Annotated in this window: 52 protein-coding genes and 1 tRNA gene (2 of these 53 cut by a window edge); 33 read left to right on the plus strand and 20 right to left on the minus strand. The window is 66.3% G+C overall.

Annotation, left to right across the window (positions count from 1 at the left end):
* The 3 genes in view from acnA to VGV37_RS11310 are tightly spaced (at most 31 nt apart) and all read left to right on the plus strand, a layout consistent with a single transcriptional unit that may run on beyond the window.
* Positions 1–1055, plus strand: the final stretch of a protein-coding gene (acnA, locus tag VGV37_RS11300; protein WP_326879773.1) for an aconitate hydratase AcnA. The gene continues 1555 nt to the left of window position 1, outside the view; the window shows 1055 of its 2610 coding nt (coding positions 1556–2610); its start codon lies off the left edge, out of view; it ends in the stop codon at positions 1053–1055.
* 21 nt (positions 1056–1076) lie between these two features.
* Entirely contained in the window at positions 1077–2135 is a 1059-nt protein-coding gene (locus VGV37_RS11305) for an isocitrate/isopropylmalate dehydrogenase family protein (RefSeq protein ID WP_326879774.1), read from the plus strand.
* Positions 2136–2166: 31 nt separating this feature from the next.
* Positions 2167–3477 carry an MFS transporter gene (locus VGV37_RS11310; RefSeq protein WP_326879775.1) on the plus strand — a complete coding sequence of 437 codons (1311 nt, stop codon included), beginning with the start codon at positions 2167–2169 and terminating at the stop codon, positions 3475–3477.
* Positions 3478–3482: 5 nt separating this feature from the next.
* Here VGV37_RS11310 and VGV37_RS11315 read toward each other — a convergent pair whose 3' ends face one another.
* A complete protein-coding gene (locus VGV37_RS11315) occupies positions 3483–4433 on the minus strand; it encodes a hypothetical protein (RefSeq protein WP_326879776.1) in 951 nt (316 codons plus the stop codon).
* Between the two features lie 7 nt (positions 4434–4440).
* The gene (locus VGV37_RS11320) at positions 4441–6147 is read right to left on the minus strand and encodes an MBOAT family protein (protein ID WP_326879777.1); all 1707 of its coding nucleotides are present in this window, start codon (positions 6145–6147) and stop codon (positions 4441–4443) included.
* 150 nt (positions 6148–6297) lie between these two features.
* On the opposite strand from VGV37_RS11320, the gene VGV37_RS11325 reads away from it, so the two are divergent.
* The 13 genes from VGV37_RS11325 to VGV37_RS11385 all read left to right on the plus strand — a co-directional run bounded on the left by VGV37_RS11325 (position 6298) and on the right by VGV37_RS11385 (position 18593).
* Complete coding sequence (locus tag VGV37_RS11325) at positions 6298–7068, plus strand: enoyl-CoA hydratase/isomerase family protein (protein ID WP_326879778.1); 771 nt, start codon at positions 6298–6300, stop codon at positions 7066–7068.
* A gap of 33 nt (positions 7069–7101) precedes the next feature.
* The gene (locus tag VGV37_RS11330; protein ID WP_326879779.1) at positions 7102–7869 is read left to right on the plus strand and encodes an enoyl-CoA hydratase/isomerase family protein; all 768 of its coding nucleotides are present in this window, start codon (positions 7102–7104) and stop codon (positions 7867–7869) included.
* Between the two features lie 180 nt (positions 7870–8049).
* Complete coding sequence (locus tag VGV37_RS11335; protein WP_326879780.1) at positions 8050–9636, plus strand: ABC transporter substrate-binding protein; 1587 nt, start codon at positions 8050–8052, stop codon at positions 9634–9636.
* Between the two features lie 8 nt (positions 9637–9644).
* The gene (locus VGV37_RS11340) at positions 9645–10601 is read left to right on the plus strand and encodes an ABC transporter permease (protein WP_326879781.1); all 957 of its coding nucleotides are present in this window, start codon (positions 9645–9647) and stop codon (positions 10599–10601) included.
* Positions 10598–11503 (plus strand): ABC transporter permease, encoded by a 906-nt coding sequence (locus VGV37_RS11345; protein ID WP_414637973.1) that lies wholly within the window; start codon positions 10598–10600, stop codon positions 11501–11503. Before VGV37_RS11340 ends, VGV37_RS11345 begins: the two co-directional genes overlap by 4 nt.
* A 3-nt stretch (positions 11504–11506) precedes the next feature.
* Complete coding sequence (locus VGV37_RS11350) at positions 11507–12502, plus strand: ABC transporter ATP-binding protein (RefSeq protein ID WP_326879782.1); 996 nt, start codon at positions 11507–11509, stop codon at positions 12500–12502.
* Positions 12499–13482: an oligopeptide/dipeptide ABC transporter ATP-binding protein gene (locus VGV37_RS11355; protein WP_326879783.1), complete on the plus strand. Its 984-nt coding sequence runs from the start codon at positions 12499–12501 to the stop codon at positions 13480–13482. Before VGV37_RS11350 ends, VGV37_RS11355 begins: the two co-directional genes overlap by 4 nt.
* Positions 13483–13500: 18 nt before the next feature.
* On the plus strand, positions 13501–15009 hold the full coding sequence (locus VGV37_RS11360; protein WP_326879784.1) for a M81 family metallopeptidase: 1509 nt from the start codon (positions 13501–13503) through the stop codon (positions 15007–15009).
* A gap of 21 nt (positions 15010–15030) precedes the next feature.
* On the plus strand, positions 15031–15960 hold the full coding sequence (locus VGV37_RS11365; RefSeq protein ID WP_326879785.1) for an N-carbamoyl-D-amino-acid hydrolase: 930 nt from the start codon (positions 15031–15033) through the stop codon (positions 15958–15960).
* 43 nt (positions 15961–16003) lie between these two features.
* Positions 16004–17467, plus strand: a complete 1464-nt coding sequence (locus VGV37_RS11370) for a D-aminoacylase (protein WP_326879786.1) — start codon at positions 16004–16006, stop codon at positions 17465–17467.
* A gap of 98 nt (positions 17468–17565) precedes the next feature.
* Positions 17566–17889 (plus strand): metalloregulator ArsR/SmtB family transcription factor, encoded by a 324-nt coding sequence (locus tag VGV37_RS11375; RefSeq protein WP_326879787.1) that lies wholly within the window; start codon positions 17566–17568, stop codon positions 17887–17889.
* The gene (locus VGV37_RS11380; protein WP_326879788.1) at positions 17886–18296 is read left to right on the plus strand and encodes an SRPBCC domain-containing protein; all 411 of its coding nucleotides are present in this window, start codon (positions 17886–17888) and stop codon (positions 18294–18296) included. The genes VGV37_RS11375 and VGV37_RS11380 overlap by 4 nt, the downstream gene beginning before the upstream one ends.
* A 66-nt stretch (positions 18297–18362) precedes the next feature.
* Positions 18363–18593: a hypothetical protein gene (locus VGV37_RS11385; RefSeq protein WP_326879789.1), complete on the plus strand. Its 231-nt coding sequence runs from the start codon at positions 18363–18365 to the stop codon at positions 18591–18593.
* A gap of 114 nt (positions 18594–18707) precedes the next feature.
* On the opposite strand, the gene VGV37_RS11390 is transcribed toward VGV37_RS11385, so the two are convergent.
* The 3 genes from VGV37_RS11390 to VGV37_RS11400 all read right to left on the minus strand — a co-directional run bounded on the left by VGV37_RS11390 (position 18708) and on the right by VGV37_RS11400 (position 23221).
* Complete coding sequence (locus VGV37_RS11390; protein ID WP_326879790.1) at positions 18708–19985, minus strand: FAD-binding oxidoreductase; 1278 nt, start codon at positions 19983–19985, stop codon at positions 18708–18710.
* A 22-nt stretch (positions 19986–20007) separates the two neighbouring features.
* Positions 20008–21621 carry a GMC family oxidoreductase gene (locus VGV37_RS11395; protein ID WP_326879791.1) on the minus strand — a complete coding sequence of 538 codons (1614 nt, stop codon included), beginning with the start codon at positions 21619–21621 and terminating at the stop codon, positions 20008–20010.
* A gap of 100 nt (positions 21622–21721) precedes the next feature.
* Positions 21722–23221, minus strand: a complete 1500-nt coding sequence (locus tag VGV37_RS11400; protein ID WP_326879792.1) for a PLP-dependent aminotransferase family protein — start codon at positions 23219–23221, stop codon at positions 21722–21724.
* Between the two features lie 115 nt (positions 23222–23336).
* On the opposite strand from VGV37_RS11400, the gene VGV37_RS11405 reads away from it, so the two are divergent.
* The 6 genes from VGV37_RS11405 to VGV37_RS11430 all read left to right on the plus strand — a co-directional run bounded on the left by VGV37_RS11405 (position 23337) and on the right by VGV37_RS11430 (position 30505).
* The gene (locus VGV37_RS11405; protein WP_326879793.1) at positions 23337–24440 is read left to right on the plus strand and encodes a mandelate racemase/muconate lactonizing enzyme family protein; all 1104 of its coding nucleotides are present in this window, start codon (positions 23337–23339) and stop codon (positions 24438–24440) included.
* Positions 24441–24474: 34 nt separating this feature from the next.
* Positions 24475–25527, plus strand: coding sequence for an ABC transporter substrate-binding protein (locus VGV37_RS11410; RefSeq protein WP_326879794.1), 1053 nt, complete (start codon positions 24475–24477; stop codon positions 25525–25527).
* 32 nt (positions 25528–25559) lie between these two features.
* Positions 25560–26645: an ABC transporter ATP-binding protein gene (locus tag VGV37_RS11415; protein WP_326879795.1), complete on the plus strand. Its 1086-nt coding sequence runs from the start codon at positions 25560–25562 to the stop codon at positions 26643–26645.
* Positions 26642–27523: an ABC transporter permease gene (locus VGV37_RS11420; RefSeq protein WP_326879796.1), complete on the plus strand. Its 882-nt coding sequence runs from the start codon at positions 26642–26644 to the stop codon at positions 27521–27523. The genes VGV37_RS11415 and VGV37_RS11420 overlap by 4 nt, the downstream gene beginning before the upstream one ends.
* Positions 27520–28335, plus strand: coding sequence for an ABC transporter permease (locus VGV37_RS11425; protein WP_326879797.1), 816 nt, complete (start codon positions 27520–27522; stop codon positions 28333–28335). Before VGV37_RS11420 ends, VGV37_RS11425 begins: the two co-directional genes overlap by 4 nt.
* A gap of 115 nt (positions 28336–28450) precedes the next feature.
* Entirely contained in the window at positions 28451–30505 is a 2055-nt protein-coding gene (locus tag VGV37_RS11430; protein ID WP_326879798.1) for a M3 family metallopeptidase, read from the plus strand.
* Between the two features lie 7 nt (positions 30506–30512).
* Here VGV37_RS11430 and VGV37_RS11435 read toward each other — a convergent pair whose 3' ends face one another.
* Genes VGV37_RS11435 through VGV37_RS11450 form a run of 4 tightly spaced genes read right to left on the minus strand, consistent with a single transcriptional unit; the run spans position 30513 to position 34429 of the window.
* Positions 30513–31643 (minus strand): FAD-dependent oxidoreductase, encoded by a 1131-nt coding sequence (locus VGV37_RS11435; protein WP_326879799.1) that lies wholly within the window; start codon positions 31641–31643, stop codon positions 30513–30515.
* Positions 31640–33037 carry an NAD(P)/FAD-dependent oxidoreductase gene (locus tag VGV37_RS11440; RefSeq protein ID WP_326879800.1) on the minus strand — a complete coding sequence of 466 codons (1398 nt, stop codon included), beginning with the start codon at positions 33035–33037 and terminating at the stop codon, positions 31640–31642. Before VGV37_RS11440 ends, VGV37_RS11435 begins: the two co-directional genes overlap by 4 nt.
* A complete protein-coding gene (locus VGV37_RS11445; protein WP_326879801.1) occupies positions 33034–33330 on the minus strand; it encodes a (2Fe-2S)-binding protein in 297 nt (98 codons plus the stop codon). Before VGV37_RS11445 ends, VGV37_RS11440 begins: the two co-directional genes overlap by 4 nt.
* Entirely contained in the window at positions 33311–34429 is a 1119-nt protein-coding gene (locus VGV37_RS11450) for an FAD-binding oxidoreductase (RefSeq protein WP_326879802.1), read from the minus strand. The genes VGV37_RS11445 and VGV37_RS11450 overlap by 20 nt, the downstream gene beginning before the upstream one ends.
* Before the next feature lie 91 nt (positions 34430–34520).
* Between VGV37_RS11450 and VGV37_RS11455 the strand changes: the two genes are divergently transcribed.
* Positions 34521–35438, plus strand: coding sequence for a LysR substrate-binding domain-containing protein (locus VGV37_RS11455; protein WP_326879803.1), 918 nt, complete (start codon positions 34521–34523; stop codon positions 35436–35438).
* 14 nt (positions 35439–35452) lie between these two features.
* Here VGV37_RS11455 and VGV37_RS11460 read toward each other — a convergent pair whose 3' ends face one another.
* From VGV37_RS11460 to VGV37_RS11470, 3 genes are all read right to left on the minus strand, one after another.
* A complete protein-coding gene (locus VGV37_RS11460; RefSeq protein ID WP_326879804.1) occupies positions 35453–37006 on the minus strand; it encodes an ABC transporter substrate-binding protein in 1554 nt (517 codons plus the stop codon).
* Between the two features lie 133 nt (positions 37007–37139).
* The gene (locus tag VGV37_RS11465; protein ID WP_326879805.1) at positions 37140–38741 is read right to left on the minus strand and encodes a metallophosphoesterase family protein; all 1602 of its coding nucleotides are present in this window, start codon (positions 38739–38741) and stop codon (positions 37140–37142) included.
* A 94-nt stretch (positions 38742–38835) separates the two neighbouring features.
* A complete protein-coding gene (locus VGV37_RS11470; protein WP_326879806.1) occupies positions 38836–39459 on the minus strand; it encodes a CGNR zinc finger domain-containing protein in 624 nt (207 codons plus the stop codon).
* Between the two features lie 164 nt (positions 39460–39623).
* Here VGV37_RS11470 and VGV37_RS11475 point away from each other — a divergent pair, with 164 nt between their 5' ends.
* Genes VGV37_RS11475 through VGV37_RS11485 form a run of 3 tightly spaced genes read left to right on the plus strand, consistent with a single transcriptional unit; the run spans position 39624 to position 42153 of the window.
* Positions 39624–40316: an alpha/beta hydrolase gene (locus VGV37_RS11475; protein ID WP_326879807.1), complete on the plus strand. Its 693-nt coding sequence runs from the start codon at positions 39624–39626 to the stop codon at positions 40314–40316.
* Positions 40317–40368: 52 nt separating this feature from the next.
* Positions 40369–41139 (plus strand): SDR family oxidoreductase, encoded by a 771-nt coding sequence (locus tag VGV37_RS11480; RefSeq protein ID WP_326879808.1) that lies wholly within the window; start codon positions 40369–40371, stop codon positions 41137–41139.
* A gap of 30 nt (positions 41140–41169) precedes the next feature.
* Positions 41170–42153: a DMT family transporter gene (locus tag VGV37_RS11485; protein ID WP_326879809.1), complete on the plus strand. Its 984-nt coding sequence runs from the start codon at positions 41170–41172 to the stop codon at positions 42151–42153.
* Between the two features lies 1 nt (position 42154).
* Here the strand turns inward: VGV37_RS11485 and VGV37_RS11490 are convergent, their stop codons facing one another.
* Complete coding sequence (locus VGV37_RS11490) at positions 42155–43063, minus strand: LysR family transcriptional regulator (RefSeq protein WP_326879810.1); 909 nt, start codon at positions 43061–43063, stop codon at positions 42155–42157.
* Between the two features lie 126 nt (positions 43064–43189).
* Here VGV37_RS11490 and VGV37_RS11495 point away from each other — a divergent pair, with 126 nt between their 5' ends.
* Genes VGV37_RS11495 through VGV37_RS11520 form a run of 6 tightly spaced genes read left to right on the plus strand, consistent with a single transcriptional unit; the run spans position 43190 to position 48119 of the window.
* Entirely contained in the window at positions 43190–43867 is a 678-nt protein-coding gene (locus VGV37_RS11495) for an RraA family protein (RefSeq protein ID WP_326879811.1), read from the plus strand.
* Positions 43864–45084 carry an aspartate transaminase gene (locus VGV37_RS11500; protein WP_326879812.1) on the plus strand — a complete coding sequence of 407 codons (1221 nt, stop codon included), beginning with the start codon at positions 43864–43866 and terminating at the stop codon, positions 45082–45084. The genes VGV37_RS11495 and VGV37_RS11500 overlap by 4 nt, the downstream gene beginning before the upstream one ends.
* A 33-nt stretch (positions 45085–45117) precedes the next feature.
* The gene (locus VGV37_RS11505; RefSeq protein ID WP_326879813.1) at positions 45118–45930 is read left to right on the plus strand and encodes an ABC transporter substrate-binding protein; all 813 of its coding nucleotides are present in this window, start codon (positions 45118–45120) and stop codon (positions 45928–45930) included.
* 52 nt (positions 45931–45982) lie between these two features.
* Positions 45983–46681, plus strand: a complete 699-nt coding sequence (locus VGV37_RS11510) for an amino acid ABC transporter permease (protein WP_326879814.1) — start codon at positions 45983–45985, stop codon at positions 46679–46681.
* On the plus strand, positions 46681–47388 hold the full coding sequence (locus VGV37_RS11515) for an amino acid ABC transporter permease (protein ID WP_326879815.1): 708 nt from the start codon (positions 46681–46683) through the stop codon (positions 47386–47388). The genes VGV37_RS11510 and VGV37_RS11515 overlap by 1 nt, the downstream gene beginning before the upstream one ends.
* A gap of 8 nt (positions 47389–47396) precedes the next feature.
* Positions 47397–48119 (plus strand): amino acid ABC transporter ATP-binding protein, encoded by a 723-nt coding sequence (locus VGV37_RS11520; RefSeq protein ID WP_326879816.1) that lies wholly within the window; start codon positions 47397–47399, stop codon positions 48117–48119.
* Positions 48120–48272: 153 nt separating this feature from the next.
* On the opposite strand, the gene VGV37_RS11525 is transcribed toward VGV37_RS11520, so the two are convergent.
* The 7 genes from VGV37_RS11525 to VGV37_RS11555 form a co-directional block, all read right to left on the minus strand.
* Positions 48273–49301 carry a DMT family transporter gene (locus VGV37_RS11525; protein ID WP_414637976.1) on the minus strand — a complete coding sequence of 343 codons (1029 nt, stop codon included), beginning with the start codon at positions 49299–49301 and terminating at the stop codon, positions 48273–48275.
* Positions 49302–49485: 184 nt separating this feature from the next.
* Positions 49486–49561: transfer RNA gene (locus VGV37_RS11530), tRNA-Phe, on the minus strand.
* A gap of 93 nt (positions 49562–49654) precedes the next feature.
* Complete coding sequence (gene rodA / locus VGV37_RS11535; RefSeq protein ID WP_326879847.1) at positions 49655–50764, minus strand: rod shape-determining protein RodA; 1110 nt, start codon at positions 50762–50764, stop codon at positions 49655–49657.
* 32 nt (positions 50765–50796) lie between these two features.
* Positions 50797–52746 carry a penicillin-binding protein 2 gene (gene mrdA / locus VGV37_RS11540; protein WP_326879818.1) on the minus strand — a complete coding sequence of 650 codons (1950 nt, stop codon included), beginning with the start codon at positions 52744–52746 and terminating at the stop codon, positions 50797–50799.
* Complete coding sequence (mreD, locus tag VGV37_RS11545; RefSeq protein WP_326879819.1) at positions 52743–53252, minus strand: rod shape-determining protein MreD; 510 nt, start codon at positions 53250–53252, stop codon at positions 52743–52745. The genes mrdA and mreD overlap by 4 nt, the downstream gene beginning before the upstream one ends.
* Positions 53249–54172 carry a rod shape-determining protein MreC gene (gene mreC, locus VGV37_RS11550; RefSeq protein ID WP_326879820.1) on the minus strand — a complete coding sequence of 308 codons (924 nt, stop codon included), beginning with the start codon at positions 54170–54172 and terminating at the stop codon, positions 53249–53251. Before mreC ends, mreD begins: the two co-directional genes overlap by 4 nt.
* 224 nt (positions 54173–54396) lie before the next feature.
* Positions 54397–55434, minus strand: coding sequence for a rod shape-determining protein (locus VGV37_RS11555; protein ID WP_326879821.1), 1038 nt, complete (start codon positions 55432–55434; stop codon positions 54397–54399).
* 438 nt (positions 55435–55872) lie between these two features.
* Between VGV37_RS11555 and VGV37_RS11560 the strand changes: the two genes are divergently transcribed.
* A protein-coding gene (locus VGV37_RS11560) for a S53 family peptidase (protein WP_326879822.1) crosses the window boundary here: on the plus strand, positions 55873–56553 show its 5' end (the start). It continues 852 nt past the right edge of the window; only the first 681 of its 1533 coding nucleotides appear in the window; its start codon is at positions 55873–55875; its stop codon lies off the right edge, out of view.

A 56553-nucleotide genomic window follows, 5' to 3' on the forward strand; every position in this document is an offset into this window, starting at 1 on the left:
AAGGCCGGATCAACCCGCATATTCAGGCGGCGTATCTCGCGTCGCCGGGCCTGGTCGTCGTCTATGCGCTCGCCGGCACCGTGGTGCGCGACCTGCGGACCGAGCCGGTCGGCTGGAACGAGGCCGGCCGCCCGATCACGCTTGCCGAGCTATGGCCGGAGGATGCCGAGGTCGACGCCATTCTGGCCCGGGTGGTCGAGCCGGCCTATGCGCGGCGGATGGCCGTCGGCCTCGGCGACGATCCGGCCTGGTCGCGCATCGCGTCCAGAAGCGGCGTCACCTTTCCCTGGGATGCGGCATCGACCTACATCCGCCGGCCGCCCTATTTCGACCATGTGCGCCCGGTGACGGACGAGATCCGGGGCGCGCGGATGCTGCTGCTGCTCGGCGACCATGTCACGACCGACCATATCTCGCCGGCCGGCGCCATTCCGCCGGACAGTCTCGCCGGGCGCTACCTGACGGCCGAGGGCGTACCGGTCGCCGCGTTCAATCAATATTCAACCCGGCGCAGCAATCACGAAGTTCTGCTGCGCGGGCTGTTCAGCAATCCGAAGCTGGCCAACGCGCTGTTGCCGGCCGATGCGCGGCTGCCGGGCGGCCGGACGATCCATCTGCCGAGCGGCGAGACGATGGCGGTCTATGACGCAGCGCTGCGCTATCAGGGCGAAGGCACGCCGCTCGTCATCGTCGCCGGCCGGGAATATGGCGCCGGATCCAGCCGCGACTGGGGCGCCAAGGGGCCCTCGCTGCTCGGCGTGCGCGCGATCATCGCCGAGAGCTTCGAGCGGATCCACCGCAAGAACCTGGTCGGCATGGGCGTGCTGCCGCTGGAATTTCCAGCCGGCGTCACCCGGACGACGCTCAGGCTCGACGGCTCGGAAATGCTCGACCTGGTGCGCGACGGCCGCGACATGGTGCTGACCGTCCGGCGCACCGGCGGCAGCGACGCGCGGGTCGTCCTGCGCCTGCGCGTCGATACCCAGGTCGAGGAAGCCTATCTGCGCGCGGGCGGCATCCTGCCCTACGTACTCGGCCGTCTCGCGGCCGCCTGAACCAGCGAAGGAACAAAGCCCATGCGACTGCTCGTATTGCCCGGCGACGGGATCGGTCCCGAGATCACGTCCGCCACCCAGGCCGTGTTGCGCGCAGCCTCGAAGCGGTTCGACCTCGGCCTGGAAATGGACGAGCACGACGTCGGCCACGCCAGCCTGCGCCAGCACGGCACCACGGTGCGGCCCGAGTTGCTCGACCTGGCCCGGACCGCCGATGGCGTCATGCTGGGGCCGACCGCGACCTTCGATTTCAAGGACGAGGCGAAGGGCCAGATCAACCCGTCGAAATTCTTCCGCAAAGAACTGGACCTGTTCGCCAACGTCCGACCGGCGCGGACCTATCCGGGCATGAAATCGCCGGTCGAGGATTTCGACTTGGTCGTGGTCCGTGAGAATACCGAAGGCTTCTATGCCGACCGCAATATGGAGCAGGGCAACGGCGAGATCCTGGTGACACCCGACGTGGTCATCTCGCTGCGCCGCATCACCCGGCAATGCTGCGAACGCATCGCCGAGGCCGCCTGCGCCCTGGCCGCCCGCCGCCGCAAGCGCCTGACCGTCGTGCACAAGGCGAACGTGCTGAAGATCGGCGACGGCATGTTCCTCGACATCTGCCGCGCCACGGTCGCCCGCTATCCCGGCATCGAGATGGACGCGGTCATCGTCGATGCGATGATGGCCCATGTCGTGCGCCATCCGAGCCGCTACGACGTGATCGTCACCACCAACATGTTCGGCGATATCCTGTCGGACCTGACGGCGGAACTGTCGGGCAGCCTCGGCCTCGGCGGCTCGCTCAATGCCGGTGCGACCCATGCCATGGCCCAGGCGGCGCACGGTTCGGCACCCGACATCGCCGGGCAGGACGTCGCCAATCCATTCTCGCTCATCCTGTCCGCCGTCCTGCTCCTCGACTGGCATGGCGAGCGTCACCAGGCCGCCCGGTTCGGCGAGGCCGCGCGCGCGATCGAGACCGGCATTACCCAGGCGATCGCCGCCGGCAAGGCGACCCGAGACGTTGGCGGCACGCTCGGCACCGCCGCTGTGGGCGAGGCACTCGCGGCCCTGATAGCCAACTGAAGCAAAAAGACGAATGACAGGGAGGACGTCGATGGCGACCACCAACTACGTCGACCGACCGGAGAGCGGCGCCGCCGTGAGTGCGGCGGACGAGAAGCGCCTCTTCGCCCGGATCGCGTGGCGCGTGCTGCCGCTGCTGACCATCGCCTACATCATCAATTTCATCGATCGCACCAACGTCGGCTTCGCCGCGCTCACGATGAACAAGGAGATCGGCCTGACGGCGACGCAGTTCGGTTACGGCGCCGGCGTGCTGTTCATCGGCTATTGCCTGTTCGAGGTACCCAGCAACGTGGCGCTCTATCGCCTGGGCGCCCGGATCTGGCTCGCCCGCATCCTGATCAGCTGGGGCCTGATCTCGATGGCGACGGTCTTCGTCACCGGACCCTGGAGCTTCTACCTGCTGCGCTTTCTACTGGGCGCTGCCGAGGCGGGGTTCTTTCCGGGCGCGGCATTCTATTTGACACTCTGGTTCCCGCGGGAATATCGCGCACGCATCTATGCCTGGTTCCTGGTCGCCATCCCGGCGTCCTCGGTCATCGGCGGCCCCTTGTCCGGCGCATTGCTCGAGCTCGACGGCTGGCTGGGCCTCGCCGGCTGGAAATGGCTGTTCCTGGCCGAAGGCCTGCCCGCGGTCGCCATGGGCGTGCTGCTGCTGGTGCTGATGGTCGACACGCCGCAGAAGGCCAAGTTCCTCAACGCAGCCGAGCGGGAGTTCATCGTCCGGCGCCTGGCCGCAGAGCCCAAGGAGCGCGAGCGGCGCAACCTGTGGGAAAGCCTGCGGGACGGGCGCGTGCTGACGCTTGCCCTGGTCCAGTTCACCTATACGGTCGGCGCCTACGGCGTCGCCATCTTCCTGCCGCTGATCCTGAAGGAGCAGCATTTCACCAACGTGGTCGTCGGCTGGCTGACCGCGCTGGCGAACCTCTTCGCCTGCATCATCATGATCGTCTGGGCCGGCTTCATCGATCGCCGCGGCAAGGCGGTGTTCAACCTGGCGATCACCTGCCTCGTCTCGGGCCTGGGCCTGGTGCTGGCGATTACCGTGCATTCCTTCATCCCGGCCTTCATCGGGCTCACCATCGCCGTCGTGGGCACCAGCACGGCTCGTGCGGTGCTATGGACGATCCCGACCCGGTTCCTGACCGGCCTCGCCGCCGCCGGCGGCCTGGCGCTGATCAACTCGGTCGGCATCGTCGGCGGCTTCGTCGGCCCGTCGATCATGGGCGTGATGAAGGACCTGTCCGGCTCGTTCGACAGCGGGCTCATCGCCATGGCCGGTTTCCTGTTCGTGGCGACCGTGCTGGCGCTCTCTACCAAGCGCTACATCGCGCGGGAGTGAGCGTCCTATCGTTGCGGCGTACAGGCCTGGTGGGCGCAAAACGCAGCGACCAGCGCCCGCGTGTAGGTCTCGCGGCCGACGCTGTTCGCGTGGTATCGGCCGTCGAACATCTGGTCCATCGGCAGCAGGAATGCGTCGACCTCGCCCAGCATGGGTATGCCGATGTCCGCCAAGGTCGCGGACAGGTCCTTGAAGAACCGGGCATAGCCCGGATCGGTGCCAAGGACCGGGTTTCGGTACATCGGCGGCCAGATCGCGACGATCTCGATCCCGCGGGCACGGCTGCGGTCGGCAAAGGCCTTGATGATCGCAATCGCGTCGGGATTGACCGGGTCCGGCGGGGACAGGGTCAAGGCCCGCGCCGACGGCGGCGGCATGCTGCCCGCCTGGTTGTCCAGGTAGTCTCCCGACGGCGTCAGGGCCAGGGTGAACCCGCCCGCGGCCGGCGGCTGGCCCAGCACGCGCTTGATCGAACTCTTCACCGACGCCAGCATGTTGTAGCCCAGCACGAAGCTTGGCCACTCGGTGACCGGCTGCGCGAAGATGTAGTGCCGGTCGAAGAACGGCGCGTAATTCACCAGGGTCGTGGTCGGTTCGACCGGCGAGACATATTGCTGATACTCCAGGGCGAGAATCACCACGTCATGCGGCCGGAGGTTTTCTTCGAGACGATCGAGCAGATATTTCAGGCCGAGCCCCGCATGGGTGCCGAAGTTGATCGCTTGCGTGCCGGTCGCTGCGGAAATCATGGCGGAGTCGACACCCAGCAGCCCGCTGGAACCCGACCCCACGAGAATGCGTGGGCCCGCGACGGCGGCAGCCGCCCTCTCCTTGGCCAGGTATAATCCCTGGACCCAGTCGGATTCGCTGTTGGCCTTCAGGCCGAGCATCGGTGCGGCGGCGACGAGGCCGAGCACCGCGAGGCAAGAGATCATGGCCCGGGTCAGAAAGCGCATTGCGGCCTCAGAACTGGAAATAGAGGAACTGGCTCTTCTGCGCGCCGGCCATGATGACCAGGCAAGCCGCCGCGCCGACCCCGATCGCAACGGCCCAGAAGCCGTTGGCGGACCAGCTCCCGCGCGCAACCGGCGCCATCTCGTCGAGCATCGGGCGTTGTCTGGCCATGATCTGCGCCACGTTCGGGGCGAACAGGACGACGGCCCCCAGTATGATGGCCGAAGTCAGGAAATTGCCATCGAAGGCGGTCGGCGCATCCGCCAGCAGCGGCACGCCGAATTTCCGGGCGAGCGGTACGGCTTTGGTGAGAAAAGCGGGCACGGCGATACCGTTCAGGAACACCATGCCCCGCAGCACAGCGAAGGCATCGGCGAGCGAGGCCGCTCGGAAGAACACCCATCCGACGATGACGAAGAGCAGCGTCGATCCTGTCGACAGGATGCGCGGCAAACGCGCCGTCCGTGCGCCAGGCTTTGCCGGAAATACTTCGCGCCACGCGTGGTTGATCGCCAATCCGGCTCCGTGGAACGCGCCCCATAAGATGAAAGTGAACCCGGCCCCATGCCAAAGCCCGCCCAGCAGCATGGTCACGAACAGGTTGAGATAACGGCGTGCCTTGCCCCGCCGTCCGCCGCCCAGGGGAATGTAGAGATAGTCCCTGAGGAACCGGGACAGTGTCATGTGCCAGCGGCGCCAGAATTCGATCAGCGAATCCGCTTTGTACGGCGAGTTGAAATTCAGCGGCAGCTTGATGTTGAACAGGATGCTGATGCCGATGGCCATGTCGCAATAGCCGGAGAAATCGAAATATATCTGGAAAGTATAGGCGATCGCGGCGGCCCAGGAATCGAAAAAATCCGGCCGCTGACCAGAAGAGATCGAATCGAAGACGACGTTCGCGTAGGAGGAAATCGAGTCCGCGATCACGACTTTCTTGAAAAGTCCGATCACGAAGACGGTAACGCCCACGTTGATATGATCCCTGCTGGGCCTGACGGAGGCTCCTGAACGGAACTGCGGCATCATTTCGGCGTGATGCAAGATCGGTCCCGCAATCAAATGCGGGAAATACGTCACGAAGAGGAAATAGGATAGGAAGTCAGGCTCGTCCGCCTTTCTCTTGTACGAGTCCACCAGATAGGCGATCTGCGTGAACGTGAAAAATGAAATTCCGATCGGCAGCCGAATCGGATTGTCGAACAGATGGACGCCGAAATAGCTCAGCGCGGAATGTTCGAAGAAATTCGCGTATTTATAATATGCCAGCACCGTCAAGTTGGTGGCAATCGCCAAGGCGGTAAACCGCCCCCGCCATGGTCCTCGGGATTTTGCGATCAGCAGGCCCATGACATAGTTGAACACCACGGATGCGACGAGGATGGGCGCGTCGCCCGGATGCCACCAGGCATAGAAGAACAGTGAAGCCGCAACGAGCCATGCGACGGCGTATCGTCGCGAACGCTTTCCAAGTAGAAAATAGCCGACCAGGACGACAGGTAAGAAGGCAAAGATAAATTCAGCCGAATTGAATAGCATAAACTCTTTCCCAGATGCCCTGAGCAGATCGAGTAAAAACCGGAAAAAATCTCGAGAGGCTTCTTTTCCTTTGCGGAAACGGCCTATGCCAAATCCGAATATGCCGCCGCGAAATCGGAACGTCTCCGACCCGGGCGGGATCGCGCGAAGATATTCGAGCGCGCTTTGTCTTTGCAAGCTCGCGTCGAGGCCGATGCGGAAAGCCCATGGGGCGCCCGTGCCCTCCCGAATTCATCCCGCCGAGCGGTTCACGGCGCTTGCGGGCATCGCCGGCGTCAGCCCTCATGTCCTTTCGAGCCTGACCGGCCTTTCCTCCGGAGGATGACGATGCCTGACCAGATGACCCTGCAGGAACGGCGCGACGGCGCGACCGTCGTGCTGACGATCGACAATCCGGCGCGGCGCAACGCGCTCAGCATGCCGATCCGCGTGGCCATGGTCGAGGCGCTGGAGCGGATCGAGGGCGACCGCTCGGTGCGCGCCATCGTGCTGACCGGCGCCGGGACCGTGTTCAGTTCCGGCGGCGACATCAGCGGCATGGATGCGGCCGATCTCGCAGCCGGCCGCGAGCGGTTTCGCCTGACCCATCGGTTGGTCCGGCTGATGATCAAGAGCGCCAAGCCGATCATCGCCGCGGTCGAAGGCTGGTGCGCCGGCGGTGCCGTCGGGCTGGCGCTCGCCGGCGATACGGTCGTGGCCTCAGCAGATGCCCGTTTCGTCATGTCGTTCGGCAAGATCGGCCTCGTTCCCGACTTCGGCTGCCTGCACACCTTGCCGCTGCGCATCGGCCAGGGTCGCGCGCGGCAGATGATGTTGTATGGCGAGCCGATCGGTGCGGCCGAGGCCCTGCAGATCGGGCTGATCGACCAGATGGTGCCGCCGGGCACGGCGCTGGCGGCCGCCATCGAACGGTCCCGCCTGTTCGATGCGACAGCGCCGCTGCCGGTCGCGCTGACCAAGCAATATCTCGCCAACGGCCTGGACGCGGCGCTCGACTGGGAACGGGATGCGCAATCCACCCTGTTCCTGACGTCCGACCATGCCGAAGGCAAGTCGGCATTCCTCGAGAAGCGTCCGCCGACATTCGAAGGCAGATGACGTCGGAAAATCCTTGAGGGAGGAGCCACAGACATGAGCGACGTTCGCATCACCACCGACGGCCATGTCGGCATCGCGGAGATCTGCCGCGGACCGAACAATTATTTCGATGTCGATCTGATCCGTGAACTGGCCTCGGCGTTCGAAGCGTTCGATGCCGACCCGGCGATCCGCAGCATCCTGCTGGTGTCGGAAGGCCGGAATTTCTGTGCAGGCGCCGACTTCACCTCGCCTGCCAGCGCCGTGGTCGGCAGCGAGCGCGAAGGCGGGCACCTCTATCAGCACGCGGCGCGGCTGTTCCGGTGCGAGACGCCGGTCGTGGCCGCGGTCCAGGGCGCGGCCGTGGGCGGCGGGCTGGGCTTGTCACTGGTCGCCGATTTCCGGGTCGCCGCGGCCGACTCCCGTTTCACAGCCAACTTCAACCGCCTGGGCTTCCATCCCGGCTTCGGGCTCAGCGTCACCCTGCCGCGCGTGATCGGCGTGCAGAAAGCCGCCCTGCTGTTCTATACCGGCCGCAGGATCGGCGGCGAGGAAGCGCACGCGATCGGCCTGGTCGACGTGCTGCAACCCACGGCAGGGCTGCGCGCGGCGGCGCTGGCGCTCGCCACCGAGATCGCCCAATCCGCACCGATCGCCGTGGCGTCGACCCGGCGCACCCTGCGCCGGGGCCTTGCAGACGCAGTCGCCGCGATCACCGATCACGAATTGGCCGAGCAGCAGCAGCATTTCGAGACGGCGGATTTCAAGGAAGGCGTCAAGGCGATGGCCGAGCGGCGGCTACCGGTATTCGCGCGGCGATGACGTCGAACGCTTCGGCCTATTTCAGGATCAATCGCCTGCCCCGGATGCGTGCAAAATAGTTCGACCGCTCCCGTCATCAGGCCGTACGGTGTAACGACGCGCGACACGCCCCGACCTTGGCCTGTTCAGGCACGTAGATTGCTAGGTTCCAACCGATCATCACGGTGAGGAAGCCACACCATGAAGCGTCGTTCATTCTTGACCACCGCCGCCGCTGCCGGCGTGACCCTTGCCGCACCCCGCCTCAGCCTCGCGCAGAATACGCGGGTGTTGAAATTCGTGCCCCAGGCCAACCTGTCCTCGATGGATGCGGTCGCCGGCACTCAGTATGTCGTGCGCAATGCCGCGATGATGGTGTGGGACACGCTCTACGGCGTGGACAGCACGATCACGCCCAAGCCGCAGATGTGCGAGGGGCACGAGGTCAACGCCGACTTCACGGTCTGGACGTTCAAGCTGCGCGACGGGCTGAAATGGCATGACGGCGAGAAGGTGACGACGCGCGACGTGCTCGCCAGCCTGCAGCGCTGGATGGTGCGCGACACCATGGGCCAGCGCATCAAGGCCTCGCTCGACGCGCTGGAGGCGGTCGACGACCGCACGTTCCGCTTCCGCCTGAACAAGCCCTTTTCCAAGATGCTGTTCGCGCTGGGCAAGTCGAACGCGCCGATGTGCCTGATCATGCCCGAACGCATCGCCAAGACCGATCCGTTCCAGCTGATCAAGGAATATGTCGGCTCCGGCCCGATGAAGTTCAAGGCCGACGAATGGGTGCCCGGCGCCCGCGCGGTGTTCGAGCGCTTCGACGGCTATTCGGTCCGCCAGGAGCCCGCGTCCTGGAGCGCCGGCGGCAAGAAGATGAACTTCGACCGCATCGAATGGATCATCCTGCCCGACAGCGCCACCGCGAGTGCGGCGTTGCAGAACGGCGAAGTGGACTGGTGGGAGAACCCGATTTCCGACGTGGTGCCCCTGCTGAAGCGCAGCGCCAACATCAAGGTCGATATCGGCGATCCGCTGGGCAACATCGGCACCTTGCGGATGAACCACCTGAACCCGCCGTTCGACAAGGTGGCGGTCCGGCGCGCGCTGCTGATGGCGCTGTCGCAGACCGACTACATGCAGGCCGTGGCCGGTGAAGACCAGGCGCTATGGAAGATCTGCCCCGGCTTCTTCACACCGGGCACTTCGCTCTATACCGAGGCCGGCGGCGATTTGCTGAAGGGCCCGCGCGACATCGAGGGCGCCAAGCGCGCACTGAAGGAAGCCGGCTACAACGGCGAGCGCATCGAGCTGCTGGTGCCGGTCGACGTGCCGATCACCAAGGCCGAAGGCGACGTCACGGCCGATTTCCTGCAGAAGATCGGCATGGACGTCAATTACGTCGCCGCCGACTGGGGCACCGTGGGCACTCGCCGCGCCAAGAAGGATCCGGTCGACAAGGGCGGCTGGAACATCTTCCACTCCTGGCATGCCGGCGCCGACTGCATCAACCCCGCGCCCTATACGGCGCTCGATGCAAGCGGCGACGGCGCCTGGTTCGGCTGGCCGAAATCGGATGCGGTTCAGAAGGGCATTGCCGACTGGTACGCTGCGCCCGACCTCGCGAGCGAGAAGGCCGCCGCCGACGCGATCAACAAGGCCTCGTTCGAGAACGTGACCTACATCCCGACCGGGTTCTTCCTGCAGTACACCGCGTGGCGCAAGAACGTCTCCGGCATCGTCAAAGCACCCTTCCCGGTGTTCTGGGGGGTGGAAAAGGCTTAAACGCCCCCATGCTCGCCTATATCCTGCGGCGCGTGCTCGCCACCATCCCCATCATGGCGGTGGTCGGCCTGTTCGTATTCTCGCTCCTGTACCTGGCCCCCGGCGACCCGGCCTCGATCATCGCCGGGGACCAGGCCTCGCCCGCCGACATCGAGCGCATCCGCGTGGCGCTCGGTCTCGACCGGCCGTTCCTGATCCGGTTCGGCGCCTGGGTATGGGACGTGCTGCGCGGCGACCTGGGCACGTCGATCTTCACCAACATGCCGGTGACCACGATGATCGGCCAGCGCATCCAGCCGACCCTGTCGCTGATGGCGATCACCCTGGTCCTGTCGCTCGTCACCGCCATTCCGCTGGGCGTGGTGGCGGCCTGGAAGCAGGGTTCGTCGATCGACCGCTTCTGCATGATCATCTCGACCGCCGGCTTCTCGGTCCCGGTCTATGTGATCGGCTATGTGCTGGCCTATGTCTTCGCGCTGGACGGGTTCGAACTGGGCATCGGTTTCTTCCCGGTGCAGGGCTACACGCCGATCCAGGACGGCATCCGGCCCTGGTTCATGAACCTGGTGCTGCCCTCGATCGCGCTGGGCATGGTCTATATGGCGCTGATCGCCCGCATCACGCGCGCGACCATGCTCGAGGTGTTGAGCCAGGAATACGTGCGCACCGCCCGCGCCAAGGGGGCAAACCAGGGCTCCATCCTGTTCGTGCATGCACTGAAGAACGCGGCCGTGCCGATCGTGACCGTCGTCGGCATCGGCTTCGCCAGCCTGATCGGCGGCGCCGTGGTGACGGAGAGCGTCTTCGCCATCCCCGGCCTCGGCCGGCTGACCGTGGATGCCATCACGCGGCGCGACTACCCGATCATCCAGGGCATCGTGCTGATGTTCAGCTTCGTCTATGTGCTGGTCAACCTCGGCGTCGACCTGCTCTACACCCTGTTCGACCCGAGGATCCGCTATTGAGGTTGCCGGTCGATCCCCAATATCTGGCAGCCCCTGCCCTGCCGGACGTCTTGCCGCCCCGCAAGGTGCGCGGCCGCACCATGCTGTTCGTCTATCGCCATCCGGCCATCGCGATCGGCGGGGTCCTGCTGGGCCTGATCGTGCTGGTGGCGGTATTGGCACCCTATCTGTTCACCGTCGATCCTACGGCGCTGGCGCCGGCCAAACGCACGCGGGCGCCCTCGGCACTCTATTGGTTCGGCACCGACATGCTGGGCCGCGACATCTATTCCCGGGTCGTCTATGGCGCGCGCGTCTCGCTGCTGGTCGGTTTCGCCGTATCCGCCGTCTCGTCGGTCGCCGGCATAGCGATCGGGCTCAGCGCCGGCTTCATCCGCCCGGTCGATACGGTGGTGATGCGGGTCATGGACGGGCTGATGTCGATCCCCTCGATCTTGCTCGCCATCGCCTTCATGGCGCTGCTCGGCGCCTCGGTACCGAACGTGGTGATCACCGTGTCGATCGCCGAGATCCCGCGCGTTTCCCGCCTGGTGCGCGGCGTTGTGCTTTCCTTGCGCGAACAGCCCTATGTCGAGGCAGCGATTGCCTCCGGAACCAGCATTCCGAAAATCATCTGGCGGCATATCCTGCCCAATACCCTGGCGCCGATCATCGTGCAGGCGACCTTCGTCTGCGCCTCGGCGATGCTGACCGAGGCGACCTTGTCCTTCATCGGCGCCGGCACGCCGCCCAACATCCCGTCCTGGGGCAACATCATGTCCGAGGGCCGCACCCTGTGGCAGGTCAAGCCGTTCATCGTGTTCTTCCCCGCGATGTTCCTGTCGATCACGGTGCTGGCGGTCAACATGCTGGGCGACGGGCTGCGCGACGCGCTCGACCCGCGCCTCGCCAAGCGGATCTGAGCCATGGCCGATGCGCTGCTCCAGATCGAAGGCCTGCAGACCCATTTCGGCATGATCGACGGCGTGGTGCGGGCGGTCGAGGGCCTGTCCTTCACCATCAATGCCGGCGAGACGGTGGCCATCGTCGGTGAATCCGGCTGCGGCAAGTCCGTCACCTCCATGTCGATCCTGCGGCTGGTACCGACCCCGCCCGGCAAGATCGCCGGGCGGATCCTGTTCCAGGGCCGCGACCTGCTGGCCTGTTCCGATGCCGAGATGCGCGCCATCCGCGGCAAGGACATCAGCATGATCTTTCAGGAGCCGATGACCAGCCTCAACCCGGTGCTGACCATCGGCCGCCAGATCGGCGAGAGCCTGCGCCTGCACGAGGGGCTGTCGGCGCGGGATGCCGAGCGGCGCGCCGTCGAGATCCTGACCCTGGTCGGCATTCCGGCACCGGCACGGCGGGTGAAGGAATATCCGCACCAGCTGTCCGGCGGCATGCGCCAGCGGGTGATGATCGCCATGGCGCTCGCGTGCAATCCGAAGCTGCTGATCGCCGACGAGCCGACCACGGCGCTCGACGTCACGATCCAGGCGCAGATCCTGGACCTGATGCGCGACCTGCAGCGCCGGCTGGGATCGGCCATCATGCTGATCACCCACGACCTGGGCGTGGTCGCCGAAATGGCCGAGCGGGTCGTGGTGATGTACGCCGGCCGCAAGGTCGAGGAGGGCAGCGTGCGCGACATCTTCGCCCGCCCGCTGCATCCCTATACCCGCGGCCTGCTGGGCGCCGTGCCCAAGCTCGGCTCGTCGCTGGAAAGCAATACGCGCAGCCGGTTGACCGAAATTCCCGGCCAGGTACCGTCGCTGCGCGTGCCGATCGTCGGCTGCCCGTTCGCATCCCGCTGCCCCTCGGTCACCGACATCTGCCGCAGCATGGCCCCGGCCGTCGAGGAGAAGCGCGCCGGCCATCTCGTCGCCTGCCACCATGCCCTTCGGGAGCTTGCGGCATGACCGAGCGGCCGCTGCTGGAAGTTCATGCGCTGAAGAAGCATTTTCCGCTCAAGGCGGGATTTTTCGGCGGGCGCAGGAACGTCGTCCATGCGCTGGACGACGTCAGCTTCGATCTCGCGCGCGGCGAGACCCTGTCGGTCGTGGGTGAGTCCGGCTGCGGCAAATCCACCCTCGGCAAGACCATCCTGCGCCTGCTGGAGCCGACCGACGGGGCGGTCATGCTCGACGGCCAGCGGGTCGACAACGTCCCTCGCTCCCGGCTCGGCGATTTCCGCCGTCGGGTCCAGGTGGTGTTCCAGGACCCGTTCAGCAGCCTCAACCCGCGCCAGCGGGTGCGCGACATCATCGCCGAACCCATCGTCAATTTCGGCCTCGCCCATGGGTCCGAGTTGGAGGATCGCGTCGCGGCCTTGATGGACAAAGTGCGCCTGCCGCGCGATGCCATGCGACGCTTCCCCCATGAATTCTCTGGCGGCCAGCGCCAGCGCATCGGCATCGCGCGCGCGCTGGCCCCGGGCTCCGACCTGATCATCTGCGACGAGGCGGTCTCGGCCCTCGACGTGTCGGTGAAGGCGCAGATCGTCAACCTGCTGGCCGACCTGCAGGACGAGCTGGGCGTGGCCCTGCTGTTCATCAGCCACGACCTGGCGATCGTCGAGCACCTGACCCATCGCGTCGCCGTGATGTACCTGGGCAAGATCGTCGAGCTGGCGGACCGGCGCACCCTGTTCGCCACGCCGCATCATCCCTATACGCGCGCCTTGCTGTCGGCCGTGCCGGTGCCGGACCCGACGGTGGCGCGCAACCGCATCATCCTCAAGGGCGACGTGCCGAGCCCGATCAATCCGCCCGACGGCTGCCGCTTCCAGTCGCGCTGCCCCTATGTGTTCGACCGCTGCCGCAGCGAGGAGCCGCTGCTGCGGCCGACGACGGAGCCGGGCCAGACGTCGGCCTGCCATCTCGACGCCGTGCCTGCCTGATCCCGAGGAAGACCCGCCATGACGGCATCGCCGATCCGCATCGCCGTGCTCAAGTTCTCGCACGAGACCGTCACCTTCCTGCCCTACGACACCACGGTCGCCGACTTCACGTTCGAAGGCTCGCCGGCCCGGGGCGAGGCGTTGCTCGGTGCCGAGGGACGGTCGTACCTGGGCGGCTTCGTCAAGGTCGCGCACGAGTTCGACGGGGTCGAGCTGGTCGGCATCACCTCGCCGCTCGAGGCGAAGACCGGGTCGGGCTCCGGCTGGCTGACCCATGAGACCTACGAGCACTTCGTCGGCACCATGATCGCCGAGATCGCGGCGGCCGCCCCGTTCGACGGGGTCTACCTGTCGCTGCACGGCGCCATGGCGGTGCGCGGCGTGGCGCGGCCGGAAGCGGAACTGGCCCGGCGCGTGCGCGAGGTGGTCGGACCCAAGGCATTCATCGCCGCGACCTTCGATCCCCATGGCAACGAGGATGCGGAATTCCTGCGCCACGCCGACCTGGCGTTCACCGTGAAATACTTCCCGCATTACGACGACCGCCTGCAGGGCGAGCGTGCGGCGCGCATGCTGGTGCGGGCCATCCGCGGCGATTATGTGCCGGCCGCCGTGACGGTGAAGGTGCCGATCATCTCGCCGACCGTGCTGCAATGGACCGGGGCCTCACCCTGGATGGACCTGGTGCAGCGCGCCCTCACCTGGGAAGCGCGCGAGCCCGACGTCACCGTGAATTTCTTCTTCGGCTTCCCCTGGGCCGACGTACCCGACGTCGGCATGACGTTCCAGGTGACGACCAACGGCAGGCCCGAGCTGGCGCGCAGGATCGCCCGCGATATGGCCCAGACCGCGTGGCGCCAGCGGGAAGCGCTGCTGAACACGACGAAGATCCACCTCATCAAGGATGGCGTGGCCCTGGCGCGGCAGGCCGTGACCGAGGGCCGGACGCCTGTCGTGCTGGCCGACCATAGCGACCGTTCCGGCTATGCCACCTGGTTGCTGCGCGAGATCATCGACGGGGATCTGGCCAAGGTGCTGGTCGCCACGGTGACCGATGCCCAGGCGATCGACGCGCTGCTGGACGACGGCATGAAGGCGGGCGATGCGTTCGACCGGGAAATCGGCGGCCTGGCCGACCCGTCGGCCGGCCAGCCGGTGCGCGTCCAGGGCACCGTGCTCCGCGTGACCAAGGGGCTGGGCCAGAACGACGGCGACCGCTGGGTCCAGGTCGGGTTCGGCCGTGGCAACGTGCTGGTGATCAGCCGCTATCTGACCCAGGTCATCGAAACCACGTCGCTGGTCGAGGCGGGGCTGGATCCCGGCGCGTTCGACGTGATCGCGCTCAAGTCCCGGGTGCATTTCCGGCGCGGCTTCGACGATACCGGCTTTGCCCGGACCATCCTGCTGGTCGAGCCGGACCAGCCGTTCCTCGGCACCGTGCGCCTGGAAGGGCTCGTGTACGAAACCGTCGATCTGGCCGCCTATTATCCCTACGGCACCCCGGCCTTCGACCCGGACGACATCTGAAACACAGAGGAGTTCCCGACCATGCGCAAGGTCACCGTCGCCGGCGCCCAGCTGGGCCCGATCCAAAGGGACGAACCGCGCGCCGAAGTCGTCACCCGTATGCTGATCCTGATGGACGAGGCCAAACAGGCCGGTGCCGACCTGATCGTCTTTCCCGAGCTGGCGCTGACCACGTTCTTCCCGCGCTGGTACATGGAAGATTCGGCCGAGATTGACAGCTGGTTCGAGCGCGAGATGCCGAACGCGGTGACGCGTCCGCTGTTCGAGCGTGCGGCCCGCCATGGCATGGGCATGTATCTGGGCTATGCCGAGCTGACGCCGGACGGGCATCATTTCAACAGTTCGATCATCGCCGACCGGACCGGCGCCATCGTCGGCATGTACCGCAAGGTCCACCTGCCCGGCCATGCCGAGTTCGATCCGGAGCGCGCGTTCCAGCACCTGGAGAAGCGCTATTTCGAACCGGGCGACCTGGGCTTTCCGGTATGGCGGACGATGGACGGCATCTTCGGCATGTGCATCTGCAACGACCGCCGCTGGCCCGAGACCTATCGCGTCATGGGCCTGCAAGGCGTCGAGATGGTGCTGCTCGGTTACAACACGCCGTCGGTCAACTCGCAGAACAGTGCCGAGGGGCCGGAACGGCGGCTGTTCCATAACCGGCTGTCGGTCCAGGCCGGCGCCTACCAGAATTCGACCTGGGTCGTCGCCGTCGCCAAGGCCGGCATCGAGGATGGCTTCCCCATGATCGGCGGCAGCCTGATCGTCAATCCAGAAGGCCGGATCATGGTCGAGGCAAAGACCGAGGCCGACGAATTGATCGTCCATGCCTGCGACCTCGATGCGACCTTGTTCGGCAAACGGACGATCTTCGACTTCGCGCGCCATCGCCGCATCGAGCATTATGGGCTGATCTGTTCGCAGACCGGGGCGATCCCGCCGGCACCCTGACCGGCCGCCCCGTCGCTTTGCAAGTCCCGACCCGAGGTGCCCCATGACCGATACGATACCCGACCATTACGACCTGCTCGTTCGCGGCGGGACGGTGATCGACGGCACGCGCAGCCCCCGCTTCGGCGCCGACGTCGGCGTCCGCGACGGCCGGATCGTCGCGATCGGCGACCTTTCGGCCGGCACCGCCGCGCGCACGATCGAGGCTGCGGGCAGGATCGTGGCGCCGGGCTTCATCGACTCCCATACCCATGACGACGGGGCGGTGCTGGCCGATCCGCAGATGATCTGCAAGATCTCCCAGGGCGTCACCACGGTGGTGACCGGGAATTGCGGCATCAGCATCGCGCCGCTCGATCCCGATACCCCGCGGCCGATGCCGCTGACCCTGCTGGCCGCGGAAGGCCCGCCGGCACCACCGGCGTTCAGGCACTTCGCCGACTATATGGCGGCCCTGCGCCAAGCACCCGCCTCGGTCAACGTGGCGCCGATGGTCGGCCACACGACCCTGCGGGTCACGACCATGGCCAGGCTCGACCGCGCCGCCACGCCGGCCGAGATCGCGGCGCAGCAGGACCTGCTGACCGAAGCGCTCGAGGCCGGCGCCATCGGCATTTCGACCGGCACCTATTATCCACCGGCCGCGATGGCTTCGATGGCGGAGGTTATCGAGGTCTGTCGGCCGCTGACCGGCTCGGGCGCGGTCTATGTCACCCACATGCGCGACGAAGCGGAGGGCTGCGTCGATTCCCTGAACGAGACGTTCGAGATCGGCCGCGCGCTGGAGGTGCCGGTGGTGATTTCCCACCACAAGCTGCACCGCGAGGCGAACTTCGGCAAATCGGCCGTCACCCTGCCGCTGATCCGCGCCGCGATGGCGTGCCAGTGCGTGGCGCTCGATTGCTATCCCTACAACGCCAGCTCGACCATGCTGCACACGGAGGAAGCCAAGCTGCAGGGCCGCGTGCGTATCGCGACCAGCGGCAGCCATCCCGAGCAGGCTGGCCGCGACCTGGCCGACATCGCTGCCGAATGGGGCCTGGGCCTGGTCGAGGCGGCAGAGCGCCTGCAGCCGGCCAGCGCGATCTATTTCAGCATGGACGAAGGCGACGTGCGGGCGATCCTGGCCTTCGACGAGACCATGATCGGCTCCGACGGCCTGCCGATCGGCGAAAAGCCGCACCCGCGCCTGTGGGGCACCTTCCCGCGCGTGCTCGGTCACTACAGCCGCGACCTGGGCCTGTTTCCGCTGGAAACCGCCGTCTGGAAGATGAGCGGGCTGACCGCGAAGAATTTCGGGATCGCCCGACGGGGCACGATCGCCGTCGGCAATCATGCCGACATCGTCGTGTTCGATGCGGCGACCGTGCGCGACACAGCGACCTACGATACGCCGTGCGAACCGGCGCAGGGGGTCGACGCGGTGATCGTCAACGGGGTTCTGACCTGGTGGCAAGGGGCGCATAGCGGCGCCCGCGAGGGACGGGTCCTTTCACGAGGGATCTGACCAGTCAAAGCGGCGAAGCGCCGGTGCGAACTTCCCGATTGACCGATACATAACTCTTCGGCTATTGATAACTCATAGCTGGAGAGTTATGTATGCCGATGCCCCTAGATCATGACACTCTGTTCAAAGCGCTCGCCGATCCGACTCGGCGAGCCCTCTTCGAACGGCTGTGCCGGGACGGGGAGCAGACGGTCGGGGCGCTGACGGCACAGGCCGGCGTCTCGCAGCCCGCTGTCTCGAAGCATCTGGGCGTGCTGAAGCAGGCCGGTCTGGTGCGCGACCGCCACACAGGCCGCCAGACGCATTATAGCGCGCAGCTCGATGCCCTGGCCCCGCTGGTCGACTGGACCAGTCAGATGACGGGGTTCTGGGAAAGCCGGTTCGACGACCTCGAAGATCTGCTGAAAAGGATGGATCAATGAACAATACAGCGGCCGAGACGCGCTCCGTCGTCGTCGAACGGGAGATACCCTATCCGCCGGAAAAGATCTGGCGCGCGCTGACCCAACCGCACCTGATCGAGGAGTGGCTGATGAAGAGCGACTTCAAGCCCGTCACGGGCCACCGGTTCGATTTTCGCGCAGGCTGGGGCTCGGTCGACTGTCGGGTGCTGGCCGTCGAGCCGAACAAGACGCTGTCCTACACGTGGGATGCCCAAGGTCTCGAGAGCGTCGTCACCTGGACTCTCACCCCGTCCAGCGCGGGCACCCGCCTGCGCATGGAGCAATCGGGCTTCCGGCCGGATCAGCAGCGGGCCTACCAGGGCGCCAAGATCGGGTGGCAACAGTTCCTTGCCGCCCTGGAGCAGATGTTGGTCAAGGTGGACTGACCTCTGCCGGCATCATTCGAACCATCCGCTTCGATACATACCACCTCATAGGGAGGTCCATTGACCATGAGCAAATGGATTCGGCAGACCCATCGCTGGCTGTCCATCGTCTTCACCGTGACCGTCATCGCCAATTTCGGCATCATGGGACAGGCAGAGCGCCCCCTCTGGATCGTCTATTCGCCGCTGGCGCCGCTGTTCCTGCTTCTGTTCAGCGGCCTGTACATGTTCGTCCTGCCCTATACCGCCAAGCAGAGCAGGGGGCGGCCCGTTGCGGTGCAGGAACGGGCGCAATGAGCGAATCTTGGAAGCAGATGTCCGCATCGGAGCCGATCGACGGGGAGGCCCTGGCGGCTCTTCTTCGCGCGGCCGTGGCGCCCGTTGGGGAACGGGCGTGCCGAGGCTCAGGATCTAGCGGGCCAGCTTGTCGCGCCAGCGGTAATACATGACGGAGGGTGCGAGGAACCACGGATTGCCGCGATAGAACGGCCGCGTCTGGAACTCGACGCCGTCCAGGCCCGTCGCGCCGTCGGCAAGCCCCAGTACTTGGCGGCCGAGCCGCATGCCGAGGTAGCCGGCCATGCCGACGCCGGAGCCGCAATAGCCCATGGCGTAATGCAGCCCGTCCCGCTCGCCGATATGCATCAGTTCGTCGAAGGTATAGGCCACGAACCCGTACCAGGAGTGGCTGATCCGGGTGGTCGAAAGCTCTGGAAAAACCTCGGTCATCGCGGCATGGAGCAATGGTCCGCTGACCCGCGGATCGGTTTCGCCGATCGAGACCCGGCCGCCGAACAGGATCCGCGTGTTGTCCGGCGACGGCCGGTAATAATAGACGACCTTGCGCGTATCGCTGACGATCCGGCCCTTGGGCATCAGCCGCGCCATCACGCCGGGCGCCAACGGCTCGGTCGCGATGATGTAGCTGCCGATCGGAATGACCCGGCGCTGCAGCCAGGGCGTCAATCGGCCGGTGTAGCCGTTGGTCGCGACCACGACCTGCCGGGCGGCGATCGGCCCCCGCGCGGTCTGGACGAGGAAGCCACCGCTCTCGCGCCGGATGTCGGTCGCCGGACAATGGGCCACGACCCGCACGCCCGCGGCCACTGCGCGCTCCAGCATGCCGCGATGGTATTTGGCCGGATCGATCGAGGCGTGCCGGGCATAGACCACCCCGCCGAAATAGGCGTCGGTGCCCAGTTCGCCGCGCTGCTCGGAACGGGGCACCAGATGCGCCTCGACCGTGGGCTGTGCGTCCAATTGCCGGGCCAGCGCCTCGTATTTCCCGGGACTATGGGCGGCGTGGAACCGGCCGACGATGCGAAAGTCGCAGTCGATCTTTTCGGCCTCGACGAAGGCCGCGACCCAGGCGAGCGAGTTTCGCCCCTCCTGGATGATGGCCGCCGCACGCTCCCGCCCGTGCCGGCGGGCGAGCGCGTCGAAGCCCGGCTTGATACTGGTCGAGATCTGGCCGCCGTTGCGCGTGCTGCAGCCCCAACCGACGTCGCCGGCATCGATCACCAGCGTGTCGCGCCCCCCGCGCGCCGTCTGCAGCGCGGCGCTCAAGCCGGTATAGCCCGAACCGATCACCACCACGTCGACCCGGGACGGGAGCGGTGCCACCGGCACTTCAGGCCGGGGCACCTGGTCCCACCAATAGGGCGTCAGCTTGACATCCTGGACATCCATTCCGCGGCCTCGCTCTGTTGTCCTACGTGCCGCGCAGTACGAGATCCGCGCCCTTTTCCGCCACCATGATCGTGGGCGCGTTGGTATTGCCCGAGGTCACGGCCGGAAAGACCGACGCATCGATGACGCGCAGACCCTCGGCACCATGGACCCGCAGGTCCGCATCCACCACATCGGTCCGTTCGTCGGGACCCATCCGACAGGAACCGACCGGGTGGAACACGCTGGAGCTTCGCTGGCGGATGTCGCGGATGAATTCCTCGTCGGACTGGACCGCCCGCCCCGGCGCGATTTCCTCGGCGACGATCGCCGCCAGCGACGGTGCCACCGCCAACCGCCGCAGGAACCGAGTGCCGTCCAGCATCTCGCGGACGTCCTCGTCGGTCGAGAGTGCGTTCGGAAAGATCATCGGTGCCGCCAGCGGATCGGCGGAGCGGATTTCCAGGTACCCCCGGCTGGTCGGCCGGCACGGTTGCGCGCTCAACAGAAAGCCCGGGAACGGGTCCGGCCGCATCAGCGCCCGCTTGCCCGGCACGGCCCGGGTGTAGCTGAGCGGCGAGAAATACAGCTGCATGTTCGGTCGCGGCAGATCGGGTCGCGTACGGACGAAGCCGCCGCCCTGGTTCACGCTGATCGACAGCGGTCCGCGGCGGAACAGGGCGTAGCGCACGGCCGCCCGGATCCGGCCCGACCAGGTGCCCAGTTCCTGATTGAGCGTCGGCAACCGCGATCGATACAGGTGGTCGATGCAGAGATGGTCCTGCAGATGGCGCCCGACGCCCGGCCGGTCCACCAGCACATCGATGCCGTGCCGGCGCAGCAGCTCGGCCGGGCCGATGCCGGACAGTTGCAGCAGTTGCGGAGAATTGATCGAACCGGCCGCGAGGATGACCTCGCGGCCGGCCGTCACCGTCTTCCGCACGCCCTGCTGGATATACTCGACGCCGATGACGCGCCGGTCGCGGAACAGCAGACGCGTCGCCTGGGCCCCGGTCTCGACTTGGAGATTGGGGCGCCGCATCGCCGGTCGCAGATAGGCGCGCGCCGCCGACATGCGCAGGCCGCCGCGCATGGTGATCTGATAGAGCCCGACGCCCTCCGGGCTGCCGCCGTTGAAGTCGGGGCTGCGCGCCAAGCCGATCTCGGCACCGGCCTGCAGATAGGCCTGGCACAGCGGATGGCAGTCGCGCGCGACATCCGCTACATGCAGCGGGCCGCCCGCCCCGCGCCAGGCATCGGCGCCGCCGGCGAAATCCTCGGACTTGCGGAAATAGGGCAGCACGTCGTCCCAGCCCCAGCCGGGATTGCCCAGGTCCCGCCAATCGTCGAAATCCGCGGCCTGGCCGCGGATATGCACCATGGCGTTGATCGAGCTGGAGCCGCCCAGCACCTTGCCGCGCGGCCAATAGCCCTGGCGATCCGCCAGTGCCGCCTCCGGCTCGGTCCGATACATCCAGTTGACGCGCGGATTGTAGAACGACATGCCATAGCCGATCGGCATCTGGATCCAGAGGTGCCGGTCGCTGCCGCCCGCCTCCAGCAGCAGGATTTTCAGCGCACCGTTTTCGCTCAGCCGCCGCGCGAGGACGCAACCGGCCGATCCTGCACCCACGACGATATAGTCGAAATGCGTCATGAAACTTCAGGCGCCTGGCGGTTGAAGGAAAAGCACAGGATGCAGAGTGGCCGCATAACGGTTTGGTCGGCAGGTCCAGTTTGCAGAATTGCCCATACCATTACGGTCGTCGCCGGGCCTGGTCGCGCAGCACCTCGCCCAGCAACGCCACGCCGCGCCGTATCACGGCGGGCGGAATGCCGCCGAACCCCAGGACCAGGCCCTTGAGCGCGATCGGCTCGATCGAAAATCGGGCGATCGGCGAGACGGTGATATCGCGTTCGGCCGCTGCCCGCGCGACCGCGATTTCGGACAGGTCCCGGCGCAGCAGGCCGATCGTGTGCAGACCGCTGTCGCTGCGCATGACCTGCAGCAGGTCGCCCAGATCGCGCGCGGCGGCATCGCACAGCGTATCGTGGCGTTCCTCGTAGATGCGGCGCATGCGGCGGATATGAGTCGCGAAATGCCCCTCCTCGATGAAATCGGCGACGATAGCCTGGTTGCTGGTCGGTACCCCCTGGACGAAAGCGGCGGAGACCCGCTCGAACGTTTCGACCAGCGACGGCGGCACCAGCATGAAACCCAGCCGCAAGGCCGGGAACAGCGATTTGCTGAAGGTGCCGACATAGATCACCAGACCGGTCCGGTCGACGCTCTTCAGGGTCGGCGGCGGTCGGCGGCCGAAGAAGAATTCGCCGTCATAGTCATCCTCGATGATCCAGGCGCCGGCCTGTTCGGCGGAGCGCAGCAACGCGAACCGCCGCTCAAGGCTCATGACGTGGCCCAGCGGCTGATGGTGCGAGGGCGTTACGAACGCCAGCCGGAAGTCGGGGCTGCGCCGCAGCCCCTCGTCCACCCGCAGGCCCTCGCTGTCGACCGGGACCGGGACCAGATCAGCGCCGCTGGCCAGCAGGCTGTTGCGCGCACCGATGGCGCCCGGGTTCTCGAACCAGACCTTGTCTCCAGGATTGAGCAGCACGCTGCCGATCAGGTGGAAGGCCTGCTGCGCACCGCCGACGATGAAGATCTGCGCCTGCTCGCAGGCGATGCCGCGGTTGGCGCGCAAATGGGCCGCGACCGCTTCGCGCAACGGGGCATAGCCGAACGGGGCGCCGTAGCCCATCACGCTTTCACGGTCGCCGCGCCAGTGCTTGGCCGCGAGCCGTGCCCATTGCGCCATGGGAAACACGTCGAAGGCCGGCAGCGCCGTGACGAAGGCGCGGGGCGCGTGCGGCAGCCTGGAACGCTCGCTGAACCGGTCGACGGCCCAGCGCATCGTCTCCGACAAATGGGCTTTGTGTGGCAGCGCCGGCGGCGCTTCGATCGGCGCGCGGCGCGGTCGCTCGGCATTCAGCACGGTGCTGACGAACGCACCGGACCCGACGCGGGCCTCGACCAGCCCTTCGGCGATCAGCCGGTCGAACGCATCGATCACGGTGGTGCGCGACAGGCCCAGATCGCGCGCCAACGTGCGACTGGCCGGCAGCCGGGCGCCGGGAGCGATGGCGCCCGCCAGCATCAGATCCCGGACCGCCATGTAAAGCTGCGTGCCGATCGGGCGGGGGGAACGCCGGTCGATCACGATCGACAACAGCAGCGCGCCACCTTCGCGTTTCACCATGGGCTGCACCCGGGCCGGAATTGGTCTTATTCGCTGTCGAGAATGGACCTTAGATCGCAAACCAATCTGTGTCGATCCTACCCGGCATGGCGTTCTTCAACCCGGTCGGGCCAGCATGAAAATCCGCAGCATCGAAACCTTCTGCAATCCGTTCGTCGGGTTCGTGCGCGTCACGACCGACGATGGTGCGCAAGGCTGGGGACAGGTCTCGGCCTACAATGCCGATATCACGGCACTGGTGGTCCACCGGCAGATCGCTCCCTGGGTACTGGGCCGGAACGCCCACGATATCCGGGCACTGATGGATGACATTCCGCGGCGCGAGCATAAATTTCCCGGATCCTACCTGTGCCGCGCGATGTGCGGCCTCGATACCGCGCTATGGGACTTGCGCGGCAAGCGCGAAGGCAAGAGCGTCTGCGAGTTGCTGGGCGGCACGCCGGGCCGCTTGCGCGCCTATGCCTCGTCGATGAAGCGCGACATCACGCCGGTCCAGGAGGCCGAGCGATTGCTGCGCCTGCGCGACGAACGCGGCTTCGATGCATTCAAATTCCGCATCGGCGCCGAGTACGGCCGGGACATCGACGAATGGCCTGGCCGCACCGAGGAGATCGTGCCGACCGTGCGCCGCGCGCTGGGCGACGGCGCCACCCTGCTGGTCGACGCCAACAGCGGATTTTCGCCCGGGCGCGCGATCGAGGTCGGGCGCATGCTGCAGGACCACGGGGTGTCGCACTACGAGGAGCCTTGCCCCTATTGGGAAATTGAGCAGACCCGGCAGGTAGCCGACGCCCTCGATATCGACGTCACCGGCGGCGAGCAGGATTGCCAGTTCCAGATCTGGCGACAGATCGTCGGCACGCGCGCCGTGGATATCATCCAGCCCGACGTCTGCTACATGGGCGGCATCACGCGCACCCTGCAGGTGGCCGAAATGGGTGCCGAGGCCGGCCTGCCGTGCACCCCGCACAGCGCCAACCTGAGCATGGTCACGCTGTTCACCATGCATCTGCTGGGCGCCATTCCGAATGCCGGCAAATATCTCGAATTCTCGATCGAGGGTCCGGACTACTACCCCTGGCAGGACGGCCTGTTCCGCAATTGGCCCTACACGGTCGAGGACGGCATGGTGACGATACCGAGCGAACCCGGATGGGGGATCGAGATCGAACCTTCCTGGCTGGAGCGCTCGGCCTATCAAGTGAGTGAAGTGTCCTGAATACGCCTGCCACCAACCGATAGGGAGACGATCGATGCGCGCGAAGACGCTTATGGGATCCGCCTTGTCCATCCTGATCGCCGTCGGTTGCGGCACCCGATCCGCCGGCGCCGAGGAACTGACCGTCGTGTCGTTCGGCGGTGCCTACCAGGACGGCCAGAGCAAGGCCCTGTTCCAGCCCGCCGCCAAGGCGCTGGGCATCACGCTCAAGGAAGAAACCTACACCGGCATCGCCGACCTCAGGCTGAAGGTGAAGGCGGGTGCGGTGACCTGGGACATCGTCGCCAGCGGCTCGGGCAGTGCGGCACGCGCCGGCACCGAGGGCATCCTGGAAAAGCTCGACTACAAAACCATCGATGTCTCGCATTTCGTGCCGGGCACCTATCAGGATTATTGCGTCGGCGGCGACGTGTTTTCGACCGTGCTCGCCTGGAACACCAAGACCTATGGCGACAAGGGCCCGCAGAGCTGGGCGGATTTCTGGGACGTGAAGAAATTCCCCGGCAAGCGGTCGTACCGGAATGCCGTCGCAGGCTCGCTCGAGCCCGCCCTGATGGCCGATGGCGTTCCGGCCGACAAGGTCTACGAGGTGCTGTCGCAGCCCGGTGGCATCGAGCGTGCGATCAAGAAGATCAAGGAGCTGAAGCCGAACATCGCCGTCTGGTGGTCGTCGGGCGCCCAGCACGCGCAGCTGATGAAGGATGGCGAGGTCGACATGATCACCGGCTGGAACGGCCGGTTCGACGTCGTCGCCAAGGACGGCGCCAAGGTGGCCTATACCTTCAATCAGGCGCTGCTCGACAACGACTGTTACGCGATCGCCAAGGGCGCGCCGCACAAGGACCTGGCCATGCGGTTCCTGGCCGAGATCGTGAAGCCGCAATACCAGGCCGAGTTCACCAAATACATCACCTACGGCCCGACCAACACGACGGCCTATACCATCGGCGCGATCGATCCCGCCTATGCCAAGCTGTTGCCGTCCTACCCGGAAAACGCAGCGAAACAGCTCACGATCAACCTCGATTGGTATATAAAATTCGAGCAGCAGGCAGCGGCCGCCTATCAGAACATGATGACCGAATAATCGATCGAACTCCTGCACGAGGCGGCTGGTAAATGGTTCGCGCAGCATCCCTACCGATCTACGCGCACCAGATCGCCAAGTCCTACGGCAGGGTCCGGGCGCTGGACCAGGTCGATCTGGCGGTCCGCAGCGGCGAGTTCCTGACGCTGCTCGGACCGTCCGGCTCGGGCAAGACGACCTTGCTGATGGTGCTGGCAGGTTTCATCCGGCCCGACAGCGGCAGCCTGAGGTTCGGCGAAACCGAGATGATCCGCGTCGCCCCGCACAAGCGCGACGTCGGCATGGTGTTCCAGAACTACGCCCTGTTCCCGCATATGAACGTCGCTTCGAACGTGGGCTTTCCCCTGCGCCTGCGCCGGGTGTCCAAGGCCGACATCGCCGCCCGCGTCGAACAGGCGCTGGAGACGGTGCAACTGGCCGGCTATGGCGCGCGCGGCATCGAGCAATTGTCCGGCGGCCAGAGGCAGCGCGTGGCCCTGGCCCGCGCCATCGTGTTCGAGCCGCGCATCCTGCTGATGGACGAGCCGCTGTCGGCTCTCGACAAGCAATTGCGCGAGCATATGCAGATCGAGCTTCGGCGCCTGCATGACAAGCTGGGCATGACCACGGTTTATGTCACCCACGACCAGCGCGAAGCCCTGACCATGTCGGACCGCGTCGCGGTCATCAGCCAAGGGCGGGTCCTGCAGCTGGATGCGCCCCGACGGCTCTACGAGCACCCCGCCAACCGCTTCGTCGCCGAATTCATCGGCGAGTCCGCGTTCCTGCCCGTGGAGCGAACCGGCGATAGCTTCTTCCACGACGGCCACCGGCTGAAGATCCGCGACTGTCCGGTCGTCGACGGCAACTGCCTGCTGATGCTGCGGCCCGAGCGGCTGCAGCTGCTGGGAGCGACGGCGCCGGATCATCTCAACATCCTGCGCGGCACCGTCGAGCAGGTGGTCTATCAGGGTGACAGTTTCCAGCTGCAGGCCCGTCTGGCCGACGGCAGCGCCGTGGCCTTGCGCGGCGTCTCGACCCAGGACGCGATGGCGACGCTTCCGCGGCCCGGTGCGCCGGTCATGTTCGGGCTCGCCCCCGAAGACACCGTGTTGCTGGCCGACGAGCGACGCAAGTGAGCGCGCTGAATGCCGACGAGCTTCGCCGCGATGCGTTCCGCGAACGGCTGGCGCTGTTCGGCCTGACCCTGCCGGCCCTGGTGCTGGTCACCATCACGATGATCCTGCCGATCGCGTGGCTGTTCTCGTTGTCGTTGCTGGCCGACGACGGCAGCATCAGTCTCGAGAATTATCGGCGATTGGTCGAGCAGCCGTCCTATGGACGCATCTTCGCCACGACATTCGAGATCAGCGCGGCCGCGACGGCGATCTGCGTGCTGCTGGGCTATCCGCTGGCCTATCTCCTGTCGCAACTGTCGCCGCGCGTCGCCAACCTGTTGATGATCGGCGTGCTGCTGCCGTTCTGGACCTCGATCCTGGTGCGGACCTATGCCTGGCTGGTGCTGCTGCAGCGCCATGGGCTGGTCAACACCTGGGGCATCGAGCTGGGGTTGTGGGACGAGCCTCTGCCGCTCGTCTACAATCCGGGCGGCACGCTGCTGGGCATGGTCCACATCATGCTGCCGTTTCTGATCCTGCCGCTCTACGGCTCGATGCGGGCGATCGATCGCAATTACCTGAAGGCCGCGGCCAACCTGGGCGCCGGCCCGATCCGTGCCTTCTGGCAAGTGTTCTTTCCGCTGTCCCTGCCCGGCCTGCTCGCAGGATCCACCATCGTGTTCATCCTGTGCCTGGGCTTCTACATCACGCCCGCCATGCTGGGCGGCGGCAAGGTGATCATGGTCGCAAACCGGGTCGCGAACGATGTCGAGCTGTTCTTCAACTGGGGAGCCGCCAGCGCTCTGGGTGTCGTGCTCCTGGTGGCGACCATGATCGTGCTCGCCGTCGCCTCGCGGCTGACCCCGCTCGGCCGGATCTTCGGTGGGCACGGGCCATGAGCTGGCTCGGCCGATCGGCCACCGAGACGCAGATCCCGCACCGGTCGCGGCTGTGGCTCTATCTGATCACGGGCCTGGTCCTGGCGTTCCTGGTCCTGCCGACGCTCGTCGTGATCCCGATGTCTTTCTCCGCTTCGCAATATCTGGAATTTCCGCCGCGCGAATGGTCGTTCCGCTGGTATGAGAGCTATTTCCAGTCCGACAAATGGATGCAGGCAACGGCGACCTCGCTCAAGGCGGCCTCGCTGACCGCGCTCCTGGCGACTCCGCTCGGCACCATGGCGGCCTACGGCCTGTTCCAGTCGCGCCTGCGCTTCACGTCCCTGGCCATGCCGCTGCTGCTGACGCCGATCATTACGCCGGTCGTCCTGGTCGGCATCGGCGTGTTCTACGCCTATGTCCGTCTGAAGCTGGTCAACACGCTGGTGGGCATCGTGCTGGCGCACAGCATGCTGGCCCTGCCTCTGGTGGTGCTGGTCGTCACCTCGGCGCTGAAAAGCTACGACATGAACCAGGAGACCGCGGCGCGCAGCCTGGGCGCCTCGCGGCTGAGGGCGTTCCTGCTGGTCACGCTGCCGCAGATCCGCTTCGCCATCATGACCGCCGCCGTTCTGTCGTTCCTGACCTCGTTCGACGAAGTGGTCATCGCGCTGTTCGTGTCGGGCGGCGACAATTCGACATTGACGCGCAACATGTTCAACGCCCTGCGCGATCAGATCGACCCGACCATCGCCGCGATCTCCACGGTGATGATCCTGGTCTCGTCATTGCTGCTGGCGCTCTCCCAGATCCTGGGCCGGGAACGTCGATAGCGCGAATCCAAGGAGAAGCCGTTGGGGGCGAGCGCGCCACGCCGCCTGCTTCGTTACTTTTCCTGCGGGCGCTTCGGCCCTAAGCTCCGGCTCCGACCAGCCCCGAGGAGCCTTCATGTCCCATCCCGCCGAAAACCCCGTTCTCTCTGCGTGGACCGGCCCTTACGGCGGCGCTCCGCCGTTCGACAAGATCAGGACCGAGCATTTTCCGCCGGCGCTCGACGCTGCCATCGCCGAGAAGCGTGCCGACGTGGCCGCCATTGCGGCCAATCCCCAGCCCGCTACCTTCGCCAATACGCTGGAGGCGCTGGAGGCTTCGGGCCCGCAACTCGCCCAGGCGGTCAAGCTGCTCCAGGTCTACACCTCGACGATGAACGACCAGGCGATGCGCCTGGTGCAAACGGCGTTCGCTCCCAAGCTCGCGGCCCTCGCCGACGAGATCACGCATAATCAGGCCCTCTACGCCCGCGTGGCGGCGGTCTTCGAGGCACGGGAGCGCGCCGGCCTCGATGCCGAGCAGCAGCGGCTCGCGTTCGTGATCCACGACCGCTTCGTGCGCCGGGGTGCGGGCCTCGACGCCGCTGCCAAGGCGCGGTTGCAGGCGATCAACCAGGAACTCGCCTCGTTGCAGACGCGCTTCTCCCAGAACGTGCTGGCGGACGAAGAGGGCGAGGCGCTGGTCCTCGACAGCGCGGCGGATCTCGACGGTCTGTCCCCGCAACAGATCGAAGCGGCGGCTGCGACCGCGACGGCCCGCGGCCTGCCCGGCAAGTGGGCGATCGCCAATACCCGTTCGGCGATGGACCCGTTCCTGACGTACTCGGCGCGGCGGGATCTGCGCGAAAAGGCCCTGAAGCTCTGGCAGGCCCGTGGTGCCGGCGACAACCGTCCGATCATGACCGAGATCCTGAAGCTGCGCGCCGAAAAAGCCCGGCTGCTCGGCCATCCGACCTTCGCTCATTGGATCGCAGACGGACAGATGGCGAAGACGCCCGAGGCGGCACTGAAGCTGCTGACCGACATCTGGCACCCCGCGACCGCCCGGGTGCGCGAAGAGGCGGCGGAGATGGCCGAGGTCGCGGTCGCCGAGGGCGCGAACGCATCGATCGCCCCGTTCGACTATCGCCATTACGCCGAGAAGGTGCGCAAGGCGAAGTACGCCTATGACGAAACGGAAGTGAAGCCGTACCTGCAACTGACCAAGATGGTCGAGGCGATGTTCTGGGCCGCGGGCGAGCTGTTCGGCCTGCGCTTCACCCAGGTCCACGATCTGCCGGTCTACCATCCCGACGTCGTGGTCTATGAGGCGACCCGCGACGGTGAGCGGATCGGGCTCTTCTACTTCGATTTCTATGCGCGGCCGGGCAAGAGTTCGGGCGCCTGGATGAACGAATACCGCACCCAGCAGCGGCTGGGCGGTGTTGCGGTCACGCCGATCATCTCGAACAATGAAAACTATCTGAAAGGCGCGGCGGGCGAGCCGACCTTGATCTCCTGGACCGACGCCGTGACGTTGTTCCACGAATTCGGCCATGGCCTGCACGGCCTCAACTCCGACGTCACCTATCCGTCCCTGGCGGGAACGGCGGTGCTGCGCGACTTCGTGGAACTGCCCAGCCAACTGTTCGAGCATTGGCTGCCGACGCGGGAGCTGCTTGGCCGTTTCGCGCTGCATTACCGGACCGGAGAGCCGATGCCGAAGGCGCTGGTCGACAAGATCCTGCGCGCCCAGGCCTTTCGCCAGGGCTTCCAGACCGCAGAATACCTGTCCAACGCGATCATCGACCTGAAGGCCCATCTGGCCGGCGACACCGCCATCGATCCCGCGGCATTCGAGGCGCAGGTGCTGAGCGAGATCGGCATGCCGACGGAGATGGTGTTGCGCCATCCCTTGGCCGCGTTCACCCACATGTTCGCGTCCGAGAGTTATGCCGCCGGCTATTACAACTACATCTGGGCGGACACGCTGACGGCCGACGCGGCCGAAGCCTTTGCGGCGGCACCCGGTGGTTTCTACGACAAGGACCTGGCCCGCCGACTGCTCGATGGCGTCCTGTCCATCGGCAACAAGCGCGATCCGGGCGACGCCTTCCGCGACTTCCGCGGCCGCGACGCCACGGTCGATGCCCTGATGCGCGACCGGGGCTTTGCCGCACCCCTGGAGGCATGATCATCCCTCATGCCGCCGCCCGCTTCGCCATCAGGCGCTCCGGCATGAAACCCGCGATCTGACGCTGGGTCCCACCCTCGACGATGAGATCACTGAGGATCGCGCCGACGACGGGCACCAGTTGGAAGCCGTGGCCGGAGAAGCCGAATGCATGGAACAGGCCGGGCTGGTTCGGCGAGGCGCCGATCACCGGCAGCAGGTCGCGGGTCTTGGCCTCGATCCCGGTCCAGCTGCGCGCGATGCGCACGTCGCCCACCAGCGGGAACAGATCGACCGCCGCGCGCGCCCCCTTGGCCAGGTTCGCGAAATCGACGCTGCTGCTCTGCCGGTCGAGATCGGCCACCCCTTGCAGGCCGCCGCCGATTACCAGGGTCCCCTGATCCGACTGCTTGAACGACAGGGCGCGCCCGACGACGCTGACGACGGGGTCGATGAACGGGGCCAGCCGTTCCGTCACGATCATCATCGAGGCCTTCATGCCGAGTTCGATCTCGTCGCCGAACAGGGCGGCGAGCCTGCCGGCCCAGGCGCCGCCGGCATTGACCACGGCGGAAGCCACGAAGCGGCGCGTTCCCGAGCGGAGCAGCCAATCCGGCCCCTGGCGCTCGACCGCGTCCAGGCCGCAACCTTCGATGATCGTGACACCCGCGGCCTCGCAGGATCGGCGGAAGGCCACGATCGTCCGGTGCGGATCGGCGGCACCGTCCCGGCGGGCGACGAGCGCACCGACGCAGTGCGGGCTCAATGCCGGCGCCAGGCGGCGCAGCTCGGCCGCATCGATCAGTTCCTCGTGGGTATAGCCGAGCGCCCGCATCCGTGCCTCGCGCTCGAGCAGGTCCGGCCAATGCCGGTCGAATTCGGCGACACGGATCTGGCCGTCGGCATGGAAGCCGCAATCGTCGCCGACGAGGGCTTCGATCCGGTGCCACATCTCCATCGCTTCGAGCGAGATCGGCACCTCCGCCAGGTCGCGCCCGAGGGTACGGACACCGGCCGCGGTGGCACTGGAGGCGTGCCGGCCGACCCAGGCCCGCTCGAGCACGACCGTGCGTCGGCCAGCCCGGGCCAGATGGAGCGCCGCCGACAGGCCATGCAGCCCGCCGCCGACCACCGCGACATCGAAGCCCGGCACGCTCACGAGACCGGATCCGTCTCGTCGAGACTGGCGAGTTCGCCCAATGTCACGGGCTTCAACGGCGGCCTGACGCGGTAGAAGCCGACCTCGCCGACCGGGCGCTGCTGGGCCGCGGCGACGAGATGCATGACCGTGTAGCCGCATTGCCGGCCCTGGCATGGCCCCATCCCGGCCCGGGTGAAGGCCTTGAGCTGGTTCGGTCCGGGGCGTCCCAGCGCCGCGCGCGCGCGGATGTCGCCGGCGGTAACCTCTTCGCAACGACAGACGATGGTCGCATCGGGGGGTGCGAAGACCTGCGCCCTCGGCGCGAACAGCACGTCCAGGAAGGGGCGCAGCGCCAGCGCGCGCGCGAGGCTTCGGTGCAACGGGCGCGCTTCGGCCTCGACCTCAGCTGCCGCCAGGCCGCCGATCGTGACCGCCGCTCTAAGCCCGGCCAATCGTCCGCGCAATTCCGCCGCCCCGACACCGCCGATACCGGCCCCGTCCCCGGCCACGAATATGCCGGGCTGGGAGCTCTCACCCCAGGCGTCGAGCTTCGGGACGTAGCACAGCTGTCTCGCGTGCCACTCGACCGCGCAGCCGAGCGCCAAGGGCGCGTGAATGCTGGGCACCACGCCTTCGTGCACCAGCAGGACTTCGGCCGGAACGGTGCCATCGCGCCCGTCCTCGGTACGATACCGCAGGGTCTGGAGCCGCCCCTCGCCTTCGGCCACGAGTTCCGTGACGTGGCGGATCACGGGAACGCCGGCACGCTTGAGCGCCAGCGTCCAGGCCAGGCCCTTGACGAGATCGCCCAGGCTGGACAGGGCACCGGGCAGGTGCGGCAAGGCCGCCATCATCCGGCCGTGCGGCGTGGTGTCGAGGAAGCCGGCGATCTTGCCGCCGGCCGCCAGGAGTTGCGTCATGTAGAGCAGCGGCAGCGGTCCCGAGCCGGCAATCCAGACCGGCTGCACCGGAACGGTGTCGGCAGTCTTGAGCAATATCTGAGCGGCACCGACCGTCAGGACGCCCGGCAACGTCCAGCCCGGAAACGGCGCCGGGCGCTCCTGGGCACCGGTCGCGAGGACGATCGCCTTGGCCGTGACGGTGCGCGCGGTACCATTGCGCGTCAGGAAGGCCCGGAAGCCCGGCTCGATCTGCCACAGCTGGCTGCCGGGCTCGTAGGTCGCCCCGCACGCCCGAAAGCCCGCCGCCCGCTCGGCGCCGGAGCGATAGGATGCGCCCAGTCGGGCGCCGCGCGGGGTGGCGGCGACTGTCTCGACCCCGCGCCAGATCTGTCCGCCCGGGGCCGGCTGGTCGTCGACGACCAGCACGGTCAGCCCATGGCGCCGGGCAGCGACGGCGGCGGCCATGCCGGCGGGGCCGGCACCGACGATCAGCAGATCGACCGCGCTCATGCCGTCAGCACTCTGCGACCCTGCTGGCGGACCACGCGCATGCCGGCCTTCACCGGCGTGAGGCACGTCTGCATGGACGCAATGCCGTCGACCTCGGCCAGGCATTCGAAGCACACGCCCATCAGGCAATAAGGGGCGCGGGGACTGCCGGACACCGGCGTCGTCCTGGTCCAGGGCGCGGACTGCCGCAGCATGACGGCGGCGAGGCTTTCCCCGGCCTCGGCGGCGACCGCCTCGCCGTCGATGTAGATCGTCACGCCGTCGGCGCCGGGGTCATGCAGCTTGCGGAACATCGAAACGACTCTGATGAAAGGGTGAAAGATCGTCGGGCAACGCACCGGCCGCGATGGCGGTGGCGAGCACGCCCGCGTGGAAGGCGGCGAGCGTGACGCCGGAATGGCAGACCGCGACGAAGGCGCCGGGATGGCTCACGGACTGGGTGTAGATCGGGTAGCTGTCCGGCGTCAGGACTCGCAACCCGGCCCATTGCCGAACGAGGCCTGCCCCGGCCAAAGCCGGAATGATCCGTATCGCGGTCCGGCTGAGATGAGCCGCGGCAGCGCCCGTCGTCGACAGATTGTAACCGACGTCTTCGTTCGTCGCGCCAATCATGACCGTCCCGTCCGCAGTCTGACGCAGGCCGCCTCCCGGCAGCGGCAGGAGCGGGTCCAGCCGCTCGGTGACCAGGATCTGCCCCCGCTCGGGTCGCAACGGCACGTCGAGCCCGACCTGCCGGGCCAAAGCCTGGGTGCCGAGGCCGGCTGCGATGACGATACGAGGGGCCGAGATGACCTCGTCGCCGATGGCCAGGCGGAAGTCGGCCCCGGCGCCATCGATCCCGTTCACGCGCGCATTGCTGCGAACGAGGCCGCCGAGCTGGATCACCGCAGCATGCAACGCCGCCAGAAGCCGCAGAGGATTGGCATGGCCGTCGCGATGCCCGAAGCTCGCCCCCGTCACGTCCGGCCCGAGCGTCACCTTCGGCAGCAGTCGTTCCAATCCGGACCGATCGACCATCTCCCAGTCCGGCTCACCACCGTCCCACTGATTGTGCAAGCGCCGCAGCACGGCCTGGCGCGCCTCGAACGCGTCGGCACCGAGGCAGAAAGCCAGCCCGCCGTTCTGCTCGTAGCAGAGGCCCGTGTCGCTGCGCCCTTCGAGTTCTTCTGCAAAACCCCGCCACATCCCGATGCTACGTCGCGTCAGCCCCTGGTAGGCCGGCATGCCAAGGCCTTTGCCCTGCAACCAGACCAGGCCGAAATTGGCGCGCGCCGCCCGGAAGTCTCCGTCGTCGCCGTCGAGCAGCAGGACATGCTCGCCCCGCAATGCCAGGCCATAGGCGATCGCCGCCCCTACCGTACCCGCTCCAATCACCACGATGTCAGGCCGCATGAGATTCCCCCTTGCCGCCCTCGACGCTAGGACCCACGCTCCATGGCGTCAAAGTCCTTTTCCTTCGCACTCTATTCATTTGGGTTATGGAATGACGCGACGAATCAATCTGAGGCAGATCGAGGCCTTCAAAGCGGTGATCGAGCATGGGACGGTCAGTCGGGCGGCAGAAATGCTGAACGTTTCCCAGCCCGCGATGAGCAAGCTGATCGCGCACCTGGAAGAAGATGCGGGGCTGCGGCTGTTCGACCGGGTGAAGGGCCGCCTGGCGCCGACCCGTCGCGGGATGCGGCTCTACGAAGAGATCGACCGCATCTTCGCCGGAGTCCGGCAGGTCGAGAACGCCATCGACACGATCCGCCGCGACGAGCAGGGGCGGATCCTCATCGGTGTCATGCCGGCGCTCTCCGGCTCGTTCATCCAGCAGGCGACCGCCGCCTTTCTCGCCCGCCAGCCCGGCGTGTTCTGCTCGATCCAGTCGCGCAGTTCGCAATGGATCACCGACGGCCTCGTCACCCGCAAGCTCGACGTCGGCCTGGTCATCGCCCCGATCGACAATCCCTATATCGTGGCCGAACCGATGATGGGACAGCCGGTCGTCTGCATCCTGCCGCTCGGCCATCCGCTCGCAGCCAAGGCCGTGATCGTGCCGGCCGACCTGATCGACGTTCCTTTCATCTCCTTCGACCCGGAGAGCCATACCAGCCAGCGCGTGGCGAGCGTGTTGAAGGCCCACGGCGTCGAGCTCGATCCGGCCATGATCGTCAACGTGTCGCCGACCCTGTGCGAGTTCGTCGCCGCCGGCGTCGGCGTTTCGCTGGTGCATCCGCTGATCGTCGGTGGCCTGCGCGAGAAGCTCGCCATCCGGCGGTTCGAACCCACGATCCAGCTCGATTTTCAGCTCTGCCGGCTCCGCGACAGCCGGAACGCGCGCCTGGTCGACGCCTATCTGGACGTGACGCGCGAGGCGGCTGCAGCGATCTCGCGCACGATCATCGCCGAAGCCTGAGGCGGCCGCACCGCTCAATGCGGCTTCACGGTCGACAGCTCGGTGATCGGCGGCGCCAGATTCAAGGCACCCTTGAGATCGTAGCCATAGTCGAGCCGATCGCTATGGACCCAGACCTGCCGCAGGTCGAACAGTGGTATGGCGCAGACGTCCGCCATGATCTTGCGCTGCGCCTCCTTCCACATCGCCTTTTGCCCTTCTGCGTCGGGGGCCACGCGCGCCGCCTCGATCTCGTGGTCGGCGACCGCGCAATGGGAGAAGTTGCTGGCGGCGGTCGGCGTGCCGACGATCGCCCTGGAATGGAAGAATTCGCTGAGATAGGTATCGGCGATCGGGAAGCGCGCGGCACCGTAGAAGACGAGCGCGCTCAAGTCCCGCCGGACCTGGCTTTGATAGGTCGGATGATCGACGACCTGTAGTTCCAGCTTGATGCCGACTTTGGCCAACTGGGCCTGCATGACCTCCATGAACGGCTTCTGGGCCGAGATGTTCGAGACGATCGCCTTTAAAGTGATCCCGTCGGCATGCCCGGCCTCCGCCAGCAGCGCCCTGGCCTTTGCGGGATCGAAGACATAGCTGCCGACCGAGCAATCCTCGCCGAGATACCCCGGCGGGACGATCGAACAGCCCTTGGGGCCGACGTCCTTTCCGACGTAATGCACCAGGTCGTCGACATTGATCGCGGCCGCGATCGCCTGGCGCACCCTTATGTCGTTGAGCGGCGGGCTGTTCTGGTTGATGTGGAGCAGCCGGTATTCGCCCGGCTGGAAGATGTCGACGTTATAGCCCGGTCGCTTGCGCGCGGCATCGACCCAGCGCTGTTCGCGCTTGCCATCCATCAGGTCGAGCTCTCCCGACGTGAAGGCGAGTTCGCGGGTGCCGTCGGACGGAATGTTGCGCACGATGATCGTGTCGATCTTGGGCTTGCCGCGGAAATAGGCCTGGTGGGCCGCCAGCTTCACATATTGCTGGGTCACCTGCTCCACGAAGGCGAACGGGCCGGTGCCAACGGGGTGATGGCCGAAATCATCGCCGAATTTCTCGGCCGCCTTGCGGCTGATGATATTGCCGCCGTGATAGTTCGAGACACGGCCGAGGAAGCTCGCATCCGGATATTTGAGCGCGATCCTCACCGTATAATCATCGAGCCGGGTGACGCTGTCGATCGAGGCGAAATCCGACGAGAAGGTCGAGCGCTTCGGGTCGGCGGACCGGTTGAGCGAATAGACCACGTCGTCCGCCGTCAGCTCGCCCCAGTCGCCCTGGAATTCGACCCCGTGACGCAGGTGGAAGGTCCAGGTCTTTCCGTCGGCCGAGGTCTCCCAGCTCTGGGCGAGGTCGGGTTCGAGATCCCGCGGATCCGCGCTGCCGGGCTTGAAACGGACGAGGGCGTTGTAGATCCAGCCGATCAGCGTCATGTCGCCCGTGGCGCTGGCGCGGTGGGGATCGAGCGTTGCCGGGTCCCCGGAACCGACGCCGACCTGCAAGATGCTCTCCTCGGCCATCACCGGCAGAGGAAGCCACAGGACGAACAGCAGGCACGCAATCCGAGCCGCGACCTTCAGCATGCTTCCACCCCGAGACGAATGAGCCGAGGTCAAAACATCATCAGGCCGCGAGCAATCTGTCCAAGTCCAAAACCGTCTGCTCTCATTCTCAGAGGTTATGGCAGCCCGTGGAACCCCGGCATCCCTCGTCCGGCTAGTCGCGGCGGGGGCGTTGCAGCATGAAGCTTTCGAACGGCGCGATCTGCCCGTTCAGGCCGACCACGTCGTAATAGGTGACCTTGATCGTCGTGATGTCGCCGGGGTGCGAGCCCGGATCGACGGTGAAGGCGGCGAAGCCATAGGATTGCGCGGCGTTCCGCACCGCCGACCAGGGCGCGTGCTCGGTCACATAGACCGGCGCGCGCTTGCCCGTGGCCGGGTCGGGCGACGCCGCGACGGCGGTGATGACCCGGCATTGCGGCGGGTCGAACAACAGCTGGTTCGATGGAGCCGAGGTCCCGCCGCCGCCGATCACCATATGCACCGTGCCCTTGGTGGTATCGATCACATCGGTCGCCGTCGCGGCCGGAACCGGCGTCAGGGTCTGGTTCGCTTCCCGGCCGCGGACCGGGTGGGAGCGCTCGTAATGATGCTCGTGGCCGCATACCACCAGGTCGACCCCGTATTTGTCGAACAGCGGCACCCATTCCTCGCGGATGCCGAGATCCGCGCCATTGGCCTTGTCGGCGGTGGAGATCGCAACCTGATGCATGCACACCACGATCCAGTCGATGGCGCGGTCGGTCCGTGCGGCGGCCAGTTCCTTCTCCAGCCAGGCCTTCTGGGCGCCGGACGAATAGCCCCGGACATAGGAATTGCCGGCATCCTGGTAGCAGATGTCGTCGTTGGCGATGCTGACGATACGCACCGAGCCGGCGGTGAAGGCGTACCAGAGGCCCTTGGTCACGTCGGTCTGGCCGGCCGATTCGGGCACCGAGAAATAGGTCTGGTAGGCCTGGTAGCCGATCGGGCCGTTCCCCAGCTCGTTCTCATGATTGCCGGGCGACGGCATCCAGGGCCGGTTGCGGGCGCTGCGGCTGTTGTTTTCCCAGAAATCCCACCAGGTCCGCACCCGATCCTGGGCGAGATTGGCATAACAGAGGTCGCCGTTGAACAGGTGGAACAGCGGCTGCAGCCGCTCGACGCCCAGCGTGGTGTCGCCTGCCGCCGGCGAGCCGAGATTGTCGTTCACGAAGGCCGGTGGATTGGGCAACGTCACGCCCGGCGGCAGGGCGAATTTCCGGCCCAGGGTCGGCGTGCCCTGGTCGCCGAAACTGGTGAAGGTGAAAGCCGCCCGACCGCGCGGCGCGGTGCGGAACGTTCCGAACTCCGCCTGAGCCCCGTCGTGGATGGCACCATAGAGGTAAGCCGCATTCGGCTTCAGGCCGCGGATCTTCGCGTGATAGGCATAGACGGTCTGCTTGGACTTGCCGTCGACGTAGCTGACCTGTTCGGCCGCGACCGCGTGCTCGAGCTTGCCGTCGAGCCGCCCGACCATCACGCGGGGATGGCGAACGGCCTCCAGCGTGTGCCAGGACACCACGACCTCGGACGACGCATCCGCGCCGAACTGCAGATGCAGGCCGGCGACCGGTGACGTCGCCACCGGATCGGCGGCGGTGCGGGGCGCGGGTGCCGCCGCTGCCGACCCGGCCGGCAGGACGGCGGCCAAGGTCGCGGCCCCGCCGTAGAGGCCGGCGGCCGCGAGCAACTTGCGGCGGCTGAGGTCGAGCGAATGTTTGTCGTCGGTCGGCATGGTGTCGGCCCTCGCAGCTGGATCGTCGGATGGAGCCAACATTCCCAACGCATGGGAAGCCGTCTAGCGCAACACTGTGACAATGCTCCGCCTCCTAGGGACGGTGGGCCTTGAGCCGATGCCGGTGCGCGGCCTGCTTTGCCCGATTGCCGCAGATGGCCATGCTGCACCATCGTCGGCCATGCCCGCGCGTATGGTCGGCGAAAAGCAACGTGCAGGCTGGTCCTTCACAAGCCTTCACGTGGGAGAAATCCTCGGCGCAGACGAGCCGAGCCAGCGCCTCTCCGATCGGAAGCAGCAGCGCCTCCGGCGACCGCCATCGACGCGTGAAGCGAAGCTCCAAGGCGCCATTCCCCGTCCCCTGCTGCGGCACGAGCCGGCCGAAAGCCTCGTCCCGCTCCAGCAAGCGATTGAGCGGTTCCAGCTCGCGGAGGTCCTCCGCGATCAACGGCCGTCCCTTGTGCTGCCGCACGAAGCCCCCGAACCACTCGCGCAGCGCCCTCGCCTGATCGGCCACCATATCGAGTTCACCAGGCAGGGCGCGCGTTCGAATGCTCTCGAGCTCATCGGCGCGCATAAGCTGCGCTTGCTCCAGCCAGGCGAGCAACCCCTCGCCATCGCCGATCCAATCGACGGGGATATCGATCGGCGTCGCGATCGAATTCAGGAAATCCAGCCCCGGCGCATCGCCGACAAAAATCGCGGGAAGGCGGCCCATCGCAACTCCTCATCCGGTCTCGCGACGCCTCGTCGGAGCGCCCACCATGCATGAGGGTGTCAAATAACCCCTCAGAAGACCATTGACAAGTTACCTCACATTCTCACATAACCTTCTCAATACGAACATAATGGTTACGCAACCATGATCCTGGGAGAACGGCGATGAACGGGAATATGCATGTTGTCCTCGTCCACGGCGCCTGGGCCGACGGCTCCAGTTGGTCGAAGGTCATCGGGCCGCTGAAAGCCGACGGTTTCGCGGTGATGGCGGCACCTCTGCCACTGACGTCGTTCCGCGACGACGTGGCCGCGCTCGATCGGACGATCGAGCGCGCCACAGGCCCGGTCGTCCTGGTCGGTCACGCCTACGCCGGCGCCGTGATCGCCGCGACGCGCAGCGAGCGGGTAAAGGCGCTCGTCTATGTGGCGGCCCTCGCCCCCGACGAGGGAGAGACGGTCGCGGACGTGTTCTATCGCACCGAACCTCACCCACAGGCACCGACGCTCGCCCCCGATCGTCACGGACTGATCTTCTTGCCCGAGACGGCGTTCGCCGACGCCTTCGCGCAGCATGCCTCGGCGGAGGAACTGGCCGTTCTGGCGGCGGTTCAGCAGCCGATCTCGCCGGCGTGCATCACGGTGCCGGTGGATCGCCCGCTGTGGAAGGACCGGCCGTCCTGGTTCCTCGTTGCCGAGCAGGACCGCATGATCGTCGAGGCGAACCAACGTTTCATGGCCGGGCGCATGAAGGCCCGGACCCGCTCCCATCCCGTCGATCACACGCCGATGGTGAGCGCGCCATCCATCGTCCTGGACATCATCCGCGAGGCGATCGAGGGGGCTTCGGCGGACTGACCTTCGCCGCTTTCCCGCAGCCCTCGTAACCGCTCGACATAGGAGAAACAGGATGACGAACTCAGTTGCCATCGTTACCGGAGCCAGCCAGGGCATCGGTCAGGCCACGGCCATCCGCCTTGCCCGCGACTTCTCAGCACTGGTCCTGGTCGCGCGGGATCGCACGAACCTGGAGCAGACCGCCGCGGCGGTGAAGGCGGCCGGTGCGAAAGCGCTGATCATCGATGCCGATCTGGCTGAGCCCGAGGCGGCGCAAGCGGTGGTCGATCGGGCGGTGGCCGCGGTCGGTCGCATCGACGCCCTGCTCAACATCGCCGGTGCGGTGCCCCAGATCGACCTGTTCGAAATGACCGACGAACAGTGGGAGGGCGGGCTGGCGTTGAAGCTGCATGGCGCGCGGCGGCTGACCATCGCCGCGTGGCCGGCGCTGAAGGTGGCCAAGGGATCCGTCGTCTTGATGTCGGGCAATTCGGCCCTGTTTCCCAAAGCACCCTATGCGGCTGTGGGCACGATCAATGCCGCGATCGTCGCGCTGGCGAAGGCATTCTCGGACCGCGGTATCGCCGATGGCGTCCAGGTCAACAGCGTCCTGCCCGGCCCGGTGATGACCGGCCGCCGCAAGTCCTATCTCGAGCACTGGGCGCCGCTGCACGACATGACGGTCGAACAGGCAACGGCCAACTTCCCCAAGGAAGCCGGGATCGCGCGATATGGCGAACCGCAGGAGATTGCGGAGTTGATGGCGTTCCTGGTCTCGCCCGGTGCACGCTGGATGACCGGCTCCACGCTCCGCATGGATGGTGGCGAAGTGAAGTCGGTCTGAGGAAACCCGAGGTTCGGTTGGGGGTCGAGAATGAACGCTCCGGGTCGAGGCCCCAGCCGGCATCGGACGATCGAATTCGCCATTACCCTCGCGGCGGCGACGTTCCTCATGGGATCCAGCTTCGTCGCCGGCAAGATCCTGCTACAGGTCGGCATCCCGTCGCTGCTGCTCGTCGGATGGCGGTTCTTCGTCGCCGCCCTGGCGACCCTGCCGCTGGTCCTACTGGAGGGCGGCCCGCGTCGGGCGCTCTTTCCCAAAGCGGTCGGCCGCCGCGGGGCCGCATTGGTCATCCTGATCGGCCTCCTGCAGACAGGGGCGGTGATGGGCCTCCTCTTTCTCGCGATGAATTCGATTTCCGCCTCGACGGCGGCGATCCTGCTGTTCACCAACCCGATCTGGGTGGCGCTGCTGGGGCGCCTGTTCCTCAGAGAGGCGCTGCCGGCCAGCCGATTGGCCGGGCTCGTCCTCGGCCTGATCGGCGTCGGCTGCGCGATCGGGGCCGGGCCGGAATTGCTGTCGGTTGGAGACAGCGTGAGCGGCGAGATGATCGGGCTGGGCTCCTCGCTGTGCTGGGCCGTCGCGACGCTGGTGAACAAGCGGGCGGGCCTGCCGATCGGCCCCTGGGCCTTGAGCTTCTGGCAGATGTCGGTCGGGTCGCTGGCCCTGCTCGGCCTCGCCTATGGTCTGGGCCAGCGATGGCCGGACACCATGACCATCCCGCAATGGGGATGGTTCCTGTGGCTGGCCGTGCCCGCGTCGACCGGATCGTTCGGGCTCTGGTTCGTGGCACTCGGCAAGGGAGGAGCTACGAAAGCCAGCGGCTTCCTCTTCCTCGCCCCGCTCTTCACCGTCGTCTTGTCCTTCTTCGTGCTGGACGCGCCCTTATCGTGGCAGCAGGGCGTCGGCGGCATCCTGATCGGCGTCGCGCTTTGGCTGGTCAACCGCAATGCGCCCGCGCGCGGCCCCCGAGTGGAGATCGCATCCGCATCGACCGAAGGACGATCGACGCCATGATCTACCTGCTCGGGACCCGGCGCAGCGAGAAGTCGCAGCACCGTCGCGTGATCTGCGCGATCTGTTCGGCCAACGGATCGAGCGCATCGGCCCGAAAGACGGCGAAATACTGGATCGGCGGAATTTTTGGCGTGGTCTTGATCACCCGCAGCTGACCGCTGCTGATTTCGGGCAGGAAATATTGCTCGGTCAGAAACGTAGTGCCCAATCCGGCCGCTGCGAGCGCGGACAACACGCTGAGACTGTTGCATTTAACGATGCGGTTGAACTTGATGCCACTTGCGCCGAGCCAGTCGACGACGAGCTTCTGCAGGCCGGAACCCTCCGCCTGGGTGAGGATCGGGTAGTTCGCGATCTCCGCGATCGGCACCAGGTCGCCCTCCGGACCGACACCGGGCGCGCTCATCCATTGCAGCGTGACGCTGTCGAGCGGCACGTTCCTGAAATCGGCATTGGAGGGTGGATCGAGGCCGATCACGAGATCGAGCCGGCGGTCCGCCAACTTGTCGAACATGTTTACGCTGGCATCCACTTCCGGCTCCGGCACGACGTCCGGATAGCCCTCCTTCATCGCGACGATCAGCTTCGGCAACCAGGTCAGGGCCACGAGTTCGGTGACGCCGAAGCGGAACGGGCCGCTGAAGGCCAGGGGTCCGGCCGCCGTCTCGCGAAAACGCGCCTCAAGCTTCAACAGCTCCGCGGCGACGGCAACGAGGTTTTCGCCGCTCCGTGTCAGGCTGACCGCCCGATTGCTCCGGTCGAACAGGCGGGTCCCGATGAGTTCTTCCAGTTCGAGAAGGCGCTTCGAGATCGTCGATTGCGCCAGGTTCAGCCGGCCCGCGGCATCGACCACGCTGCCCAGCTTCGCGATCCAGTAGAAGGCTTCCACCTGCTTGAGGGTGATCGACATGCGCCCTGGCCAATGACATGAAGAAAAGCGATACATAATAGCGAAAAATATTCGCTTTTATTCATGTAAATATCTCTGCAGATTATTTCAAATCAGCGCTACGGCGCGCAACAATCGTGCTGATCCATGCCCGTACCCGGTCACCGTCTCCATCCCTCGTCACCTTCCGTTCCATCGGAAGTGCTCGATGGTTTCCGCAACGCGGCCGTCGCGGTCGTGTCCGACAACATGAACCGCCTGCACGGGACGCGGCAGCTGAAGCCGTTTCATCGGGGCGCGCGGCTCATCGGAACCGCCGTCACGGTCAAGACCCGGGCCGGAGACAACATGGCGCTGCACAAGGCTTACGAGCTGCTGCGGCCGGGCGACGTCCTGGTGGTCGACGGCGGCGGCGACATCGGCCAGGCGCTGGTCGGCGAAATCATGATGAGCCGGGCCCGGGCACTTGGCGTCGCCGGCTTCGTCATCGACGGCGCCATCCGCGACGTCGCGGCTTTCACGGCGTCGGATTTCCCGTGTTTCGCCCGCGGCGTCACCCACCGCGGCCCTTATAAGTCCGGCCCGGGCGAGATCAATGTCCCGGTCGCGATCGACGGCATGGTGGTGATGCCCGGCGACGTGGTCCTGGGCGACGAGGATGGCGTCGTCGTCTTCGACCGTTCGGTGGCGGCCGAGCTGATGGTGCTCGTGCACCAGCAGGAGGCGCGCGAGGCCCACGCCCTGGACGCGATCCGCGCGGGCAAATTCGACAATTCCTACATCGGCGCGTCGGGCATCGCGGATCCGCGGGACGGTGCCCGATGAGCGCCGCCGCCCAAGCGATCCCGCTGTCGGCACGGATCCAACGCATCAAGCCGTCGCCCAGCATGGTGGCGCGCGACCGGGCCCGGCAACTCCAGGCGCAGGGACGCGACATCATCGACCTCACCGCGGGCGAGCCGGATTTCGACACGCCGAAACACATCGCCGCCGCGGTCGTGGCCGCGCTCGAGGCGGGAGAGACCCGTTACACGCCCGTGAACGGCACGCCGACATTGCGCAAAGCCATCATTGCCAAGCTGGCGCGCGAAAACGGTGTCCAATACGAGATCAACCAGATCGCGGTGGGCAGCGGCGCCAAGCAGGTGATCTATAACGCGCTCGCCGCCACCATCGGCTCCGGCGACGAAGTGGTCATTCCGGCCCCGTACTGGGTGTCGTATCCGGACATGGTGCTCGCCTGCGACGGCACGCCGGTCGTCGTTCCCTGCGGCGAGAACGCCGGTTTCAAGCTGTCGGCCGAAGCGCTGGAGCAGGCGATCACGCCCAGGACGCGCTGGGTCATGCTGAATTCACCCTGCAACCCGACCGGCGCGTTCTATTCCGCAGGCGAAATGCGCGCGTTGACCGACGTGCTGATCCGCCACCCGCACGTCGCCCTGATGACGGACGACATCTACGAGCACATCCGTTTCGACGATGGCCCGCCGGTCTGCCCGGTGGTGATCGAGCCAGGACTCGCCGGCCGGACGCTGCTGGTCAACGGCGTTTCGAAGACCTATGCCATGACCGGTTTCCGGATCGGGTATGGCGCCGGTCCGGTTGCGTTGATCGCAGCGATGAACACGATCCAATCGCAATCGACCTCTTGCGTCAGTTCGACCAGCCAGGCGGCGGCGACCGCGGCGCTGAACGGCGACCAGAGCTTCGTGGCGGAAGCGCGGGCGGCCTATCGGGCGCGGCGGGATCGCGCGGTCGCGCTGCTGAACGCGATCCCGGGCCTCAGTTGCCGGTCGCCTGACGGCGCGTTCTACGTCTATCCGTCCTGCGCGGGGTTGATCGGCAAAACGACGCCGGAGGGCAAGGTTCTCGAAACCGACTTCGACATTGTCATGCATTTCCTCGATGCAGCCGGCGTCGCCATGGTCGACGGCACCGCCTATGGTTTGTCGCCCTATTTGCGCCTGTCGATCGCGACCTCGCTGAGCAACATCGAACAAGCCTGCGCGCGCCTGGCAAAGGCCTGTGCAGCACTTCGGTAACCGAACCCAGAGGACGAGGGGATATCCATGAACATGCTTCGGATTTTTGCGTTGGGCGTGGCCTTGACCGCGGGTTCCGCCGCGGTCGCCCGCGCGGACCAGCTAGCCGACATCAAGGCGCGCGGCACGCTCGTCTGCGGCACGTTGGGCACGGCGGAGCCGTTCAGCTTCCAGGATCCGAAGACCCGCGAAATCGTCGGCTATGATATCGACATGTGCCGCAAGGTCGCCGACGGGCTCGGCGTGAAGCTCGAGGTGAAGCCCATGGCGGTCGAAGCCCGCATTCCTGAACTGCTGCAGGGGCGCGTCGATATCCTGGCCGCCAATCTCGGCTGGTCGCCGGAGCGCGCCCAGCAGATCGACTACAGCTACTCGTATTTCGTCAGCCAGCAGAAGGTCATGGTGGCGGCCGATGCCGGCATCACGACCCTCGATCAGCTGGCCGGCAAGAAAATCAGCGCGCTCAAGGGCTCGTCTTCCGAACAGGGCGTGCGACGCGTCATCCCGACCGCGGAAACCGTGACGTTCCAGGATCCGTCCTCGGCGTTTCTCGCGGTGGCGCAAGGCAAGGTCGATGGCTTCTGCGCGTCCGAACTGATCCTGGTGAAGTTGCGCAAGCAGGCGGAGGCCTCTTCGCCCATGGCCATCGTCGAAAAGTCGGTCTTCGTCGAACCCTGGGGTCTCGGCATCCGCAAGGGCGAAACGGCTTTCAAGGACCAGGTCGACAAGACGCTGACGGCGCTCGATGCCTCCGGCGAAGCCGGCAGGATCTTCGCGACCTGGTTCGGGCCTGCGACCGCCTATGGCATGAAGCTGGATTTCAAGATCGAAGAGATCAAGGGCTGAGGCCGCATCTTGCGGGGCGCTTGATCCCGCCACCGTTTCGAGATCTCAACCGATGGGTTACGTCTTCGATCCCGCCGCCATCCTGACCGGCCGATATCTCGACTGGTTCATCTGGGGCACCGCCACCACGATCGGGCTGACGATCGCGGCCTGGGTGCTCGGCATGACGATGGGCATCCTTCTGACGCTCGTCCGCATGGTCCCGTTCCGGCCGCTCGAATGGCTCGTGGCGCTCTATGTCGAATTTCACCGCAACGTGCCGCTGCTCGTGCAGATCTTCGTCTGGTACTTCGCCATTCCGCAGCTTCTGCCGCGGACGATGCGCGTCTGGATCAATGGCCATCATAGCGAATTCCTGCTGGCGACGGTCGCGCTCGGCCTCGCCAGTGCGGCCTATATTTCCGAGGATCTGCGCAGCGGCATCCGCTCCATTCCGAAGACCCAGTACGAGGCGGCCCGTTCGATCGGCTTCAGCTATCTCCAGGCCATGAGTTCGGTCATTCTTCCGCAGGCGCTCCGCATCGTCATTCCGCCGCTGATCAACCAGACCCTGCTGCTGTTCAAGAACACCAGCCTGGCCATGGCGATCGGCGTTGCCGAGCTTACCTATCGCACGCGCGAGGTCGACAGCTACACCTTCAAGACCTTCGAGGCTTTCGCGATCGCCACCGTGATCTATCTCGCCATTTCCTTCGCCATCATGGCGGCGGGAAATTACGCGGATCGCCGATTCAAGCTGGAGGTCCGCTGATGCTCCAGATCCTGCAGGACAATTGGCTGCTGTTCCTCATCGGCCAATATCCCCACGGACCGGTCGGAGGGCTCGCCATGACCCTGTTCATGGCGACGCTCGGCCTCGCGCTCAGCTTTCCCTTCGCCATCTGCCTGGCCCTGGCCCGGTTGAGCCCGTTCGCCTGGCTGCGGCTGCCGGCGGCCGCCGTCACGCACACCGTGCGCGGGCTGCCGCTGCTCATGTTCGTCTTCTGGGCCTATTTCGTGGCCCCCCTGGTCATCGGCCGGGCCATCGGCGGCGTCGAGACGCTGATCATCGCGCTGGTGATCTATGAGGCGAGCTATCTTTCGGAAATCATCCGGGCCGGCATCCAGGGCCTGCCGCAGGGTCAGGTCGAAGCGGCGAAAGCGCTCGGCCTCGGCTATTTCCCGACCACCTTCAGGATCGTACTGCCGCAGGCGCTCCACAACATGTTGCCGAGCATGGTCAGCCAGTTCGTCTCGACCATCAAGGAAACCTCGCTGGGCTACGTCATCAGCGCCAACGAGGTGACGTTCGCCGCGAGCCAGGTGAACAATCAGCTCATGACGAAGCCCTTCGAAGTCTACGGCCTGCTGGCACTCACCTATTTCACGCTGTGTTTCGCGCTGACGTCGCTGGCGCGATTGCTGGAGCGCCGGATCTCGACCGGGCGCGGCGGCAATCTCGCCGCGCAACCGGCATGAGCGCGCCGATGATCCGCTTCGACAACGTCGAAAAATGGTTCGGCCCGCTCCAGGTGCTGGGCGGCATTTCCGGCGAGGTCGAGCAGGGCGAGGTGCTGGTGCTGCTCGGACCGTCGGGCTCCGGCAAGTCGACCCTGATCCGGACCGTGACGCGGCTCGAGCCGATCCAGAGGGGCCACGTCCTCGTCGGCGGCGTCGATGTCGCGTCGGGCGCGGTCGACATCAACCGGCTGCGCCAGCGGGTCGGCTTCGTCTTCCAGGCGTTCAACCTGTTCCCGCACCTGACCGCCCTCCAAAACGTGACCCTCGGCCTCGAGCGCTTGCGGAAAATGTCGAAGGTCGAGGCCCGCGGACGGGGAATGCTGGAGCTTGCCCGGGTCGGGCTGGCCGAGAAGGCCGATGCGATGCCGGCGAGGCTGTCCGGCGGCCAGCGTCAGCGCGTGGCGATCGCCCGGGCGCTCGCGATGGATCCGGAAATCATGCTGTTCGACGAGCCGACCAGCGCGCTCGATCCCGAGATGGTCGGCGAGGTGCTGCAGGTGATGAAATCGCTGGCACAGAGCGGGATGACGATGATCGCCGTCACCCATGAAATGGGCTTCGCCCGCGAGGTGGCGGATACCATCTGGTTCCTGGATCAGGGAAGGGTCGTCGAAAGCGGTACGCCGGTCGGGGTTTTCGACAACCCGCAACACGAGCGGCTCAAGCGCTTCCTCGCCCGGCACCCTTGATCGAAGCGACGGCTGGCCCCCTGGGCAGTATCTCATTGCAATATATAGAATTTTCTCGTCGCGAAGACGGCTTATGTACCGGTCTGGCGGACCCCTTGCAAGGCCCGGCATTCGGCAGAACGCGGCGCAATTCCGTCCTGAGCTGGCTAAGCCTCAACCGTGGCCGTGATGATGATGCAGGTCGGGATAGTGAGCGTGGGTATGTTTTAGCGGCCTGTGTCGGTGTCGATGCGAGTGAGGCTCCGTCAACGGCCCCTCATGCTCGTGCTGGTGATGTTCGTCATGGACGTGGACATGCTCATGTTCCATCGCCTCGTGGACGTGCTCATGCTCATGCCGCTCGGCCAGATGCAGCCACAAGCCCATGCCCATCAGCAGCCCGGCACCGACAAGCTGGACCGTCACCGGCTCCCCAAGGATCGCGACGGCAATCGCTGCACCAATGAAAGGCGCGAGTGAGAAATATGCCCCTGTCCTTGCCGCGCCGAGGTGGCGCAGCGCCAGCATGAACAGGACCAGGCTCACCCCGACACCCAGAAAGCCGACCACGGCCGCGCCGCCGATCGCCGCCAGGGGCGGCACGGTCGCACCGAGCAGCAAGGCCAGACCCACGTTCACGCTACCCGCCGCGAGGCCTTTGACGGTAGCCGTCACCGCGGGATCGGCCGAGGACAGCTTGCGCGTCAGATTGTTGTCGATGCCCCACGCGAGGCAGGCGGCGGCGATGAGTGCCGAGCCGGCATCGAGGTGCACGCTTTCACCGTTCCACGACAACACTCCTGCGCCGGCGAGGATAGTGAAGGCCCCCAGCATCAGCCGCCGGTCGACGTTCTCCCGGAACACCACCCATGCAATCAGCATGGTGGCCAGCCCTTCGAGGTTGAGCAACAGAGAGCCGGATGCGGCCGAGGTACGCGCCAGTCCCAGCATCAACAGCAACGGCCCGGCAAAGCCGCCGAAGAAGACGACCGCCACCAGCCATGGCACATCGTGACGGCGTAGCGGGGCTTCCGGTGCCGGGATGCCGAGCGCAGCCCGGACGCCATGCACGACCGCCAGGCCGATACCCGCAGCGAGGTAGAGCAGCCCGGCCAGCAGTTGCGGAGACACTGCGCCGAGCAGCAGCTTGGCGAGAGGGGCCGACGCCCCGAACAGGACGGCGGAGAGCAGAGCCAACGGCACGCCTGGCCACAAGTGTGAATGCGAGTGCTTCATTGCAGGATCTTAGCAGGTCGTTCCAGCGTCGGTGCGACGCATTGGACGAGCCATTCGGAGAGGCATTGTCACCCACCGCTGTGTACCAGCGACGAGACCTAACGCCTTGATAATCCCTAAGGTCTTGAGGAGGAAGGACCTATTTGGGGAATGGTGCCCAGGGGCGGAATCGAACCACCGACACTGCGATTTTCAGTCGCATGCTCTACCAACTGAGCTACCTGGGCTCCGGGGCAACCGAAGGAGCGCTTCTATAGGAAATATCCGCGCGCCTGTCCAGCGCGGGTTTGCATGCGGGGGATGCGCGGGAAAAGCTTGCGTCAACTCTCGGACTCGCCGCGCCGGTTGATCCGCACGTCGCGGTGGATATAGACGCTGACGACCAGCCCGAAACCGAACATCAGGGTCAGCATCGCGGTGCCGCCGTACGAAATCAGCGGCAGGGGCACGCCCACCACGGGGATCAAGCCCATGACCATCGCCGTGTTGATGAAGACGTAGAGAAAGAAGTTGAACGTGACGCCCAGTGCCAGCATCCGGCCGAAATGATTGCGGCAGCGGAGCCCGATCGCGAAGCCGTAGGCGACGACCAGAGCATAGAGCGCCAGCAGCACGCAGCCGCCCGCCATGCCGAATTCCTCGGCGAACATGGTGAAGATGAAGTCGGTGTGTTTTTCGGGCAGGAAGTTGAGGTGGCTCTGCGTGCCTTCCAGATAGCCCTTGCCCCACATGCCGCCCGAGCCCAGCGCGATCTTGGACTGGGTGATGTGGTATCCCGCCCCAAGGCTGTCGTTCTCGGGATTGAGGAAGGTCAGGATGCGCTTCTTCTGATAATCCCGCATGAAGCCGAAGGCGATCGGCACCAGCCCGGCCCCGGCGGCAATCGCGATGGCGAATTTCCACAGGCGCACGCCGGCCAGGAAGAAGATGCCGCCGGTCGACATCACCAGCATCATCGCCGTGCCCAGGTCGGGCTGCTTCATCACCAAAGCCGCCGGCACCGCCAGCAGCAGCAGCGGATAGACCAGGTAGCGCACCCGGCCGACCTCTTCCACGGTGCAGCCGTTGAAATAATGCGCCAGCACCATGACGAGACCGATCTTCATCAACTCCGACGGCTGCAGCGACAGCGGCCCCAGTTCGATCCAGCGCTGGGCGCCGAGGCCGGTGCGGCCGTGCAGGTCGACCGCGATCAGCAACACCAGGCCCAGCAGATAGATCGGATAGGCCGCCTTCAGCCAGAAGCGCACGTCGACCAGCGCCACGCCCAGCAGCAGGACCAGGGAGATGCCGTAGCGCATCATCGATTTCGACGCCCAGGGGTCGAAGCTGGCGTTGGCGGCGGAATAGAGCACCATGAAGCCGATGCCCGCGATCACGCTCAACAGGAAGATCAGTCCCCAGTTGATGCTGCGCAGCTTTTCCGCCATGTCGGGCGTATGGCCGCGGTCGGCGCCGATGCTCACGGCGTCTTCTCCGGCGGTGGCGTCGGGCTGCCGGGCGCGCCCACGGACGGCTCGGCGGCGGCCACGATCATCGGGTCGGGCGGCACGCGGCGCGACGGGTCGCGCCGCTGGCATTCGCGCAGCACGTCGCGCGCGATGGGCCCTGCGTACTTGCCGCCGCCGATGCCGTGCTCGACCACGACGGCGCAGGCGTAGCGCGGATTGCCGACCGGGGCGAACGCGATGAAGATCGCGTGGTCGCGATCCTTCCACGGCTGCTGCTCGGGCTTCTTGATGCCACGCTCGCGCTCGGCCGCGGTGATCTGCTTGACCTGCGCCGTGCCCGACTTGCCGCCCATCTCCATGCCCGGATCGGTGATGCGCGCGGCATAGGCGGTGCCGCCCTGCTCGTTGGTCACGGCGTTCATGCCCGACAGGATCGCCGCGATATGCGCCGGGTTGAAATCCAGCGTCGCGAATTCCTTGGCACCCAGGTCGGGATCGAACGGCTTGCCCGGCTCCATCACGCCGGCGGCGCGGACCAGGCGCGGCACGATCACGCGGTTCGAGATGATGCGCGACAACATGGTCGCCAGCTGCAGCGGCGTGCCCGCGATATAACCCTGGCCGATGGCGATCGACGGCGTGTCGCCATCGACCCAGCGCTGGCCGAACCGGGCGAGCTTCCAGGCCCGCGTCGGGATGATGCCCGGCCGCTCGTTCGGAATGTCGATGCCGGTCAGCTCGCCCATGCCCAGGCGGTTCGCCATCGCGGCGACGCGGTCGACGCCGATCTTCATGGCCACTTCGTAGAAATACACGTCACAGGAATTCTTCAGCCCGCCATGCAGGTCGAGCGTGCCGTGGCCGCGGTGCTGCCAGCAATGATAGTCATGGTCGCCCAGGGTGAAGACCCCCGGACAATTCACTCGGAAGTCCGCCGTGATCATGCCGGATTCCAGCGCCGCCATGGCGACGACCGGCTTGAAGGTCGAGCCGGGCGGATAGACGCCCTGGATCGCCTTGTTGTTGAGCGGCGTGTGCGGGTCGGTATTGAGCGCGCCCCACACCGCGTTGGTCAGCCCCTGGGTGAAGGTATTGGCATCGTAGGACGGCGAGGACGCCATGGTCAGGATCTCGCCCGTCACCACGTCGATCACGACGCAGGTGGCGCTTTCCTCCGAGCGCAGGCGACGCATGGTGAAATCCTGCAGCGCCATGTCGATGGTCGTCGCGATCTCTTCGCCCGGCCGGCCGTCGTCGCGGCTGATCTCGCGCACGATGCGACCGAACGCATTGACCTCGATCTGGCTGGTGCCGGCCGTGCCGCGCAGCTCCAGGTCCTGGGCCTTCTCGATCCCGGCCTTGCCGATGCGGAAGTCCGGCAGCTCCATGACCGCTTCGCCGGTCAGCTCCTTTTCCGCCACCGGCGCCACATAGCCGGTGATGTCGGTCACCCGATCGCCGAACGGATAGTAGCGATTGCGGCCGACCTCGATCTGGACGCCCGGCAGTTCCGGGATATTGACCTCGATGCGGGCGACCTCTTCCCAGCTGAGGTTCTCGCGCACCATGATCGGCACGAAGGAATGCTTGCGCTTCATCTCGCGCAGCACCCGGTGGCGCTCGTTGTCGCCCAGCGGGATCAGCGTGCCGATCGCGTTCAGGGTGCTGTCGATGTCGCCGGCCTGTTCGGCGACGATGACGACCCGGTAGCTCTGCTGGTTGACGGCGAGCGGCACGCCGAACCGGTCGAGGATGCGGCCGCGCTGGGGGGCGAGCAGCCGGACGTTGATCCGGTTCTCCTCGGCCAGCACCTTGTATTTGTCGGCCTGCAGCACCTGCAGGTAATACATGCGCGCGGCGAGCGTGCCGACCAGGCCGGCCTGGATGCCGCCCAGCATCAGGGTGCGGCGGGTCAGCACCTTGTAGCGGCTCTTGTCCTGGGCGAGCGGGCGCGTCTTCATCGCGTCATGACCCGCTGGACGCGCGAGAACACCCAGGACAGCACCGGATAGAACGCCGCGGTCAGCACCGCCTGGAACGCGAAGCTGCGCGGATCGAGCAGCCGGCCGCTATAGAGCACGCCCACGCCCCAGATCACCACGGTGACCGCCGCGGTTGCGATCGCGAAGCCCCACCACAGGATCGGGAAATGCTTGCCGACGAAGAATTTGCGCTGGCTGAGCACGGTCGCGCGCACGATCAGCAGCGCGAACGGTGTCACGCCCGGCGGCCCGAAGGTCAGCAGGTCGACCAGGAGACCGATCAGAAACACCACCACATAGGGCAGGTGATCCGGTCGATAGATCGTCCAGTAATAGATCGACATCAGCACGAAATTCGGCGTCACCTGGGCATAGCCCGGAATGCCCAGGGGTATCACGGACAGGATCGCCAGGACCAGGGTGAAGGCGGCCGGAACCAGCTTTTGGCCGATGCCGTAGACCGGCTCGACCGGCTTTGCCTTCATGGCGTCGGACCGGCCTCGCCCTTCCCCGCGTCGCCCTTGGCCCGCTTGGCGGGCTTGGGCTGCGGCACCGCATCCGGCGGCAGCACGCCGGCCAGGCCGAAATCGACCACGCGCAGATATTCGACCCGGCTCAGGTCGGCCAGCGGCTCGACCCGGATGTTCAGGCCCTCGACGCTCGAGACCGTACCCACCGGCATGCCCGGCGGGAACACGCCGCCATCGCCCGAGGTCACCACCCGGTCGCCGACGTTGATCTTGGCATGGGCGCCCAGATAGGCCAGCTGCGGCCGGTCGGTATTGTCGCCGGCCAGGATGGCGTGCTCGTGGCTGCCGTCGATCACGACCGGGATGCGGGAATTGAGATCGGTGATCATCAGCACGCGGGCGGCCCGGTCGCCGACCTCGGTCACGCGGCCGATCAGGCCGGTGCTGGCCGCAGCCGCCTGACCCTTGGCAACGCTGTCGAGCGTGCCGCGATTGACCAGCAGGTTGCGCGAGAAGGCACCGCCCGAGGTGCCGATGACCCGGGCGGTGATGAACCAGGTCGACCCGTCCGGCTGGTAGTTCAGCAGGGTCCGGAGGCCGGAATTCTCGTTATCGAGGCGGCGCGCGACCTGCTGCCACTGCATCAGCGCGGCGTTCTCGGTCTTCAGGCGCTCGTTCTCATGATAGAGGTCGGTCAGCGCGCGGACATGGGCGGCCGCGTTGGTCACGGCGGCGACCGGCTGGGTCACCGCTTCCAGCACCGGCGCCAGCACGTCGTTGGTTCGGGTCCGGATGCGCTCGACCAGGCTGCCGTCGGCACGGCCGATCACCATGATCGCGACCGACATCAGCACCAGCGCCGAATAGGCGAAGCGCTGCGCCGCCGATTTCAGCGGGCCGACCAGATGCGAAACGGGTGCCGAACGCGATTTCACGGGACGTCCCCCGGGTGGAATGCGACCTTCGAGCGAAGCGTTGGGGCCGAACCCCAGGCTTCGCTCAATGTCCTGATATCGTCCGATAAGGAAAAGAAATCCTTACCGGAAACGCAACGATGCCGACGCCGCGTCACAAATATGACGCGCCCGGCAGGGCGGAACGGCAAGGCATCTGGCGTCGAGGGCATGGTGGAAGACAACCCGGCCGGATCGAATTCGGGTCAGTACATGCTGATGAGCACGTTGCGCAGCGCCTTGTCCTCCAGCGCGCGGCCCGTGCCCATGGCGACGCAGGTCAGCGGATCGTCGGCGATCGACACCGGCAGGCCGGTCGCATGGCGCAGGATATAGTCGAGATTGGACAGCAGTGCGCCGCCGCCGGTCAGCACGATGCCCTTGTCGACGATGTCGGCGGCAAGTTCCGGCGCCGTATGCTCGAGTGCCACCTTGACCGCCTCGACGATGGCACCGACCGGCTCGGCCAGGCTCTCGGCGATCTGCCGCTCGCTGATCACCAGTTCCTTCGGCACGCCGTTCATCAGGTCGCGGCCGCGGATCTCCATGACCCGGCCCTCGCCGTCTTCCGGCATGCAGGCCGACCCGATTTCCTTCTTGATCCGTTCGGCCGAGCCTTCGCCGACCAACAGGTTATGGTTGCGGCGCATATAGGCGATGATCGCCTCGTCCAGCTTGTCGCCGCCGACCCGCACCGAGCGCGAATAGACGATGCCGGCCAGAGACAGCACGGCCACCTCGGTCGTGCCGCCGCCGATGTCGACCACCATGGATCCGGACGGCTCGGTCACCGGCAGGCCGGCGCCGATCGCGGCCGCCATCGGCTCCTCGATCAGGTAGACCCGGCGGGCGCCAGCGCTCTCGGCGGATTCCTGGATGGCGCGGCGCTCGACCGCGGTCGAGCCCGACGGCACGCAGACGATGATCTCGGGCGAGGCGAAGCTGCGCCGGTTGTGAACCTTGCGGATGAAATGCTTGATCATTTCCTCGGCGACTTCGAAGTCGGCGATGACGCCGTCGCGCAAGGGGCGGATGGCCTGGATGTTGCCCGGCGTGCGGCCGAGCATGAGCTTCGCCTCGTCGCCAACCGCCAGGACCTGCTTCTTGCCCTTGGTGTTCAGGATGGCGACGACCGACGGCTCGTTCAGCACGATCCCACGGCCTTTCACATAGACCAGGGTATTCGCCGTGCCGAGATCGATCGCCATATCGGCGGACATCCAGCCCAGTAGTGATCCAAACATGTGTCTTTGCTCGATGGTACGATTGAACGAATTATCCGGGGTGTCCCGAGCCGGTCGGGTCGGGCTCGGGTCTGGACGAGGCGGGTCTAGGGGAGCGTTCCGTGCGATCCGTCGGTCGGCGTCGAAGCGGTCGCGCTCGTGCGACGCACGAGCGGCGGGACGGTTGGGTCGGACACGGAACGAATGATCATCAACATCGGGACGCAAATCCGCCGGACGATCGCCGTCCGGCACGGGCGCGACTAGGTCTAACGGGTCGGCCCTGGAGTCGCAATTGGATTCATGAGGCGATTTCAAGGCAAATCCGACGGATCCTGCGGGCTCCGGCGGCGGCCATCGAGAGAAACCATCGTCGGGTGAGACGCGGATCACGCCCCCTGCGGCGCGCCAATGGATTACAATCCAACGGAGAAGTTCCAGACACCGGGTGAAATCGACATGGCCGACGCACACACCGCGGAGTTTCCCGACAGCCAGATGGCGCCACCCAGCGATGCGGTGCGGGTGGGTCCGGTCCCTGCCGGCACGACGATCGAGGTCAGCCTCTATCTGAAGCGCCGGATCGGCGAGACCCAGGCGATCGCCGGCGCCGGCGACCGGCGCAAGGCGCTGGCCGACCACCGCGCCACGGGGCACCGGGACGACATCCAGCGGGTCCGCGCTTTCGCCGCCGACCATGGCCTGACCGTGGTCTCTGTCGAACCTGCGCGGCGCCTCGTCAAGCTGTCCGGTCCGATCTCGGCCTGCGAGGCGGCATTCGGCACCACGCTCGATCTCTATCGCCAGGGTGATCGGCAGTTCCGCGCGCGGACCGGCACGCTGCGCCTGCCGGTCGAGCTGCTGCCGATCGTCGAGGCGGTGCTGGGCCTCGACGATCGCCCCGCCGCCTTCGCCAAGGCCCTGCCGATGACCGGCGTCCCGATCCCAGCCGGCTATCGCCCGAACCAGATCGGCGCATTTTATGGTTTCCCGATCGGCGTCACCGGCGCCGGGCAGTGCATCGCCATCATCGAGCTGGGCGGCGGCTATCTCGACGGCGACAACCAGGCGGCCTTCCAGGCGATGGGGCTGCCCCTGCCCACGATCGTCGCGGTCCCGGTCGATGGCGCCGCGAACGCG

Source organism: Aliidongia sp. (assembly GCF_035943795.1).
GTDB lineage: Bacteria > Pseudomonadota > Alphaproteobacteria > ATCC43930 > CGMCC-115725 > Aliidongia.

Bases quoted from the DNA above. Each gene is read 5' to 3' on its own strand.
- VGV37_RS11305 (WP_326879774.1), top strand. From the start codon at position 1,077: ATGCGACTGCTCGTATTGCCCGGCGACGGGATCGGTCCCGAGATCACG.
- VGV37_RS11310 (WP_326879775.1), top strand. From the start codon at position 2,167: ATGGCGACCACCAACTACGTCGACCGACCGGAGAGCGGCGCCGCCGTG.
- VGV37_RS11315 (WP_326879776.1), bottom strand. From the start codon at position 4,433: ATGCGCTTTCTGACCCGGGCCATGATCTCTTGCCTCGCGGTGCTCGGC.
- VGV37_RS11325 (WP_326879778.1), top strand. From the start codon at position 6,298: ATGCCTGACCAGATGACCCTGCAGGAACGGCGCGACGGCGCGACCGTC.
- VGV37_RS11330 (WP_326879779.1), top strand. From the start codon at position 7,102: ATGAGCGACGTTCGCATCACCACCGACGGCCATGTCGGCATCGCGGAG.
- VGV37_RS11335 (WP_326879780.1), top strand. From the start codon at position 8,050: ATGAAGCGTCGTTCATTCTTGACCACCGCCGCCGCTGCCGGCGTGACC.
- VGV37_RS11340 (WP_326879781.1), top strand. From the start codon at position 9,645: ATGCTCGCCTATATCCTGCGGCGCGTGCTCGCCACCATCCCCATCATG.
- VGV37_RS11350 (WP_326879782.1), top strand. From the start codon at position 11,507: ATGGCCGATGCGCTGCTCCAGATCGAAGGCCTGCAGACCCATTTCGGC.
- VGV37_RS11355 (WP_326879783.1), top strand. From the start codon at position 12,499: ATGACCGAGCGGCCGCTGCTGGAAGTTCATGCGCTGAAGAAGCATTTT.
- VGV37_RS11360 (WP_326879784.1), top strand. From the start codon at position 13,501: ATGACGGCATCGCCGATCCGCATCGCCGTGCTCAAGTTCTCGCACGAG.
- VGV37_RS11365 (WP_326879785.1), top strand. From the start codon at position 15,031: ATGCGCAAGGTCACCGTCGCCGGCGCCCAGCTGGGCCCGATCCAAAGG.
- VGV37_RS11370 (WP_326879786.1), top strand. From the start codon at position 16,004: ATGACCGATACGATACCCGACCATTACGACCTGCTCGTTCGCGGCGGG.
- VGV37_RS11375 (WP_326879787.1), top strand. From the start codon at position 17,566: ATGCCCCTAGATCATGACACTCTGTTCAAAGCGCTCGCCGATCCGACT.
- VGV37_RS11380 (WP_326879788.1), top strand. From the start codon at position 17,886: ATGAACAATACAGCGGCCGAGACGCGCTCCGTCGTCGTCGAACGGGAG.
- VGV37_RS11385 (WP_326879789.1), top strand. From the start codon at position 18,363: ATGAGCAAATGGATTCGGCAGACCCATCGCTGGCTGTCCATCGTCTTC.
- VGV37_RS11390 (WP_326879790.1), bottom strand. From the start codon at position 19,985: ATGGATGTCCAGGATGTCAAGCTGACGCCCTATTGGTGGGACCAGGTG.
- VGV37_RS11395 (WP_326879791.1), bottom strand. From the start codon at position 21,621: ATGACGCATTTCGACTATATCGTCGTGGGTGCAGGATCGGCCGGTTGC.
- VGV37_RS11400 (WP_326879792.1), bottom strand. From the start codon at position 23,221: ATGGTGAAACGCGAAGGTGGCGCGCTGCTGTTGTCGATCGTGATCGAC.
- VGV37_RS11405 (WP_326879793.1), top strand. From the start codon at position 23,337: ATGAAAATCCGCAGCATCGAAACCTTCTGCAATCCGTTCGTCGGGTTC.
- VGV37_RS11410 (WP_326879794.1), top strand. From the start codon at position 24,475: ATGCGCGCGAAGACGCTTATGGGATCCGCCTTGTCCATCCTGATCGCC.
- VGV37_RS11415 (WP_326879795.1), top strand. From the start codon at position 25,560: ATGGTTCGCGCAGCATCCCTACCGATCTACGCGCACCAGATCGCCAAG.
- VGV37_RS11425 (WP_326879797.1), top strand. From the start codon at position 27,520: ATGAGCTGGCTCGGCCGATCGGCCACCGAGACGCAGATCCCGCACCGG.
- VGV37_RS11430 (WP_326879798.1), top strand. From the start codon at position 28,451: ATGTCCCATCCCGCCGAAAACCCCGTTCTCTCTGCGTGGACCGGCCCT.
- VGV37_RS11440 (WP_326879800.1), bottom strand. From the start codon at position 33,037: ATGAGCGCGGTCGATCTGCTGATCGTCGGTGCCGGCCCCGCCGGCATG.
- VGV37_RS11445 (WP_326879801.1), bottom strand. From the start codon at position 33,330: ATGTTCCGCAAGCTGCATGACCCCGGCGCCGACGGCGTGACGATCTAC.
- VGV37_RS11450 (WP_326879802.1), bottom strand. From the start codon at position 34,429: ATGCGGCCTGACATCGTGGTGATTGGAGCGGGTACGGTAGGGGCGGCG.
- VGV37_RS11455 (WP_326879803.1), top strand. From the start codon at position 34,521: ATGACGCGACGAATCAATCTGAGGCAGATCGAGGCCTTCAAAGCGGTG.
- VGV37_RS11460 (WP_326879804.1), bottom strand. From the start codon at position 37,006: ATGCTGAAGGTCGCGGCTCGGATTGCGTGCCTGCTGTTCGTCCTGTGG.
- VGV37_RS11465 (WP_326879805.1), bottom strand. From the start codon at position 38,741: ATGCCGACCGACGACAAACATTCGCTCGACCTCAGCCGCCGCAAGTTG.
- VGV37_RS11470 (WP_326879806.1), bottom strand. From the start codon at position 39,459: ATGGGCCGCCTTCCCGCGATTTTTGTCGGCGATGCGCCGGGGCTGGAT.
- VGV37_RS11475 (WP_326879807.1), top strand. From the start codon at position 39,624: ATGAACGGGAATATGCATGTTGTCCTCGTCCACGGCGCCTGGGCCGAC.
- VGV37_RS11480 (WP_326879808.1), top strand. From the start codon at position 40,369: ATGACGAACTCAGTTGCCATCGTTACCGGAGCCAGCCAGGGCATCGGT.
- VGV37_RS11485 (WP_326879809.1), top strand. From the start codon at position 41,170: ATGAACGCTCCGGGTCGAGGCCCCAGCCGGCATCGGACGATCGAATTC.
- VGV37_RS11490 (WP_326879810.1), bottom strand. From the start codon at position 43,063: ATGTCGATCACCCTCAAGCAGGTGGAAGCCTTCTACTGGATCGCGAAG.
- VGV37_RS11495 (WP_326879811.1), top strand. From the start codon at position 43,190: ATGCCCGTACCCGGTCACCGTCTCCATCCCTCGTCACCTTCCGTTCCA.
- VGV37_RS11500 (WP_326879812.1), top strand. From the start codon at position 43,864: ATGAGCGCCGCCGCCCAAGCGATCCCGCTGTCGGCACGGATCCAACGC.
- VGV37_RS11505 (WP_326879813.1), top strand. From the start codon at position 45,118: ATGCTTCGGATTTTTGCGTTGGGCGTGGCCTTGACCGCGGGTTCCGCC.
- VGV37_RS11510 (WP_326879814.1), top strand. From the start codon at position 45,983: ATGGGTTACGTCTTCGATCCCGCCGCCATCCTGACCGGCCGATATCTC.
- VGV37_RS11515 (WP_326879815.1), top strand. From the start codon at position 46,681: ATGCTCCAGATCCTGCAGGACAATTGGCTGCTGTTCCTCATCGGCCAA.
- VGV37_RS11520 (WP_326879816.1), top strand. From the start codon at position 47,397: ATGATCCGCTTCGACAACGTCGAAAAATGGTTCGGCCCGCTCCAGGTG.
- rodA (WP_326879847.1), bottom strand. From the start codon at position 50,764: ATGGCGGAAAAGCTGCGCAGCATCAACTGGGGACTGATCTTCCTGTTG.
- mrdA (WP_326879818.1), bottom strand. From the start codon at position 52,746: ATGAAGACGCGCCCGCTCGCCCAGGACAAGAGCCGCTACAAGGTGCTG.
- mreD (WP_326879819.1), bottom strand. From the start codon at position 53,252: ATGAAGGCAAAGCCGGTCGAGCCGGTCTACGGCATCGGCCAAAAGCTG.
- VGV37_RS11555 (WP_326879821.1), bottom strand. From the start codon at position 55,434: ATGTTTGGATCACTACTGGGCTGGATGTCCGCCGATATGGCGATCGAT.